Here is a 43,553-nt window from a genome sequence, read left to right on the forward strand (position 1 = left end):
GCGTTGTCTAAATGGAGCTAGCTCCGTTTGCGACCACGCCAAGCAACCGACGTCACCGGCGAAAACCTCCAACGTCATCCGCCGAAGAACCGAAAACCCGGACCAACAAGACCCCACAACCACCAAAAACCGGCCCCCAACAGGGGACCGGTCTCTCGAGCTACGTCTATTTAGCGGGCAGCGTGCTTGCCGCGCGGGGCAACCTCGACAACCTCAACGCCATCGGCAGCGTCAGCAGCGCCGACAGCCTGCTGGGTGTGCAGGCCCTCGAGGCGGGCCGGGTCGATGTTGAGGGCGCGCAGCTGGCGCTCGTCAAGGTCAGCGTAGACACCGGAAAGCGTCTTCTGGTCGTAGGTCCAGTCGGGCTCCACGTGGCCCTGCGGCTTGTTGTGGGAGGTGACGGTGCGCACCTGGTTCAGCTTCGGCTGGGTGGCGTGCAGCACCAGGCCGAGTGCGATGAGGACGGCGAGGGTGATCAGCCAGATGGTCTCAACGTGGCCCTTGTGGTTGCCAAAGTTGTAGGCGATAAGGAACAGGACGGAGACCCAGCCTGCGGCCTGGATGGTGCCGCGGCTCTGCTCGCTCCAACCGAAGCGTGCAGACGGGACGTCCGCCTCGGAAACGCCGTTGTACACCTGCGGTGCCTTATCCTTCGCGTGGGCCACTGCCATACTCCTTTGTCAGCGTCGGTGCGCTCCGGCCGTGCTGCGTGCACGCAGAATACCGGTGCGGAAAACAATACTGGGAACTATATTGTCACACTTCGCCCCCAAACGGGGATCTCGTACCCCTAATAGGTGCAAACTTTTGACCTACCCGCGCCCACGCCCCGACATACCGGGCGCGCGTGCCACAATGGCGGGGTGAAAAGAATTGTCATCTTAGGCTCTACCGGTTCTATAGGCACCCAGGCATGCGAGGTGATTCGCGCTAACCGCGACACCTTTGAGGTCGTCGGTATCGCTGCGGGCGGCCGCGACCCCGAGGCGATTATCGCGCAGGCCGAGGAGTTCGGCCTGCAGCCCGACCAGGTCGCGGTGCAGAATACAACCGCCGCCAAGCAGATCGGCGAGGCACTCGGCGGCACCGTGATCTCCGGCGAGCAGGCGGCGCGCGAGCTGACTGAGGCACACCAGGCCGACGTCGTGCTCAACGCGCTGGTGGGCGCAGCCGGTCTGTCGTCGACCCTCGCGGCGCTGCGCTCCGGCGCAGTACTCGCACTCGCAAACAAGGAATCGCTCGTCGCCGGCGGCCAGGTCGTGCTTCGCGAGGCCCCTGAAGGCGCGCTCGTACCAGTGGATTCCGAGCACTCGGCGATGGCGCAGGCGCTGCGCGCGGGCCGCCGCGAAGACGTCGCCTCCTTTGTGCTCACCGCCTCCGGCGGTCCCTTCCGCGGCCACACCCGCGAGCAGATGTGGGACGTCACGCCGAAGCAAGCGGTGACCCACCCGACCTGGTCGATGGGCACGATGAACACGATCAACTCGGCCACGATGGTGAACAAGGGCTTGGAGCTGATCGAGGCCAGCTTGCTCTTTGACGTCGAGCCTTCGCTTATCGACGTCACCGTGCACCCCCAGTCCATCGTCCACTCCATGGTCACCTTTGTCGATGGGGCGACGATCGCGCAGGCCTCGCCGCCGTCGATGAAGATGCCGATCGCGCACGCGCTCGCCTGGCCGGGCCGCGTCGCCGGTGCCCAACCAGCATTGGACTTTTCCACGGCCTCGGAGTGGACCTTCGAGCCACTCGACGACGACGCCTTCCCGGCGGTCGAGTTGGCGCGCCAGGTCGCGGCGCAGGGCGACCCTTACCCGGCGATCTACAACGCTGCGAACGAGGTCGCCGTCGACGCCTTCTTTGACGGCAAGATCCGCTTCCCCCAGATCGTGGACACGATCAAGGAGGTGTTGAACGGCGCGTCGAACTACGCGGCGGCGCCTTCGTCGGTGGAGGAGATTCTGGCGGTGGATGCGCGTGCGCGTCGAGAAGCAGCAGCTGCGGCGGCGCGCTTGAGCGGCGCGTAGGGGGCACCGGTGGGGATTCTCGGGATCGTACTGTTCGCGCTTGGGATTGCGGCGTCGATTGCGCTGCACGAGGCGGGCCACCTGGCGGTCGCGCGGGTGTGTGGCATGCGGGTGCGGCGATACTTCATCGGGTTTGGGCCCACAGTGTGGTCAACTACGCGCGGGCACACGGAGTACGGTGTGGCGGCGCTGCCTTTCGGCGGCTTTTGTGACATCGCGGGCATGACCGCACAGGACGAGCTCACTACCGACGAGGAGCCGCGGGCGATGTACAAGAAGCCGTGGTGGCAGCGCGTGGCGGTGATGTCGGGCGGGATCGTGATGAACCTGCTTATCGGCGTGATAATCACCTACCTGGTCGCGGTGATTGCCGCGATCCCGAACCCGTACGCCGATCGCACGCCCACCATTGGCGAGCTCGCGTGTACCTCCGATCAGGTCGACGCAGAGACGCTCGCGCCGTGCACAGGTCAAGGTCCGGCCGCGGAGGCCGGTCTGCGCCCGGGCGACAAGGTGCTGGCTGTCGACGACCAAGACGTGGTGGCGTTTACAGACCTGCGCGACTACGTCATGGCACGCCCCGGCGAGACCGTGGCCGTCGAGGTTGAGCGCGACGGCCAGCCGCTGACCGTGGACGTCCACGTGGACAGCGTGACTCGCCTCGACCCGGGCAGCGGCCAGGAATTCCAGGCCGGCGCAATCGGCGTGGCCAGTGCGCCGGTGAAAGACGCGATGCGGCAGTTCGGCCCCGTGGAGGCCGTCCCCGCGACCCTGCGCTTTACCGGGCAGATGTTGGAGGCAACCGTCGACGGCCTGATCGCGTTTCCGAGCAAAATCCCGGGCGTGGTCGCCTCCATCTTCGGTCAGGAGCGTGACGTGACCGGACCGGTGAGCGTGATCGGTGCCTCGCGCGCCGGCGGCGAGCTGGTGGAGCAGGACCTGTGGTCGGTGTTCTGGATGTTGCTCGCCAGCCTGAACTTCTTTCTCGCGCTGTTTAACCTGGTGCCGTTGCCGCCGCTGGATGGTGGGCACATCGCAGTCGTGCTGTACGAGAAGCTGCGCGATATGATCCGACGCCTCCGCGGCCTCGGCCCCGGCGGCCCGGCGGACTACCAAAAGCTCATGCCGCTGACCTACGCCATGGCCGCGGCTCTGCTCGCGGTCGGTGTCTTCGTGATGGTGGCGGATGTGGTCAATCCGATCCGGCTCGGCGGCTAAGGGGCGCACACAAGCGCGGTGCTAGAGTTGGGCACTATGAATCTCCCCATCGGACTAGGTATTCCTGAAGGCCCGCCACCCACGCTGGCGGAGCGACGCAAAACCCGCCAGCTGATGGTGGGGGACGTGGGCGTTGGCTCGGAGCACCCGATTTCGGTGCAGTCGATGACCACGACGAAGACGCACGATATCAACGCCACCCTGCAGCAGATCGCGCAGCTGGCCACCACCGGCTGCGACATCGTGCGCGTGGCCTGCCCGAAGACCGTCGACGCGGAGGCGCTGCCCGCAATTGCGGCGAAATCGCCGATTCCGGTGATTGCTGATATTCACTTCCAGCCGAAGTACATCTTCGCCGCGATCGACGCGGGCTGTGCCGCAGTGCGCGTGAACCCGGGCAACATCAAGGAGTTCGACGGACGCGTCAAGGAGGTCGCGAAAGCCGCGGGGGATGCGGGCATCCCCATCCGCATTGGCGTCAACGGCGGCTCGCTGGACAAGCGCCTGCTGGAGAAGTACGGCAAGGCCACCCCGGAGGCGCTGGTCGAGTCCGCGATTTGGGAGGCCGGGCTGTTCGAGGAGCACGGCTTCGGCGACATCGCGATTTCGGTGAAGCACTCCGACCCGGTGCTGATGGTGGAGGCGTACCGTCAGCTGGCGGAGCAGACCGACTACCCACTGCACCTCGGCGTGACCGAGGCGGGCCCGAAGTTCATGGGCACGATCAAGTCCTCGGTGGCCTTCGGCGCGCTGCTTTCGCAGGGCATCGGCGACACGATCCGCGTGTCCCTGTCGGCCGATCCGGTCGAGGAGATCAAGGTGGGCGACCAGATCCTGCAGTCGTTGAACCTGCGGCCGCGCAAGTTGGAGATCGTCTCCTGCCCGTCCTGCGGTCGCGCGCAGGTGGACGTGTACAAGCTGGCCGAGGAGGTCACCGCGGGCCTGGAGAACCTGGAGTACCCGTTGCGCGTGGCCGTCATGGGCTGCGTGGTCAACGGCCCGGGCGAGGCCCGCGACGCGGACCTGGGCGTGGCCTCCGGCAACGGCAAGGGCCAGATCTTTGTCAAGGGCGAGGTCGTCGAGACCGTGCCCGAGGCCGACATCGTGGAAACCCTGATCCGGCACGCGAACCGCATCGCGGAGGAAGAGGGCCTGGCGAAGGGCGAGGGCAGCGCGGAGGTCAAGGTCACCAACTAGACCTTTGCGTGTTGTACGCGTGGCAGCGCTGGGGAAGGCCCCGGCGCTGCTATTTTTGTGCCATGCAACGACTTCTCGCCCTGCTCACGGGCGCGGTCGTGCTCGCCTCCGCGCTCGCTGCATGCACCCCGCGCCCAAACGACGCACAACCCGCGGCGCAGGCAATGCTCGACGCGCTTGTCTCCCGCGACACTGAGGGGCTTTCCTCGCTTGTCGACGACCCCTCGTCCGCCTCCGCCTCCATCAACGCCACCTGGGACGGCCTGCAGGCCGACTCGCTGGACGCAGAGCTGACCGGACTAAGCCAGTCGGAAAACCTCGCCACCGCGACATACTCCATGCACTGGCAGCTACCCCGCGAGCGCGATTTGTCGTACGAGGCACAGATGACGCTGACCCAGACCGGGGACGATTGGACCGTGCGCTGGCAGCCGAGCGTGCTACACCCCCGCCTCGGGGCCCATCAGCACCTGGAGCTGCGTTCGATCACACCGAAAGAGGCGAGCGTGGTCTCCTCCGACGGCGTGGAGCTGCTCCGCCCAGGCATCGCCTACCGCCTGCTCGTCGACACCAACGCGATGGGTGCCGCGCCCGAGACCGCCTTCCGCATCTCGGAGGCGCTCGCCGCCGGCCATGAGGCGGATCGCGCCGTGCCGCTTCGCGACGCCGCGCAGCTGACCACCGACCTCGAAAACGCCCAAGGCACGTTCTCGGTCGCGATGGTGCCGCAAGGCGCTCAGCGTGTCGTCGAAGACAAGCTCGGCGGGCTTGCCGGTGTGCGCCTGAATGAGGAAGCAGCGATGGTGAACGCCGACCCGTCGTTTGCTCCGGACATCATGGCACGCGTGGGTGCGCTTGTCCGCGAAGACCTCGAGGGGGAGGCAGGCTGGAACGTCAGCGTGGTCAACGAGAACGGCGCTGCGTACGAGGAGCTCGAGCGTGAGGACGCCGCCCCTGCGCCCGCGGTGCACATCAGTCTGGACCACCGCGTGCAGCGGGCCGCAGAGGCCGCGCTCGAACCGGTTGCGGGCCAGCAAGCAATGATCGTGGCGATCCGGCCGTCTACCGGCGGCATCCTGGCTGTGGCACAGACGCCTGCGGCGGATAAGGACGGCAACGTGGCCACGATGGGCCAGTACCCGCCGGGTTCTACCTTCAAGATCATTACCGCCGCAGCGGGCATGGAAAAGCAGCAACTCGGCACCGGGTCGATCGTGCCGTGCCCGGGCACCATGGACATCTTTGGGCGCACGGTCACCAACTACGCGGGCTTCAGCCTGGGCGACGTGAGCCTGGAATCCGCGTTCGCGCACTCGTGCAACACCACGTTTGCTGACATCTCCACCAAGCTGGCTCCCGGCGAGCTGGCGCAGATTGGCAAACAGTTCGGCCTCGGACTGGACATGAAGATCCCGGGCCTGGATACGATCACGGGCTCGATCCCGGAAGGCGAGGAGCCCCTCGACCGCACAGAGGCCGGCTACGGGCAGGGCCTGGATTTGGCGAGCCCGTTTGGCATGGCGCTTGTCGCCGCCACTGCGGCGCATGGCGCAATGCCCGTGCCGTATCTGATCCAGGGCGAGAAGACGGAGCTGAGTGAGGAGCCCGGGGCGATGCCCCCGGAGGCCGTAGGCCAGCTGCAGCAGATGATGGCCGCGGTGACCGCGGCAGGTGGCACCGCCAACGGGATGAGCGCCGGCGGCGACATCCGCGGCAAGACCGGCGAGGCCGAAATCAACGGCGGCTCGCACTCCTGGTTCGCCGGATACCGCGCCGACGACGACATCGCGTTTGCCACCCTCATCGTGCTCGGCGGCGGCTCGGAAGCAGCCGTGGCGGTGACCGACCGGATGCTGCACAATCTGAACCCCTAACCGGCGCTTCTGAGTAAGCCATGGTGGGGGACTACCATGGCAGGCATGAATCAGAGAGGAAAACTCACTCCAGGAAAACCCACGCCGATCCGCAAGGTCCCGGCATCCATCGAGCGTCCCGAATACGCATGGAAGGACGAGGTACAAGAAAACGTCGGGGAGCCGCTTATCCAGACCGCGGAGACCATCGAGCGCATGCGCGAGACCTCGAAGATCGCCGCGAACGCTTTGGCAGTCGCAGGCGCTGCTGTGAAGCCCGGCGTGACCACCGACGAGATCGACCGCGTCGCGCACGAGTTCATGTGTGACCACGGCGCGTACCCTTCCACGCTCGGGTACCGCGGCTTTGAAAAGTCCTGCTGCGTGTCTTTGAATGAGATCGTCTGCCACGGCATTCCGGACACGACCGTCATCCAGGAAGGCGACATCGTCAACATTGATGTTACCGCTTACAAAGACGGCGTCCACGGCGACACCAACGCCACTTTCCTCGCGGGCGAGGTTACTCAAGAGCACCGCGACCTTGTCGAGCGCACCTACAAAGCCACCATGCGCGGTATCAAGGCAGCCAAGCCGGGCCGCGAGATCAACGTCATCGGTCGCGTCATCGAGTCCTACGCAAAGCGCTTCGGCTACAACGTGGTCACCGACTTCACAGGCCACGGCGTCGGCACGACCTTCCACAACGGCCTGGTTGTCCTGCACTACGACTCTGACGCCTACCGGGATGTCCTGGAACCAGGCATGACCCTGACTGTCGAACCGATGATCAACCTGGGTGGCCTCGAGTACGACATCTGGGACGATGGTTGGACCGTGCAGAACCGCGACGGCGAGTACACCGCCCAGTTCGAGCACACCATCGTCATCACCGACGACGGCAACGAGATCCTCACCATCCCAGACGAGCAGTACGCCGCCGGCCAGTTGATGCTCGGGTAGCTCGGCTGGATATTCACGGGGACTTTTGGGGTTTCGGGGGCTTGGTTCGTGAAGCCCGGTGCTGCTGGGGTGCAGTGCCGGGGACCAAGCAGGCTGGGGGAGGGGGAGTGCGTCGCGTTCTTCCGGACGCTGCGATGTCTCAACATGCTCGGTCTACATGGAGCTAGCTCCATGTGGAACGTGGCTCCATCCGCGACCAGGGGGGTCGCCACCTCGTAAACGGTAAATGGAGCTAGCTCCATGTAGAACCCGGCTCGATCCGCGACCAGAGGGTTTGCCACCCCGCAAACCGTAGATGGAGCTAGCTCGATTTGCAGGCGTTGCGCAAACCCTCACACACGCCACCAGCAACCACCAGACATATGAAAAACCTCCCACACCGAAACGGTGGGGAGGTGATTCAGGCTAGGACTTTGAGGTCCTTAGCTAGAGCTTCTTACAGCTTGATCAGACCGTTGTAGGAAGCGAAGTTGAAGCCAGCGATGACCAGGCCAACGAGAGCGCCGATGCCAGCAACGATGGTGCCGTCGATCCAGAGACGAGCCCACTGCGGCAGTGCGTCGCCCTGGGTCTCCTTGCCGAAAGCGTCAACGCCGTAGAACTTCTTGTTGCGGTCGTTGTCAGAGACGTATTGGGAAGAGCCCTTGCCACCGAAGAGGCCCTTGGTGCCGTCGCTGATGACCTGGCCAAGCTCCTTGTCATCCTCGGAGTAGCGCTTGCCGGACTGGAATGCCGGGGAAACGCCGTTCTGCTTGGTCTCCTCGCGGGTGTCGAACTGCTTGCCCTCGGAGGTGGAGCCCTGCTGCTCACCGGTGGAGGTGGAGCCCTGCTGGGTCTCCTCGGCCGGTTTCTCATCTGCCTGAGCGATTGCGGTGCCGCTGAGTGCGACGGTCAGTGCGGTTGCGGTAGCAACAGCTGCGGTGCGGAAGTTACGCATTGATGTTCCTTCTTTCGAGAAAGTCGTTGTTATCTGTGTGCGGGTTTCCGCGACTTACAGGTTCGGGAGGCCGTGGATAACGAAGTTGTAGGACGGGCCGACAACCAGGCCGATGAAAGCGGAGACTGCGGAGAACACGGTCAGCGCGTAGAAAGCCTTAGCCCATGCCGGCTGGTCACCGAAGCCATCCTTGGTGGAGCCGAAGATGGCCTTGCCGTCTGCGCCGGTGGCCTTACCGTTCTCGTCGGTTGCCTCGAAAGCGTTGCCGATCTTGCTGGAGAGGCTGCCGGCGCCCTCGGTGTCCTTGCCCGGCTGACGCTGCTCGAGCTGGGTCTCCTGCTCGTTGTTCTTGTCCTCTGCAACGGCCATGGTGGTGGAGCCGAATGCCACGGCGACTGCGGTTGCGCCTGCGAGGGCTGCCTTACGGAAATTACGCATGAAACGAAATCCTTCTCTGATAGTACTTGCAAGACGTCCGGGGATTAACGGAGAAAATCCAGGGGCCTTGGCTCCTAGGACCGAATGACAAGCCCGATGGACTCGGATCCCGGTGTCGAGGAATAACCATAATGGATAGTTCCTAGCGATGCACAAGGGCCCGCCTAAAAACTTTCAAGAGTGTGAAAAATGGGGCGAGTGTTATCTGGATTCGTAGCTTATCTGTTACACAACCATTATCTGACGTGCAGGTTTCCAAGCTCACTGACACTTTTCTGTCCGAAAATATAATCCCCCGATATGGGGGTGGTCGAATGGGTTATACCTCTCGAAAGGCCAGGTCGAGCCCGAGCAACGCATTCTCGACCACCTCGGGAAGTGCCGGGTGGATCCAGTATTGGCGCCGGACAAAGTCGCGGAGGTCCATGTCGTAGGCCATCACAGTGATCAATTGCTGGATAAGGGTAGAGGCTTGAGGTCCGAGTAAGTGCGCGCCAAGCAGCTTGCCAGTCTTTCGGTCCGCAATGAGTTTCACCAGACCGGTTTTATCCTCCAGTGCCCAGCCGTAGGCCACGTCGCCGTAGTTCTGTACCTTCACCGTCACGTCATGGCCCGCGTCCCGCGCCTGCTGCTCCGTCAGACCAACGACGGCGATCTGCGGGTGGGTAAACACTGCATATGGCACGTGCTCGTGTGGCATGGGCACCAGCGCGTCGGAGCCTCGCATGGCGGCCAGCACGTTGTGCGTCACGGCGCGCTGCTCCGCATTTGCCACGTGCTTGAGCTGGAACGGGGAGGAGACGTCGCCGAGTGCCCACACGCCCTCGGCGGTGGTGCGGCCGTACTCGTCTACCTTGACGCGACCGTCCTCGCGCAGCTCAACGCCGCCGGCCTCAGCATTCAGGCGATCGCCATTGGGCACGCGTCCGGTGGCGATGAGGAGTGCCTCGGAGGAGACCACGGTGGCGTCGTTAAGCGTGAGCTCGACTTGGCCATCTCGCTCGCGGGCGGAGGTGACGGTGCGGCCGATGTGGGTGGTGAATCGGCCCTCGGCCAGCTCGTTGAAGCGCTCGTGCAGCTCCGTGTCGAGCGCGCGCATCAGCGGCGATCGGTTCACAATCGTCACCTCGCACCCGAGGCCGTTGAAAATGTGCGCAAACTCCATCGCGATGAACCCGCCGCCCACAATGGTCAGCGACTTCGGCAGCTCGGGTAGCCGCATGATGTCCTCGTTCGTGTGGAAGGGCACGCCCTCGGCCCACTCCGGAATGAAGGGTCGCGCGCCCGCGGCAAGGATGATGGTGTCCGCGCTAATTCGCTTTTCGACGCCACCTTGCCCCGTCGCAAGCGTCTTGGGCCCGACAAAACTCGCGTGCATATCGAAGACCGTCACGTTCGGGCACTCGTCGCCGCGACGGTAGGCCTCGCCGCCGGAAGCGATCTGGTCAATGCGGTCAGTAAAGACGCGCTTCTGGATGGCTTTCCAGTCCGCGCCGCGGAACTCCAGGTCAACGTTGAGGTCCTTTGCCTCGCGGGCCTGGAGCGCGGCGTCGGCGGCAAGCACGAACATCTTGGTCGGGATGCAGCCGACGTTGAGGCAGGTGCCGCCGAAGGTGCCTTCCTCGATGATGGCCACCTTCTTGTCGTCAAACTCCGGGCTCAGGATGCTGTTGCCGGAGCCGGTGCCGATGATGGCAACATCGAAATGCTCAGTTAGTGCAGACAAAAGGTTTTCTCCTTATATATAAAGGCCTGGCAGAATTTTACTTTGATGTAAGGGTGTCGAGCCACGAGTAGCACGCCTTGAATGCTGCGTCGCGGGCGTGGAGGCCGGACAAGAAGACGTCGTGAAGCGCGCCGTCGATGACCTCTACTTCTGTTTCCTCGGCAAGGTGCGGTGCCCAGCGCTTGATCTGTTCCACGTCCAACACAGTGTCGGCGGTATCGGCGGCAGGCGAGTATTCCTCGCCAAGGTACGAGTGTGAGGACACAAGCGTGAGCACCGGCACCCCGGTATCCACGTCGTCGGCGTGGATGCGCTCTTGGCCCGTAACGATCGCGCGGAACCACCCGGTGTACTTCTTGTGGCCAGACAGGGGCTTCATCTTCGTGTTGAAGTCCCACTCGCCGTGGTGGTCCGCGTGGATGGACTCGCCGTAGGCGGTGTTGCCGCTGCTGGGGAGTGTGACGCGCGGCAGGACCCGGCCCGTGGCTTTGAGTACCGGCTTTGCCGTTTTGACCAGCAGGGGGCTGAACTGCAAGTCGATCCAGGGGCTGTTCAGGATGAGTCCCTGGATCAGCGCGTGGTCTTCCGTGGATGTGCGGCGCAGGTGATCGACCCACAGCGAGGTGATCAGCCCGCCCGCAGAGTGGGCGAGCGGGACGATACGACCGTGCTGCTGGGTAATCACGTGGAGCGCGTCGGAAAGCTCGGGGAAGTAATGCGCTAAGTCCTCGGTGTAGTGCCAGTACTCCCCGTTCTGGCGGGAGCGGCCGCAGCGGCGCAGATCGACGGCATAAAAGGCGTAGCCTGCGGCGGTAAACGCTTCCGCCACGTGGGTCTGGAAGAAGTAATCGCTCATCCCGTGGACCCACATGATGGCGGGTTTTTGCGGGTCGCGCTTGTCGGCGTGCAGGTTTGCCCGGACCAAGGTGGCGCGGATGGACTTTCCTGTATCGGGGTCTTTGCCCTGGTGGAGGTAGGCGGACTCGTAGCCGTCGCCCAGGATGTCGGGGTACCAGTCCACCTCGGGGGTCGCGGTTGTTGTGCGTTGCGTCATGGCAAGTAAGTGTAGTGCGGGTTTCTTGGGTGACGCTGGGTGCGGAGCGCGTGAGCGTCGAAAAGCAAAGGGCTAAACATCGTACCATTATTTGGGGGAGGTTATAGCCACATTTGCGTGTCGCAGGCGTATTGTTGAAGGGACGTGAAAGCACAACGCTTCGAAAGAGTGAAGAGGGAAACAACGATGTCTGATACAGCAGCGAATCGCTACGACGATGAGGTGGACGTTCTCCTTATCGGCGCCGGCATCATGTCCGCCACGCTCGGCGCCATGATCCGCGAGCTTGAACCCGAGTGGACCCAGGTCATCTACGAGCGCCTCGAAGGCCCCGCGCAGGAGTCCTCCTACGCGCTGAACAACGCTGGTACCGGCCACTCCGCGCTTTGCGAGCTGAACTACACCCCGGAGAAGAACGGCCGCATCGACGTTAACAAGGCGATGGGTATTAACGAGAAGTTCCAGATCTCCCGCCAGTTCTGGTCTCACCAGATCGAGCATGATGTGCTCGGGGACCCCAGCGAGTTCATCAACCCCGTCCCGCACGTCTCCTTCGCGCAGGGCAAGGATCAGATTGACTACCTGCGCCGTCGTTACGAGGCGCTGTCGGCAAACCACATGTTCCCCAACATGCAGTTCACCGAGGACCGCGACGTCTTCGCTGAGAAGCTGCCGCTGATGGCCAAGGGCCGCGACTTCGACGCTGAGCCGGTCGCCATCTCCTGGACCGATGCGGGCACCGACATCAACTATGGTGCGCTGTGCAACCAGTTCTTCGACGCTGCGAAGGAAGCTGGCACCGACATCCGCTACGGCCACGAGGTGACCAACCTCAAGCGCGAGGGTAACTTCTGGAAGGTCACCGTGCGCAACGTGCACACCGGGGACAAGAAGGTCACCCGCGCCCGCTTCGTCTTCGTCGGTGCCGGCGGCTACGCGCTCGACCTGCTGCGCAAGGCTGGTGTGCCCGAGGTCCGCGGCTACGCTGGCTTCCCCATCTCCGGCATGTGGCTGCGCACCACCAACCAGGAGCTCGTGGCGCAGCACAAGGCGAAGGTCTACGGCAAGGCAAAGGTTGGCGCCCCGCCGATGTCCGTGCCGCACCTCGACCTGCGTGTCATCGACGGCGAGGAGTCGCTCCTGTTCGGCCCCTACGGTGGCTGGACCCCGAAGTTCCTGAAGAAGGGCTCCTACCTCGACCTGTTCAAGTCGATCCGCCCGGACAACATCCCGTCCTACCTGGGTGTTGCCGCCACCAACTTCGGCCTGGTCAAGTACCTGGTCGAGGAGGTCTTCCGCGACTTCGACGGCAAGATGGATGTGCTCAAGGAGTACTACCCGGAGGCAGACCCGAAGGACTGGGACGTCGTCGTCGCAGGCCAGCGCGTGCAGGTGATCAAGCCCGCCCCGGCCCCGACCTTCGGCACCCTCGAGTTCGGCACCGCCCTGGTCAACGACCAGTCCGGTTCCATCGCCGGCATCCTCGGCGCATCCCCGGGCGCATCGATCACCCCGTCCGCGATGCTTGAGCTGCTCGAGCGTTGCTTCGGTGAGCGCATGATCGAGTGGCGCGACAAGCTCCACGAGATGTTCCCCACCTACGGCAAGTCGCTCAAGGAGAACAAGGCAGCCTACGACGAGCAGTGGGCCTGGACCCAGAAGACGCTGAAGCTGGAGCGCTAAACCCGCTAGCTTCCGGCGTTTAGCCCGCGCAGCCGGGGTCGTTTACGTACCGCAGAAGGTCGTAAACGGCCCCGGCTTTTCCGGTTGCGCCATCCATTCCTCGCCCGCGTCAGGGTTGTACGGGTCTGTCACTGCGGCAAGCAGGGCGAGATAGGCGCCGAAGTCGCCGTCGCGCTCCGCGGCGTTGATTGCGTCCTGGAGCATGTGGTTGCGCGGGATATAGATGGGGCCGGGGTAGGGGGAGCCATCGGGGGCGTCGCCATACTCAAATGCGGTGACTCCGCCAAAAACCATTCCGTGCTCCCGGTTAAAGGTGGTGATGTCGTCGGCCTGTGCCAGCTCGTCAGCGAGATCACCAATGTAGGTTTCCCACGCCGTGTCCCACCGGCTTTGCATCGTGGACAGGATTTCCTGGGCACGCTCCTGGCCGAGTTCTGGTAGCAGTGTTTCCGCCAGGCGGACCATGTTCCAGGCCAGAATGCTGGGTTGGTTGCCAAATGCATAGCGCCGCTGCGCATCGATAGAAGAGAAGGTTGCTGCGCCGTCGAAACGCTGCGTAAACGCGCACGGTCCGTAGTCGATGGTTTCGCCGGAGAGCGCGACGTTGTCCGTATTCATGACGCCGTGGACAAAGCCGACGGCCATCCACCGACTCACCACATCAACCTGTCGATGAATCACCGAATCCAGCAGCCGCTCTGGCCCCTCGTACCCGGCGGCGATGATCACGTCAGCGACCAGGTCGCGGGACTTTTGGGCGGCGTATTGCAGGGAGCCGACGCGCAGGTGCGAGGAGGCCGTGCGCACCACAATGCCCGCAGGCACCTGGCCTTGTTGGCGGATGACCTTCTCTCCAGTGCGTATCACCGCGAGCGCGCGTGTGGTTGGTATGCCGATGGCGTGCATGAATTCGCTGACGAGATACTCGCGGAGCATGGGGCCGATCGCGCCGAGTCCGTCGGAGCCGGGGCGGGAAAACGGGGTGAGCCCGGAGCCCTTGAGCTGTATCTCGCGTCCGTTGATGTCGCCGAGGAGCATCGCGCGGCCGTCGCCAAGCACTGGCACGAACTGGCCAAACTGATGCCCTGAGTAGGCAGTGGCGTGCCCGCCTGCGGCACCGGCGAGCCAGGCCACGCCGTCTCGGCTGCGCAGCCATTCGGCGTCGAGGCCGAGCTCCCGCGCGAGCGGTTCGTTGAGGACGATCAACTCGGCGTCAGGCAGGTCGGTTCCAGGTACGGGCACCGCCATGTCGGGCAGCGCGTCGGCGAATGTGTGGGCAAGCGTGGGCTGTTCCATGGGGCCAGCCTAGACTAGTGGGCCATGAGCATCGGCAAAGTCACACTCGTCGGAGGGGGCCCAGGCGAATGGGACCTGCTTACCATCCGCGGCCTGCGCGCACTCGAGGCCGCCGACGTGATCCTCACCGATCACCTCGGCCCCGCCAGCCAGCTAGAGCAGTTCCTTGATGTAAAGGGCAAGGTGCTTATCGACGTCGCGAAGCTCCCCTACGGCAAACAGGTCGCCCAAACGCGCACCAATGAACTGATGGTGGAGCACGCGCTCGCCGGCAAGCATGTCGTGCGCTTGAAAGGTGGCGACCCGTACGTCTTCGGGCGCGGGTTTGAAGAAGTACAGGCGTGTGCCGCGGCTGGCGTGCCGGTCACTGTCGTGCCCGGGGTGACCAGTGCGATCTCCGTGCCGGCCGCGGCTGGGGTGCCGGTGACCCAGCGCGGTGTGACGCACGCCTTCACAGTGGTCTCGGGGCACCTGCCGCCGGCGCATCCGAACTCGCTGGTGGACTGGGAGGCGCTCGCGCGCGTCGGCGGCACCATCTGCGTGATCATGGGCGTGCGCAACGTGCGTGCGATCGCGGAGACTTTGGTCGGCGCGGGCCTGGATCCGGCAACACCCGCGGTGGCGGTGCAGGAAGGCGAAACGGCCTCCCAGCGCGTGGTGCGCGCCACGGCGTCGACCTTGGCGGATGCCATGGAGGCAGAGTCGATCGCCTCGCCGGCGGTCTACGTGTTCGGGGAGGTCGCCGGCCTTGCGGACGCTCGATAGCCTGATCTGGGACACGGCACTTGCTGATGGGCTGCCGGACACGCTGCTGATCTGCCACGACCCGACGCTGGACCTGACCCGCCAGGCCGTGCAGGCGGGCCCGCGCGTGCTATTTTTGGATCCCGATTACGCGCGCAGCCAGGCCGCAGCGGCGCTCGGCGCGGAGATTGCGGGGGAGCGGCGGCTGGACGAGTTTCTCGTTGATGCTGTTGCTGGTGCTGGGGCCCGTGCTGCGGTCGGGCTCGGCGAGATGCCGAAGTCCCTGGCCCGGCTGGACTACCTTGCTCGCGCTATTGCCGGGGCGGGCTTTGACAGCGCGCGCCTGGTGCTCGGGGCGAACAACAAGCACCTCTCGCGCGGCATGAACACGGTGCTCGCCGATTCCTTCGACGAGGTGCACGGCTCCCGTGGGCGCGGCAAGTTCCGTTGCCTTGTTGCCTCCGGGCCGCGGGAGGTGGTGTACGAGCCGTTGGAGTCTGGTGGGCTGGTCGCATTCGGCGGCGTGTTCTCCGGTGCGAAACCCGACCGCGGCGGCGAACTGCTGCGCTCCTGCCTGCCGGAAGAACCGGGCCGTCTTCTGGACTTCGGCTGCGGCAACGGCTCGGTCAGCCGCGGCATCGCTGGCGCGGTCGCCACCGATTCGGATGCCGACGCCGTCCTCTCCGCCCGCGCCATCGGACTCCACACCACGTGGGACGACGCCGGCTCGCAGCTTTCGGACGCTGCCTTCGACACGATTGCGCTCAACCCGCCCTTCCACGAAGGCACCACCATCGACGCCACCCTGGTGCAGCACCTCCTCGACGCCGCCAAGCGCCTGCTCGCCCCCGGCGGCGCGCTGTACGTGGTGCACAACTCACACCTGCGCTACCGCGGTGAGGTGGAGCGACGCTTCGGCGAGGTGGATCAAGTCGCCCGCGACGCGACGTTTACGGTGCTGCGGGCGCGCCCTAGGCAGTAATCCGCCCCTGCAGGATCCGCGGCAGCGCCTCCGCCGCCGTCGCCGGCACGACCACGCTGGCCAGGTGCGACAGCTCCGTCGGCTGCGGGGTGACCTCCACGATCGGGATCTCACGCGCGTGCGCCATCAGCGGCAGCCCCGCGGCCGGGTAGACCACGCCGGAGGTGCCGACGATCAGCAGCGCGTCCGCCGTCTTCATCCGCCGCTCCGCCTCGACCCACTCGTCCTGCGGCAGCGCCTCGCCGAACCAGACCACGCCCGGGCGCACGAGCCCGCCGCAGACGGGACAGTGCGGCGGCGCGAGGCGCTCTACCGGCTCCTCCGGCAGCGTGATCGGTTCCTCGTACGGGGTGTCGCAGTCGGTGCAGCGAAAGGCAAACAGCGAGCCGTGCAGGTGCACCACGTCTTCGCTGCCCGCACGTTCGTGCAGGTTATCAATGTTTTGCGTCGTCACCGTCACCCCACGCGCCGCCGCAATCGCCCGGTGCCCCGCATTCGGCTCCGCGCGCTGCGCCAGCTGCGCCCGCCAGAGGTACCAGGCGTACATCGTGTCGGGGTCATCGTGCCATGCGCTTATCGACGCCATCGCCACCGGATCCACCTGCTCCCACACCCCAGTCACCGCATCCCGGTACGTAGCGATACCGCTATCCGCGCTCATGCCGGCACCGGTGAAGACTTCGACGTGGTTGGCGCTTGAGAGGATCTGGTGGGCGTCGATAAGCAATTGCTCCATGGCCCTAGTCTAGGGCGTCGATGAACTCCAGGGCCTGGTCTTTGTAGGTGAAGTTGTTGGTGGCGGTGACGGCGTCGCGCATGACATCGCGGTAGAAGGCGCGGTGGCGCGGGTCCTCCGCGTGCAGCTCGCGGGCGCGGCGGGCGGTCTCGGTGGGCAGCAGGCACTCGGTCGGCACGGCGTGAATGCCCAGGTGAGCGGCGCGGGCGCGGGCCTGGGCGGCCTCCATGCGGGTGGTGTAGGCGTGGTTCGGCTCGTAGGTCACCGCGCGGGCGAGGCCGTCTGCGGCGAGCTGCTCATTGACGAAGGTGTCACCTGCGAAGACGGCGGCGAGCTCGCGGCCGTAACGGTCCTCGCGCTCCTGGTCGTGCTCGAGGCGTACGCGGGTGCCGGGCGGGGCGAGCTCGGTGAGCCGATCCGTTGCTTCCTGGTAGAGGCATTCGCCCTGTTCAGGCGTGTCGATGTTGAGCAGGCGGACGCGGACAGTCTCCCCGTCGCGGTCGACGTCGAGGGTGTCGCCGTCGACGATCTTGGTTACCGTTGGCTGATTCTGGCAGGCGGCAAGGGTCGCGGCGGCGAGGATGGTGGCGATGAGGCGGAGCGGGCGCATGTGGGTCTCGCTTACATTATGGCGGCGAAGACGATGCACACCGCGAGAGACGTAACGAGCCCGATGCCCATCCGCCACAGGTAGCGGCGAGCGTGCTCGTGCGCCGTATTGATCTGTAGCTTGCTGGGGTTGGACGGGAATACTGCGATCGGTGCCGGGTCCTGCGGCTCGCTGTAGAAGCCCATGCCGACGGTGTAGCGGAAGTACTCGTTGCGGGTCTGTTCCGCCTCGTCTGTCGGGAGTACCAGGATCTGCTTGCCGGTGTTGACGGCCAACGCGATAGCGAGCACCACGACGCCGATGGTGAACACGATCCAGACCGCAGGCATCAGCCAGCCGGACGGGGCGAGGTTCGTCGACGAGAGCACGGAGAGACACGTGCACACCGACATACCAAGGATGGTTTGGGCGACGAACGTGGCGGTTTTATCGGTGAGTAGTTCGACGCGTTTTGCGTTGGCCTCGGAAAACGGGATCGGGGAGGTGGGCGGTACGTCCGCGGTGCGTCGGACCAGGGAACGCGGTGGCACGCAGAACGCGACCGCGACGGACAGGACCGCGCCAATCCAGATCAAGGCGGTCGCGGCGAGGAACGACTTTGGTTCGTACCGGTCGGGGTTGCCGGCGCCGTCGAAATGCACCGGGATCGGATCCGGGATGGAGTCCCACCGCAGCAGTACGTACGCCAACGTGGCGAGGTAGACGAAGATCGTTGTGGCGTAGTACTGGCGGGACTGCATGGTCTGAGGGTAGCAGGGGCGGATTGGCGTGGTTGCTGACTGTGGTTGCTAAACGGAGCTAGCTCCATTTGGAGCGCGGGCGGGTGGAAAACGCCTGGTCGCGGGTCGCCGAAACTCCTAAATGGAGCTAGCTCCGTTTGGGCCGCGGGCGGGTGGAAAATCCCTGGTCGTGGGTCGCCGAAACTCCTAAACGGCGCTAGCTCCATTTGGACCTCGGCAGGACCTTGGCAGGCCCGGCGCGGGGAGGAACCAGGACGGACCACTAGACGAAACAACCAATATGTAATAGAAAGAACAGTATGGATTCGAAACGGAAGCAGGAGCTGGCGAACAAGCTCATGGATAGTAATCGGCAAGAAGACAGGCTCGCACACCGGAAACGACCCGCGGCGTACCGCAAGGTCTCCACGCGGTTTTTCATCAGCGTGACGGAATGGAAGCAGCTGCGGTATCACGAAAAACGGTGGCTGGCGGCTTACGCGGTCGGTTGTACGGTGCCGCGGGCGGTGTTGTCGGGCCGGTCGGCGGCGCGGATCCTCGGGATTTGGGTGATCGCGACAACACCGGAGCCGGTGGAGCTGGTCGCGCAGCGGGGTAAGGCTCCGTCACGGAAGCAGTGGCCGCCGGGCGTGGTCTACCGCGACAGATCACCGGGCCACACGCCACCGCAAACCTTCGACCGGCTACGCACAACCGATGCGCTGACCACCGTCTTCGCCATCGCGCTGCGCCACGGCTTCGCGGAGGGCCTCGTCGCGATGGATTGGCTGCTTCGCGAGGGGATGCCGCGCTACCGGATCGAAGAAGCGGCCGCCCGTCTCGGCCGCGTCCGCAATATCGCGACCCTGCGCCAAGTCATCGCGCACGCGGTGGACAATTCGCTCTCGCCGTACGAGTCCTACGCCCGCGCGCTGCTGCTGCAGGCAGGTATCGGCGGTTGGCAGGTCAACGCGCGCATCACCATCCCGCCTCACCTGTACGTGGCTGACCTGCTGCGCGGCAGCCTCATCGTGGAGATCGACGGGGCGCAGAAATACGACGGCACCACCTTCGCCCCGACCGACACGGCGATCCGCGAGGAGCGCGAGCGCGAGAAGCACCTCCAGAACGCCGGTTATGTTGTGGTGCGGGTGTCGCCGGAGCAGCTGCTTGACGACGCCCACGGGTTCCTCACCACCGTCACCCGCATGCTCGGCTTCGCGGAAATGTACGTCACACGACCAGCGTGACCTGGGTGCCGTCGACTTCCGCGGTCATGCCGGCTTCGGTGGCGATGTGGGCGATGTCGTCGGGGGAGGTTGCGGTGGCGTCGTGAAGCGCAAGGGCCCTGGCGAGCTCACCCTTGTACTGCTTGTTGAAGTGGCTGACCACCTTGCGCGAGCCGTCGGGCTGGACGGATTCGACGCGGACGGTGGCCGCGCCGGGGACCGGGCCGAGCTTCTGGTAGGTGCCGGAGCGCAGGTCGACGATGAAGGGGAAGTCGGTAAGCACGTCGGTGATCGCGGTGCCCCACCGGGATTTCAGCGTGGCACCGCCGAGGCGTGCGCCACCCGAGAGCCGGTAGCGCGGGATCATATCACCAGCGCGCACGACACCGAAGAGCGCGGAGCCAATCGCGAGGCGCTCGAGGGCGGGTGTGGGGAGGGTGGGGGCAGACAGGGCGTCGAAAAGCACGCCGGTGTAGCGGAAAATGGCGGGCATGACCGGTGCCTCGGCGAGGTGCAGGTTTTCCTCGGCCTCGGCGCGCTTGGTGGCGGGGATCTTCAGCTGGGCCATCATCTCATCGACAGGAAGCAAAGCCAGATCCCGCATGAGCGCGCTGCGGACGGAGTCGAGCGCGGGGAAGGACACGCTCATCGGCGCGTCCTGGCCGCCGGGCGCTTTGGTCTCAGAAGGTGGGAGGACAATAAGCATGGCCCCCAACCTTAGCGCTAGGATAAACGCCATGATTACACGCCTTTCTCAGCTATTCCTGCGCACCCTGCGCGAAGACCCCGCCGACGCCGAAGTCCCCAGCCACAAGCTGCTGGTTCGCGCCGGCTACATCCGCCGCGCCGCGCCGGGCGTGTACTCCTGGCTGCCGCTGGGGCTGCGCACGATGCGCAAGATTGAGGGCGTGGTGCGCGAGGAGATGGACGCGATGGGTGGCCAGGAGCTGCTCTTCCCGGCACTGCTGCCGAAGGAGCCCTACGAGGCGACCAACCGCTGGGACGAGTACGGCGATGATCTCTTCCGCCTGAAGGACCGCAAGGGGGCGGACATGCTGCTCGGGCCCACGCACGAGGAGATGTTCACCCAGACGGTGAAGGACCTGTACTCCAGCTACAAGGACTTCCCGGTCACGCTGTACCAGATCCAGACGAAGTACCGCGACGAGGCGCGTCCGCGCGCGGGTATTCTGCGCGGCCGTGAGTTCGTGATGAAGGACAGCTACTCCTTCGACATGTCGGACGCGGGGCTCGATGCGTCGTACGCGAAGCACCGCGAGACCTACCAGCGCATCTTCGGTCGCGTGGGCATCCGCTACGAGATCTGTAAGGCGACCTCGGGTGCGATGGGTGGCTCGGCCTCCGAGGAGTTCCTGGCGTACAGCGAAAACGGCGAGGACACCTTCGTGGTTTCCTCGGCGGGCGACTACGCGGCGAACGTGGAGGCCGTCGTGACGGTCCCGCCGGCACCGACCCCGATCGAGGGCCAGCCGGAGGCGCAGGACTACGACACGCCTGCGTCGGAGACCATCGAGACGCTCGTGCAGTGGGCTAACGACGCTGGGGTGACAATCGACGGCCGCGCCGTCGAGGCCGCCGACACGCTCAAGTGCATGGTGATCAAGGTCGATGACCCGCGCGCAGCCGACGAGGACGGCAACAAGGTCGGCCCGCAGCTGACCGCCGTGCTGATCCCGGGCAACCGCGAGCTGGACGAGAAGCGCCTCGAGGCCTCCCTGGAGCCGGCGACCTTTGAGCTGGCCAGCGACGAGGACTTCAAAAACACCGACTTTTTGGTCAAGGGCTACGTCGGCCCGCGCGCGATGAACGCCAACGGCGTGCGCGTGCTTGCGGATCCGCGCGTGGTGGAGGGGTCGAGCTGGATTACCGGTGCGGACGCGCCGCAGAAGCACGTGGTGGGCCTGGTCGCCGGCCGCGACTTCACCGTCGACGCCTTCGTCGAGGCCGCCGAAGTCCACGAGGGCGACCCGGCCCCGGAGGGCAACGGCACCGTGCAGCTCGCGCGCGGCATCGAGCTGGGCCACATCTTCCAGCTCGGCCGCAAGTACACCGAGGCGATGGACGTGCAGATCCTGGACGAGAACGGCAAGCGCGCCGTGCCGACCATGGGTTCCTACGGCATCGGTGTCTCCCGCATGATGGCGGTCGTGGCCGAGCAGCGCCACGACGAGAAGGGCCTGGTCTGGCCGGTCGCGATCGCGCCGTACCAGGTGCACGTCGCGGTGGCCAACAAGGATGCCGCAGCCCTCGAGGCCGGCGATCGTATCGCCGCGGAGCTCTCGGACGCGGGGCTCGAGGTGCTTTTCGACGACCGCCCGAAGGTTTCCCCGGGCGTGAAGTTCAAAGACGCCGAGCTCCTCGGCATGCCGTTCATCGTGATCCTGGGCCGCGCGTTCGCGGACGGCAACGTGGAGCTGCGCATCCGCGGCGGCGAGACCCTCGAGGTCCCAGCCGACGAGATCGTGGAGAAGGTGCGCGAGCTGGTCGCGGAGCAGCTCGGGGCGTAAACCGAGCTACACGCGCTGCGCGTTCGCCGCGAGCTCCACGGCCAGGTGGCGGAAAACGTCCGACTGGGCGTGGGCGGCGGTGGCGCGCCACTGGTCGATGAGCGTTTGCTGCTGCGACTGCGCGTATGCGCCAGCCGAGGCCGCATCACTCGGGGCGGGCACGCCCTCGAAGTCGTAGCCGGGTGCCGCTTCCGGCACGTCGCCGCTTGGCTCGAGCGCTTCGCGAAGGGCGAGTGCGCGGGCATCGGAGGCTTCGCGGAGCTCGTCGAGTCGCGCATCCGTGGCGTCGTCGGCGTAGGCGGTGGCCATACCGAAGCCGTACTGGGCGGCGTACTCGGCGCGCAGCATCGCGCGGGCGGCCTCGAGGTCCTCCTCGTTGTCCAACGCCTCACCGTCTACGTCTGCCGCATCCGCTTCCTGGCCCGCGCGCAAGTCAATGGCCTGCGCCACCAGGAGGGTGACGGAGTCCTCGGGGACGTTCGCGGCGGCGTCGAGTAGCGCGGCGGTAGCTAGGTGGGCTGCAGCGGAAGGGTCGGCGTTGCCGGTGGCCTCGCCGGGGCCGCGCTCGATGGCACAGGTGGTGGGGACCTCCCCGGCCTCGGTGGTGCCGCAGAGACGCTCGGCCTCGTTGAAGAGTTGGGTGGCCTGGGTGTGTCGGGTGTGGGCCAACGTCGCGTCGTCAAGCACTTGCCCATCGGCGAAGGCCTGCTGCGCGAGCGCGATGAGCTCGGCGTTTGGGCGCGGCCCGACGATATCGAGCGCATCGCAGGCGGTAAGCGGCAGGGCACAAAGCGTGACGGCGAGGAGTTTCTTCACGCGGAAAACCGTACACGATAGGGTGGTGGGCATGGCTTTTCCTACACCTGAGCAGTTGCGCGCGCTGGTCGCGCCGATTGCCCGCAACCACGAGCTGGACGTCGAGCAGATTCGCGCGGTGCGCGCCGGCAAGAAATCGCAGGTGGTCATCGCGCTCGATGGCGACACGCCCCCGACCCTGGACGAGTTGGAGGTCGTCTCCAACGAGCTCAGCGAGCTTTTCGACGCCCACGAGGACGCCGGCGACCTCAACTTCGGTGCCGGCTACACCCTCGAGGTGACCACCCCGGGCGTGGACATGCCGCTGACCGAGCCGCGCCACTGGCGGCGCAACCGTGGCCGCGCCGTGGCGCTTCTCGACGCCGACGGCAAGAAGGAGCTCTGGCGCATCGGCGCGCTCGATGAGACCGAGACCCAGGTGGCACTGATCGAGCGCGGGGCGAAAGTGCCCGCGGTGCAGGCCCGGTTGGTTTCCGAAATGCCTAAGGCAGTGGTAGAAATTGAATTTAAAGCGCCGCCGGCAGCCGAGCAGGAGCTGGTCGACGCACCGTTCGACGAAGTAGTAGACGCGTAAGCCTGCACGAAGGCTTACCTGGGAGGAAGACAAGTGAATATTGACTTGAACGCGCTCAAGATGATTGAGGACAAGCAGGGCATCGAGGTCGACGACCTGCTGACCACCATCGCGAGCGCGCTGCTGTTTGCCTACCTGGATTACCGCGAGGTGGATCCGGGCGAAAACACCAAGTCGCGCGTGGACATCGACCCGGATACCGGCGATGTGCATGTCATGGTCAGCGAACTCGACGACGAGGGCGAAGTGCTCTCCGAATACGACGCTACGCCGGTCAACTTCTCCCGCATCGGTGCGCCCGCCGTGCGCGACGCCATCAAGCGTCGCCTGCGCGAGGTGGAGGCAGGCCGTGTTTACACCGAGTACTCCGAGTTTGAGGGCCGCGTGGTCTCTGGCGTGGTGCAGCGCGACGCGAACGCGGAGGCCCGCGGGCTGACGATCGTGCAACTGGGCACCGAGGCCGACCCACAGGACGGCATCCTGCTGCCCGCGGAGCAGATCCCGGGCGAGCGGCTCACCCACGGCGACCGCGTGAAGGCCTACGTGGTCGGCGTGAACAAGGGGGAGCGCAACGTGCAGGTCAACCTGTCGCGCACACACCCGGAGCTGGTCCGCGGCCTGTTCGCGCTCGAGGTGCCGGAGGTGGAAGACGGCTCGGTGGAGATCATCGCGATCGCGCGTGAGGCGGGCCACCGTTCCAAGGTGGCGGTGCGCGCCACCGTCAAGGGTGTGAACGCCAAGGGAGCCTGCATTGGGCCGCGCGGCTCGCGTGTGTCCAATGTCATGAAGGAGCTCGGCGGCGAGAAAATCGACATTATTGACTACTCCGACAACCCCGCGACCTACGTGGGCAACTCGCTGGCACCGTCGAAGGTGATCAAGGTCGAGGTGCTCGACGAGGAAGCCCAGGCGGCGCGCGTGACCGTGCCGGATTACCAGCTCTCGCTGGCGATTGGCAAGGAGGGGCAGAACGCCCGCCTCGCCGCGCGACTGACGGGCTGGAAGATCGATATTCACTCCGACGCGGCCACGGACTAGCGAATTTGTGGGCTGAAAATGACACCGGTGTGAGCCGATGTCGGCCCCGCTGAGCTTAGGAAGTATTTTTTAGCGCGGTTTTGGCGTAGGCTAGTACACGGCTTAATTCCCGCGTGCCGTGTCACGCCCGTGCCGGTGCAGAAGCGGGTATCTGGCCGGTGAGCAAACGCGAAGCGTAAAGGAAGGTGCTGGATGAGTGATGCGCGAAAGCGTCCCATCCGTACCCGTACCTGTATCGCCACGCGTGAGACACTGCCAGATACGCGCCTGCTGCGGCTCGTGCAAGACCCGGACGTTCCCGGCCGCATTGTGGCCGACCCAGCCCGGAAGTTGCCGGGCAGGGGAGCGTGGATCACACCCACGCGGGACGCACTCGAGCTGGCGGAACAGCGGCGTGCCTTTGCACGCGCTTTCCGTCTGTCCACTCCGGTGGACCTAGGTCATGTACACACGTACCTCGCCACACTGGCGAAAGACCCAACGCAAGTAAGGAAGACCGAACACTGATGAGTACACAACCGTGAAGCAGCATCAGCGATGAAAGTCATTGACCACGTCTAGGGGTCGGTACCCGTAACCGGGCACCGCGCTCCTAGCACAAACTACAAGGAGACACGTGCCCGGAAAGTTACGAGTACACGAGCTTGCAAAGAAGCTTGGAGTTACGAGTAAGGAACTGCTCGCCACGCTCAAGGAGCAGGGCGAGTTTGTGAAGACCGCCTCGTCGACGATTGAGTCGCCGGTTGTGCGGAAGATGACCGCGTTCTACGAAGCGAAGAACGAAGGACAGAACGCGGACAACGAGCCGAAGGAAGACAAGGCTGCGAAGCCTGCGGTGCCGAAGCCAGGCAAGGCTGCGAAGCCCGCAGCACCGAAACCCGGCCAGGCTGCCAAGCCTGCCGCGCCGAAACCAGGTCAGGCCGCCAAGCCTGCGGCACCCAAGCCCGGCCAGGCCGCAAAGCCTGCCGCGCCGAAGCCAGGCCAGGCCGCCAAGCCCGCAGCACCGAAGCCAGGTCAGGCTGCGAAGCCCGCGGCACCCAAGCCCGGCCAGGCCGCAAAGCCTGCTGCGCCGAAGCCAGGACAGGCTGCGAAGAAGGACGCCCCGACGCCCGGTTCTATGCCGCGCCCGGTGGCAAAGCCGGGTGGGCGCCCGAAGGTAGCCAACAACCCGTTTTCCTCGAACTCCTCCGCACCGCGCCCGGCACCGCGTCCGGGTGGTGGCCGCGGTGGGCAGGGCCAGGGCGGCGGCCGTGGCCGTGGTGGCCAGGGCGGTGCACGCCCGGGTCAGGGATCCCAGGGCCAGGGCGCACCGCGTCCGGGCGGCAACCGCTCCGGCGGTGGACGTCGTCCGTCGCCGGCCGATATGGCGGCCGCGCCCTCGCCGAAGCAGATGCCGGCGAAGGCTGCCGGTTCCCGTAATGGTCGCGGCGGTGGCGGCGGCCGTGGTCGCGGTGGCGGTCCGGGTGGCCCGCCGCGCGGTGGCGGCTTCCGTGGACGCGGCGGTCGTCGCGGCGGTACCGCGGGTGCATTCGGGCGTCCGGGTGGCGCACCGGGGCGTCGTCGTAAGTCGAAGGGCCAGAAGAGGGCCGAATATGAGGAGATGCACAAGCCGAACGTGATCGGTGGCGTGCGTCTGCCTGACGGCGACGGCAAGACGGTTCGCCTGCGTCAGGGCGCGACCCTGTCGGACCTGGCGGAGAAGATCAATACCGATGCATCCTCCCTGGTCCAGGCGCTGTTTAACCTGGGCGAGATGGTCACGGCGACGCAGTCGGTCTCCGAAGAGACGCTGCAGCTTTTGGGTGCCGAGATCAACTACGAGGTGCAGATCGTTTCGCCGGAGGACGAGGACCGCGAGCTGCTCGAGTCCTTCGACCTGCAGTTCGGCGAGGATGAGGGCGGCGAAGAGGCGCTCGAGCAGCGCCCGCCGGTGGTGTCCGTCATGGGCCACGTCGACCACGGTAAGACCCGCCTGCTGGACTCGATCCGCAAGGCCAACGTCGGTCGCGGCGAGGCCGGTGGCATTACCCAGGGCATCGGCGCGTACCAGACCGAGGTGGAGCTCGACGGCCAGCAGCGCAAGATCACCTTCCTGGATACCCCGGGCCACGAGGCGTTTACCGCCATGCGTGCCCGCGGTGCGAAGTCCACGGACTTGGCTATTCTGGTCGTTGCCGCGGACGACGGCGTCATGCCGCAGACCGTGGAGGCGATCAACCACGCCAAGGCCGCAGACCTGCCGATCGTGGTCGCAGTCAACAAGGTGGATAAGCCGGAGGCGCAACCGGACAAGATCCGTGGCCAGCTCACCGAGTACGGGCTGATCCCGGAGGAGTACGGCGGCGACACCATGTTCATCGATATCTCGGCCAAGCAGGGCACGGGTATCGACGACCTGCTGGAGGCCGTCCTGCTCACCGCCGATGCGGCGCTCGAGCTGACGGCAAACCCGGACATGGACGCCCAGGGTGTGGCCATCGAGTCCCACCTGGACCGCGGCCGCGGCCCGGTCTCCACCGTCATCGTCCAGCGCGGTACGCTGCGCGTCGGCGACTCCATCGTGGTGGGCGGCAACTTCGGCCGCGTGCGCCGCATGGTCGACGAGTGGGGCGACGACGTCGAAGAGGCAGGACCGTCCCGCCCGGTCCAGGTCCAGGGCCTCAACGGTGTCCCCGGCCCGGGCGACAACCTGCTCGTGGTCGAAGACGACCGCGTCGCACGTCAGATCGCGGCGCAGCGTGACGCGCGTCAGCGTGCCGCCATGCAGGCGCGCACGAAGAAGCGCGTGTCCCTGGAGAACCTGGATCAGGCGCTCAAGGAGACCAACCAGCTCAACCTCATCCTCAAGGGCGACAACGCCGGTTCGGTGGAGGCCCTGGAGGAGGCACTGCTCAAGATCGAGGTGGACGACGAGGTGGAGGTGAACATCATCGACCGTGGTGTCGGTGCTGTCACCCAGACCAACGTGGTGCTCGCTGCCGCATCCGATGCGGTCATCGTGGCCTTCAACGTCCGCGCCGAGGGCAAGGCCACCGAGGAGGCCAACAACGAGGGTGTGGAGATCCGTTACTACTCGGTCATCTACGACGTCATCGATCAGGTGGAGGCAGCGCTCAAGGGCATGCTCAAGCCGATCTACGAAGAGCGCGAGATGGGTGCCGCGGAGATCCGCCAGATCTTCAAGGCGTCCGCCGTCGGCCTCATCGCGGGCTGCATGGTCACCGAGGGCAAGGTCAAGCGCGGTGCCAAGGTGCGCCTGGTCCGCGACGGCAACGTCATTACTCCGGACGCAACGATCGAGTCGCTGCGCCGCGAGAAGGACGATGTCACCGAGGTAGCCAAGGGTTACGAGTGCGGTATGGTGCTGTCGTACCCGGATATCCAGGTCGACGACCAGATCCAGGTCTACGAGATGGTCGAGGTTCCGCGCGACTAAGCGGGATTATTCGCCGGCTCCATACGGTTGGCGTGAGTAGACACGAAAAGCGGTGCCCCCTTCCCGGCGTTGTGCCGGGGCGGGGGCGCTGTGGCGTCGATAAGCAGTGCAAGCGTCTAAGCTTGAAAGGACGCTGACGAGACACAAGGAGATGATGACATGGCTGACAACCCGCGCGCGCAACGCTTGGCGAAGCAGATTCACGCGATTGTTGCTTCCGCGATCGAGCGAGAGGTCAAAGACCGGAGGTTGGAGCTGGTCACCGTCACCGATGTCCGCGTGACCGGCGACCTGCACGACGCGACCGTCTACTACACGGTGCGCGGCCGCGAGATCGATGATGAGCCGGATTACGAGCAAGCCGCGGAGGCGCTGCACCGCGCCCGCGGTCAGCTGCGCAAGATCGTCGGGGACCAGCTCTCCGTGCGCTTTACGCCGACGCTCGCCTTCGAGCTGGACACCGTGCCGGAGGCCTCCGCGCGGATGGAGGAGTTGCTCAACCGTGCGCGTGCCCGCGACGAGGAGACCGCGCGCCTTCGCGAGGGCGCGAAGCCGGCCGGCGAGGACAACCCGTACAAGACGGACGGGGATAGCGACGCAGGGACTGGCGCGTAAATGGGCGCACTGTTCCCGGGCGCGGAAGCACAGTTCACCGAGATCGCCGAGGTGCTGCGCGCGGCGAAGAAGGTCTCGGTAGTCGCACACATCAAGCCGGACGCGGATGCGGTTGGCTCGGCGTGCGGTCTGACCGCGGGGCTGCGCTCGCTGGGTATCGACGCGCACGTGTTCATCGGCCAGACCTACCCGCACCCCGAGAACCTGCTCACGGTTCCTGGAGTCGACGAGATCACCTACGGTGGGCAGCTGCCGGAGGACGGGCTCGTGGTCACGGTGGATTGTGCGTCGGTGGACCGCACTGGGCTGTTTCGTACGCAGATCGCGGACGACCCCTCGCGCGTGGTGGTGATTGACCACCACGAGACCAACCCGGCGTTCGGCGCGCACAACCTTATCGTGGACTCGGAGTCCACCACGACGATTATCCGCGAGCTCTTCGACTACCTGGGCGTGGAACTGGATCACGACATGGCGTACTGCCTGTACGCGGGCCTGGTCACCGACACGGGGAACTTCCGCTGGGGTACGCCGCGTATGCACCAGCTGGCGGGCGAGCTGATGGGTTACGGCCTTGATACGCGCCAGATTTCCCTGGAATTGACGGACAAGGCGAGCGCGCGAGACCTGCAGATCATGGGCGGGGTGCTTGCTGATTTGCAGAACTTCCGCGAGGAGGGACTTAAGCTCAGCGTCTTCACCATCCGTGCCGAGGCGCTGGCGCGGATGAGCCAGACCACCGTGGAGGCGATCATCGATTACGCCCGCGCGCTCGAGGGTACTGATGTGGGCATGGTGCTGAAGCAGAATGGGCCGAAGCGCTGGGCGGTGTCGCTGCGCTCGAGCGTGATCGACGTGTCCAAGCTCGCGCAGCGTTTCGGCGGCGGCGGGCACGTCCCGGCGGCAGGGTATACCGCGCACGGCTCGCAGGATATGGTGGTGCGCGACCTGATCGCGGCGCTGCCGACTCGTGAGGAGCGCGCCGCGCACTAGGGCGGCGGGCAGAGCCCGAAGCCCGTGAAGATTTGTACCGCACTCAACTTGAAGTAGAAGGAGCGTGCGCGTGGCAGCGAAGTCCACATCACATTCATCGACTCATCCGCAGGCGAACCGGGGGCCGGAGGTCAGCGCGCGTACGATCCTGGGGCTCGCGCTGCCGGCGCTCGGTGTGCTCGCGGCCAACCCGCTCTACCTGCTGCTGGATACCGCGGTGGTGGGCCGTTTGGGCACCGCGCAGCTGGCGGCGCTGGCCGCCGGCACCACGATCCAGTCGACGGTGACCACCCAGTTGACCTTTTTGTCCTACGGCACCACCGCACGCAGTTCTCGACTGTATGGGGCGGGCAAGCGCGACGCTGCGATTGCCGAGGGTGTGCAGGCGACCTGGGTTGCGGTGCTGGTTGGCCTATGCCTGGCCACGATCATCTGGCTGTTTGCCGAGCCGATCGCGTTCGCGCTGACCAACGACCATGCCACGGCGGCGCAGGCCGCGACCTGGATGCATGTGGCCGCGATTGCCATCCCGCTGACGCTGATCATCATGGCGGGCAACGGCTGGATGCGCGGAATCCAAAATACCCGCCTACCTTTCCTGCTCACGCTGTGCGGCCTGGTGCCGGGCGCGCTCATTCTGCCGGTGCTGGTGCACCGCTTCGGGCTGGTCGGCTCGGCGGTGGCCAACGTGATCGGGATGGGGATTACCGCCACACTCTTCCTCGTGGTGCTCATCCGCGAGCACAAGGGGTCCTGGGCACCACGCTGGGCGGTCATGCGCGACCAGCTGGTGCTCGGCCGCGACCTCATCCTGCGTTCGCTGTCCTTCCAGATCTCTTTCCTGGCGGCGGCAGCTGTCGCCGGCCGCTTCGGTGTGGCCACGCTCGCCGCGCACCAGATCCTGCTGCAGTTGTGGAACTTCCTCACGCTCGTGCTCGATTCGATGGCGATCGCCGCGCAGACCCTCACCGGCGCTTCGCTCGGCAAAGGCCGCGTCGCCGAGGCGCGCTCGGTGGGCGCGCAGGCCACCCGCTTCTCGGTCGGCTTCGGCGTGGTGCTCGCCACGATCTTCGCGCTTTTCGACGCCCCACTGAAGTCCATCTTCACCCGAGACGGTGCCGTCCTCGACGCCCTGGTCACCCCGTGGTGGCTGCTGATCGCGATGATCCTGGTTGGAGGCGTGGTTTTCGCCCTCGACGGCGTGCTGCTGGGTGCCTCGGACGCGGCGTTTTTGCGTAACCTGACGATCGTGTCCGTGCTCGGTGCGTTTTTGCCGATTACGTTGCTTTCCGTCACCTTCGGCTGGGGGCTGACCGGCATCTGGGCAGGCCACCTCGCCTCGGTGGTGCTGCGCCTGGTGGGCGTGGTGATCCGTTTCCGTGGGGATAAGTGGGCGCGGACTGGGGCGACCGCGCGGGCGTCGTAAAGCGGCAGAAAGAGAGGAGCCGAGAATGAGCACCACACTGTGGGCCGTGAGCGATCTGCACGCGGCCGTAAAACGCAACGGGCCGAAGATCGACGCCATCCAGCCGCGCGACCCCTCCGACTGGCTGATCGTGGCCGGCGATGTCGCCGAGCGCTTGGAGCTGATCGTGCAGGTGATGGAGCAGTTGGCGCAGCGCTTCGACACGGTGATCTGGGCACCGGGCAACCACGAGCTTTTCTCGCGCTCTGCGGATCGCTACCGCGGCCGCGACAAATACACGGCGCTGGTGCAGGCGATGCGCGAAATCGGCGTGATTACGCCGGAGGACCCGTACCCGCAGTTCGGCGGCGTGACCATCGCCCCGCTGTTTACCCTCTACGACTACTCCTTCCGCGGCGCGAACATGACGGTGGAGGAAGCGATCGAGGCCGCGCACGAGAAGAACATCGTGATGACGGACCAGTTCGCCATCGCCTCGTTTGTCGACGTCCGCGCGTGGTGCTGGGACCGACTCGCCTACACCACCAAGCGGCTTTCCCGTATCAGCGGGCCGACGATTTTGATCAACCACTGGCCGCTCGTGCAGGAGCCGACGCTGCGCATGCAGTGGTCAGAAATCGCCTTGTGGTGCGGGACCCGGCACACCCGCTCCTGGCCGAAGCGCTACAACGCGCAGGCTGTGATTTATGGGCACCTGCACATGCCCGGGGTGATGGAGATCGACGGCATTGAGCACATCGAGGTTTCCCTGGGGTATCCACGCGAGTGGGAGCGCTTCCCGCGTCGCCACCCCTTCCCATACCCGGTGATGGAGGTGGGAGCGTAGATGCAGAACCTGGCACTGTTTCCGCCAGAGGCGCGCTTTGTCTACCTGCGCACCGACGGCGGCAACGACTTGAGCAAGTACGAAAACCTCCTGCCGAGCGAGCAGGCGCAGGTCAGCTGCGCGGTTGATCTGCGCAAGGGCGAGTTTGGCGACGCCCGCTGGTGCGCCCACGAAGCACTGAAAGAACTCGGCTGCGAAAACGCCGGGGCCATCCTGCGCGGGGAGAAGGGCATGCCGCTGTGGCCGGAGGGCTACACCGGCTCGCTGACGCATACCATCGGCTTCCGCGCTGCGGTGGCCGCGCCCACCAGGTGGGTGCGCTCCATGGGCTTAGACGCAGAACTTGCCGAGCCGCTGCCGGAAGGCGTGCTGGCTGCGATTACGCGCGGTGACGAGTACGAGATGGTGCGCGGGATGCAAGCCGACGGCTTCGAGTGGGCCGACCGGCTGCTGTTCTGTGCGAAGGAGGCCACCTACAAGTGCTGGTTCCCCATGACGCGGCTCTTCCTCGACTTCGACGAGGCGGACATCTGTTTGCGCCCGGACGGCACCTTCGTCTCCTACATCCTGGCCCGGCCCACGCCCACGCCTATGTTTGAGGGGCGCTGGGTGGTGGGCGACGGCTACGTGATCGCCTCGGCCTTTGTGTGTTAGCTGAGTCTGTTAGCCGAGCGTCGCCGGACGCGCGACAAACACGGTGGCCAGGCGTTTGCCTTGCTCTTTGACTAAGGCGACCACGCGCCCGTCCGGGCCCTTCGCGGCGTGGATGCCGTCGAGCCCGCGGGGTGTCAGCCACTTGCCCAGCGCGAGCGCGTCGTACTCGTCTGCGGTGACCTCGAGCACAGGCCAGGCGCGCAGCTGCGCTTCGTCGAGGGGCAGTGAAAGACTGGGGGAGTCTTGGAGGGTGGCCAGCGGCGTGGCGTCGGCAAGCGAAAATGCCCCGACGGACTCGCGGCGCAGCTGGGTGAGGTGGCCGCCGACGCCGAGCGCGGTGCCGAGGTCGCGGGCGAGCGCGCGGATGTAGGTGCCGGAGGAGCAGTGGACGCGCACGTCGACGTCGATAAACGGGCCCTCCCGACGGATCGCACCGATGTCGAAGCTGAAGATGGTGACCGGGCGGGCCGGGATGTCGACGTCTTTGCCCTCGCGGACGAGCTCGTGGGCGCGCTTGCCGTCGATCTTGATTGCGGAGACCGCGGTGGGCTTCTGCATGATCTCGCCGGTAAGCGCTTCGATTTCGGCTTCGATCTGCGCATCCCTGATGCGCGAGGCGTCGTGAGTGGCGGTGACCTCGCCCTCAGCGTCGTCGGTGGTGGTGGACTGGCCGAGCCGGATGGTGGCGGCGTAGCGCTTGTCGTTGGCCACGAGGTGGGCGAGCAGCTTGGTGCCGCGCTCGATGCCCACGACGAGCACGCCGGTGGCCATGGGGTCCAGCGTGCCGGCATGGCCCACCTTGCGGGTGGAAAAGGCGCGGCGCAGCTTCGCGACGACATCGTGGCTCGTCATGCCTGCAGGCTTGTCTACCACGACGATTCCAGAGGTTGCGAGGGGATCTGTCATGGTTTTCAAGTATGCCGTACGCTATTGCGCGTGGATATTTTGCACGGGCTTTCAGACGTTCCCGAACACCTCACCGAAGGCGGCAGCGTCGTCACCATCGGCGTGTTCGACGGGGTGCACCGGGGCCACCAGCTGCTGATCACCACCGCGGTGGAAAAAGCGAAAGCACAGGGTGTGCCCAGCGTCGTCATGACTTTCGACCCGCACCCGGTGGCAGTCTTCGCGCCGGAGCGCGCCCCGCTGGCGCTGTTGAGCTTGGAGGAGCGCGCCCGCCAGATCGAGGCGCTGGGCGTGGACTACCTGCTGGTCATCGACTTCCGCAAGGAGCTCGCGGGCGATAGCACCGAGCACTACGTCACCGGGGTGCTGCAGGGCACGCTCGGTGCGCGCGAAGTGGTCGTCGGCGAGAACTTCACCTTCGGCAAGGACGCCGCCGGCACCGCGCAGACGATGGCGCAGCTCGGGGAGCGCTTCGGGCTTGAGGTCACCATCGTGCAGCTGCTTAACGACGGCGACGTGCGCATCTGCTCCACCGCCATCCGCGACGAACTCACCGCCGGCAACATCAGCGTGGCCACCGACTACATGGGCAGGCCATTTTCGGTGATCTCGACCATCGAGCGCGGCGCGGGCCGCGGCGGCCGCGAGCTGGGATACCCCACGGCGAACCAGTACGTCGAGGATGTCTCCGCGCTGCCGGCCGACGGGGTCTACGCTGGCTGGCTCACCATCATTGACACCGCACCGATCGACGGCGATGTGAAACCGGGCGTGCGCTACCCGGCTGCGATCTCGGTCGGCACCAACCCGACGTTCGGGGACACGCGCCGCAGCGTGGAGTCCTACATCTTGGACCGCGACGCGGACCTCTACGACCGGATGGCGCGCGTGGAGTTCGTGGACAAGGTCCGTGACATGGTGAAATTCAACTCCGTCGAGGAACTGTTGGAGAACATGGCGCGCGACGTTGAGCGCACGCGCGAGATCCTCGGCGTGAAGTAGCATGTCCTAAAAGCCCCGTACGTCAGCGAAAGGACGCGAACCCATGTCACGCAAGCTCATCTTGGATCTGGACACCGGCATCGACGACGCGCTGGCGCTTGCCTACGCGCTCGGCTCCGAGGACGCCGAGCTCATCGGCGTGACGTGTACCTACGGGAATGTGACGGTGGAGCAGTCCGTGCGCAACACGCTCGCGCTTTTGGAGCTGTTTGGCCGCACCGACGTGCCCGTGTTCGCTGGCCCGGGCCACGCACGTGCGAAGGACTCGTTCACAGTCCAGGAGATCTCCGCGTTCATCCACGGCACAAACGGCATCGGCGAGGTGGAGATCCCTGATGCCGCACGCGGGGTAGAGGAGACCTCTGCGGTGGACTTCCTTATCGACTCGGTGGAGGCTTACGGCGATGACCTGGTGATCGTGCCGACTGGCCCGTCGACCACGATTGCCGCGGCGATCGAGGCCTCCAACGTCTTCCGAGACAACGCCCACATCGTGATGATGGGTGGCGCGCTGACCGTGCCTGGCAACGTCAACGCCTGGACGGAGGCGAACATCAACCAGGACCCCGAGGCCACGGATCTGATGTTCCGGAGCCTGCGCGACGTCACCATGATCGGCCTCGACGTCACGCTCCAGACGCTGTTGACGCGGACGGAAACTGCGCAGTGGGAAAAGCTTGGCACGCGCGGCGGAGACTTCCTCGCGGCCGCCACGAACTACTACATCGACGCGTATAAGACGACCTCCCCGCACCTGGGCGGGTGCGGGCTGCACGACCCGCTGGCAGTCGCGGTCGCGCTTGACCCGAGCTTGATGGACACCCTCGGGATCAACATGAAGGTCGACACCGAGGGGCCGACCCGCGGGCGCACGATCGGCGACGAGACCCGACTGAACGACCCGGACAAGCATGCCGCCGTGGCCGTGCGCGTGGACACCGCGCGCTTCCTCGACGAGCTCATGCAGCGACTGACCACTTTGGCTTCTGCCACCCCGGTCGTGTAAGCTCTTTCGAGGTCTTGCGCCAATCGACTGCGGTTCGCGGCAGTTGCGGTGCAGTACAAGACTTTTGATCTAGAGCGCGAACTGAAATACCAAGGAGCATGCTCATGGCACTGTCCACTGAGAAGAAGGCTGAGATCCTCAAGGAGTTCGGCCTCCACGAGACCGACACCGGTTCCCCGGAGGCACAGGTTGCGCTGCTGACCGAGCGCATCAACAACCTGACCGAGCACCTGAAGGACCACAAGCACGATCACCACTCCCGTCGTGGTCTGCTGCTGCTGGTCGGCCGCCGTCGTGGCCTGCTGCAGTACCTGCGCGAGAACAACGTTGAGCGCTACCGCGACCTCATCGCTCGCCTTGGCCTGCGTCGTTAAGCGACTTCGCACCTTTCACCCGCCGCACCCAGCCTTCTGGGGCGGCGGGTTTTGCGTTTCCGTGAGATCTGAAGCTGCAATACGTGCAGGTGCTGGTAGAATGTGTGCCGTTGCAAAATGAACGCGATACCCGGCGGCACCGATGACCGCCTTGTCAAGACCCAAGGAGAGGGATCTTTTGAGCAGCTTTAGCCCCAAAAACTCGTACGACGTCCACGTCGATGAGGAGTTTGGCATCACCGAAGCCGTTGCCACGCTGGACAACGGCGACTTTGGTACCCGCACCATCCGTTTCGAGACAGGCCAGCTGGCCCGCCAGGCCGACGGCTCGGTGACCACCTACCTGGACGAGGACACGATGATGCTGGCCACCACCACCGCATCGAACCAGCCTCGCGAGGGTTTCGATTTCTTCCCACTCACCGTTGACGTCGAAGAGCGCATGTACGCCGCGGGCCGCATACCCGGCTCGTTCTTCCGCCGCGAGGGCCGCCCGTCCACGCAGGCGATCCTGGCCTGCCGCCTGATCGACCGACCGCTGCGCCCCACCTTTGCCAAGGGCCTGCGCAACGAGGTGCAGTGCGTGATCACTGTGCTGTCGATGGCACCGGACGAGTACTACGACGTCGTCGCCATCAACGGCGCGTCCGCCGCGACCCAGCTGTCCGGCCTGCCGGTCTCCGGCCCGGTCGGTGGCGTGCGCATGGCGCTGATTGCCGACGATAAGCACCCGCAGGGCCAGTGGGTCGCCTTCCCGAACGCGGCGCAGCACGAGCGCGCCCTGTTCGAGATGGTCGTCGCCGGCCGCATGGTCGAGCGCAAGGACGGCAAGAAGACCCGCGAAGACGTCGCCATCATGATGGTCGAGGCCGGCGCGGGCGTCAACGTGGTCAAGCTGGTCAAGGAGGGCTTCCCGGCCCCGACCGAGTCCACCGTGGCAGAGGGCCTGGAGGCGGCGAAGCCGTACATCCGTACCCTGGCCAAGGCACAGGCCGACCTGGCCGCAGAGGTGGGCAAGGAGACCAAGGAGTTCACGCTCTTCCCGCCGTACTCCGACGAGGTGTACAAGCAGTTGGAGAAGAAGGCCGCCAAGAAGCTGGGCAAGATCATGACGATCAAGTCCAAGGCGGAGCGCGAGGATGCCTCCAACGAGTACATGGAGGAAATCGAGGAGTCGCTGCTGGACAAGTTCGACGTGGACGAGGATGATCAGGAATACGCCGCCACCTCGAAGGAGATCCGCGCCGCCTACAACGCAGTGCAGAAGAAGATCGTGCGTGAGAAGATCCTGAAGGAGGGCTTCCGCATCGACGGCCGTGGTGTCAACGACATCCGCGACCTGGAGGTCGAGGTCGAGCTGATCCCGCGCGCCCACGGCTCCGCCCTGTTTGAGCGCGGCGAGACCCAGATCCTCGGCGTGACCACCCTGGACATGCTGAAGATGGAGCAGCACATCGACTCCCTGCACCCGGAGGATTCGAAGCGCTACATCCACCACTACAACTTCCCGCCGTACTCCACCGGCGAGACTGGTCGCGTCGGTTCGCCGAAGCGCCGCGAGATCGGCCACGGCGCACTCGCAGAGCGCGCGCTGCTGCCGGTCATTCCCACCAAGGAGGACTTCCCGTACACCATCCGCCAGGTCTCTGAGGCGCTGGGCTCCAACGGCTCGACCTCGATGGGTTCGGTCTGCGCGTCCACGCTGTCGCTGTACAACGCAGGCGTGCCGCTGGCTGCACCGGTGGCCGGCATCGCAATGGGCCTGGTCTCTGGCGAGGTTGAGGGCGAGACCAAGTACGTCGCACTGACCGACATCTTGGGTGCCGAGGACGCTTTCGGCGACATGGACTTCAAGGTGGCAGGTACCACCGAGTTCATCACCGCGCTGCAGCTGGACACCAAGCTCGACGGTATCCCGTCCGACGTGCTGGCCGCAGCCCTGGACCAGGCCTACGAGGCACGCGAGACCATCCTGGAGACCATGGCCGAGGTTATCGAGGGCCCGGACGAGATGAACCCGCTCGCACCGAAGATCACCACCGTCACTGTTCCGGTGAACAAGATCGGCGAGGTCATCGGCCCGAAGGGCAAGATGATCAACTCGATTACGGAGGAGACCGGCGCGGACATCAGCATCGAGGATGACGGCACGATCTACGTCTCCGCAACCGAGGGCTCGGCAGCGGACGCGGCGATTGAGAAGATCAACGCGATCGCCAACCCGCAGATGCCCAAGGTGGGCGAGCGCTACCTGGGCACGGTGGTCAAGACCGTCGCCTTCGGCGCGTTCGTCTCCATCCTGCCGGGCACCGACGGCCTGATCCACATCTCCAACCTGGGCGGCAACACCCGCGTGGAGAAGGTCGAGGACGTGATCAACGTCGGCGACAAGGTCGAGGTGGAAATCCGCGACATCGACAATCGCGGCAAGATCTCCCTGGTTCCCGTGGAGGACTAGTCCCCACCGCCTTTGAGCGATAGTGAAAACGCCTTCCGCAATGTGAACTGCGGGAGGCGTTTTCTCGTGCGCGCATGTGCGCGGACGCGCTAGGGGAGGAAGCGCAGCTTCTTGCCCAGGTTCAGCGCGGTGCTGAGCAGCGTGCCGTAGTACTTGCGCGGCAGCTGGGACGGCCCACGCATCGGCATGATGCGCTGCTCGGAGATGTTCTTCGGTTCCGTGTACTTGGTCAGCCCCTCGGCACCGTGGCGACGGGACAGGCCGGACTGCTTCACGCCACCCAGCGGGGTGGAGATGGCGGCCCAGGTGGAGGCGTAACCGTCGTTGATGGTCACGCTGCCGGACTCGATGCGCTTCGCCAGCGCCCACGCGGTCTTGGGCGCGCCGAAGACAGAGGCATTGAGCCCGTAGTCGAGCGAGTTGGCCAGCTCAACGGCCTCATCCATGTCGCGGACGTGCTGGACGTAGACCACCGGACCGAAGACTTCCTGGGTTTCCAGGTCGGTGTCCGGGCCCAGGTCGGTCAAGATGGTGGGGGCGAAGTGGTACGGGCCGATATCCGGGCGGGCCTTGCCGCCGGTGATGAGGGTGGCACCCTTGGAAAGCGCGTCGTCGACAAACGCTTGCACTCGGTCGAGCTGATCCTGGTTGATCAGCGAGCCCATCTCGTAGTCCCAGTTCAGACCCGAGCCGAGCGTGATGGACTCGGTGGCCTTGCGGAAAGCGTCGATGAAGCGGTCGAAGATGGCGTCGGGCACGTAGATGCGCTCGATGGAGACGCACAGCTGGCCGGAGTTGGAGAAGCACGCAGTGGCGATGGTGTTGGCGTGCTTCTCGATGTCCGCGTCGGGCGCAATCAGCATCGCGTTCTTGCCGCCCAGTTCCGCGGAGTAGCCCACAAGGCGCTCGCCGACGGTTTCGCCGAGGATCTTGCCGGTCTGGGTCGAGCCGGTGAACATAAGGTAGTCGCACTGCGTGGAGATAGCGTGGCCGACTTCCCGGCCGGAGCCGGTGACGATCTGGAAAAGCTCGCGCGGCAGGCCCGCCTCAATGAGGAAGTGCAGCGCGATGAGGTTGGAAAATGGGGTCTGCCAGTCAGGCTTTGCGACGATACCGTTACCGGCAATCAGCGCCGCGATCGCATCAGACACGCCGAGGGCGAGCGGGTAGTTCCACGGGCTGATCTGGCCGACGATGCCCTTCGGCACGCGCTGCTCGACCGTCTTGGAGATCACCGGGAAGGCGCCGGCACGCTTGGTGTCGGAGAGCAGGCCTTCCGCCTTGTTGCAGTAGTAGCGGGCGTTGTTGAGTACGTCGAGTACTTCGTCGAACGCTGCGGTGCGGTCCTTGCCGGTCTCCAGCTGGACGACGTCTGCCAAGAGGTCCTGGTTGCGGTAGACCAGGTCGTGGAAGCGGGAGAGCACTTCGACGCGCTCGCTGATCTCGCGGGCGGCCCACTGCTTCTGGGCTACGCGGGCACGGCGGAAGGCTTCGTCGACATCAGCCTTGGTGCCAACGCCGACCCAGCCGATGGGCTCGTCGACAAACGGGGAGGTCACCTCTTGGCGCTCGCCGTTGTAGAGCGAGCCGGTGGCGTGGTTGGAGGTGAGGTTGAGCAGCATCTCGTGGAAGTGCTCCGGCAGCGGTTGTGCCTTCAGACGACGAATTGGCATGGGAAATACTCCAGTTAAAAGATCGGGTGTGGGCAAGGACTCACGCCCCAGGTTGCGGGTGTGCGAACCTGGGGCGTGGAATGCTTCGGATGCGAGGTTAGAACGGGCAGCCTGCGGCGCGGCGTGCAGCGGCACCGCCGTCGTCGTTGCCCTTCTCGCCCGGCTCACGCGCGGCAACGGTGATGCCGTCGGCAGCCTTGAGCTCTTCTTCCGGGTCACCGCCGTTGTTGTACGGGGCGATGTTGCGCGGCTCCTTGTACTTGCCCTCGATCATGCCGTGCTTGATCATCTGGGAGCGACCCGGCTCCATGTAGCGCTTGTCCTCGGGCAGGATCTCGAAGACCTTCTTCACCAGCTTGGCAATACGGTCGAAGCGCTTCTGGTCCTTCTTGGTCCACTCGAGGTCGAGGATGCGGCGCTCCTTCTCCGGCAGGGTGCCGTAGGTGAGCCAGATGACCGGGCGCATGATCGGCTTCCAAATGACCTTCCATACCTTCAGCGGCACGCCTTCCGGTGGAGTGATCATCTCTTCGCGCGCGGTGCGCAGCGCGAAGTCGACGGTCTCGTTGCGCTCAAGCACCGTGTCGACCATCTCGTCCATGTACGCCATGAGGTCGTCGTAGTTGTCGATGACCGGGCGCTCGGACATCTCGTACTTATCCCACCAGGTCACGCCCTCGCGGACGATCTGGTCCTTCTCCTCGTGGGTGAAGGGGGTGCCGAAGAGTTCCTGGGCGTAGATGACGCGGTAGACGAAGGTGGCGTGTGCCCACCAGAAGGTCTCCGGGTTCATGGAGTGGTAACGCTCGCCGTTGCGCAGCTTGCCCTTAATGGTGGTGTGGTAGTCACGAATATTCTTGGACAGGCCCTCATCGTCATAGATAGACATGATGATCTGCGGGGTGGAGCGCTCCAGGCGGGCGAAAGGTTCGTCGAAGAACTTGGAGTGATCCAGCAGGGACTGGCCAATCGCCGGGTGCATGTTCTGCATGATGCCCGTGTAGCCACGGAGGAGCTGGATGCGGTTATCGGAGCCCCACTTCCACAGGAGGGAGTCCGGGCCGAGGGGGGAGCGGCGGATTTCGCGCTTGCCGCCCTTGGGTTTGTCGGCGGAAACTGGAGTAGCCATCAGCTGCCTCTTTTCATGTGCTTGTCGACATCACGGTTGATGTGTGAACGGTAGCACAAACGTTACGTCTGTGGGAAGTGGGCCACACAGTTTTCGAAGCGAAAGTATTATCCGTACCGCACTATCGGTAGGGCGAGTAGCGGTAGGTGTGGGTCGTCGGGAAGTGGTAGCTGCCGTGGGGTTGCCCCGGCATGTGTTCGGGGTGCGGCGTGTTGAGAACGTGCCGCGCACGTGCCCCGAGTGTGGCAGGATCACATGGAAATGCTACACATGCGCGAGTGTGTTGGTGTACGCCACCCGAAGCGTGGTAGCGTGTGGCAGATCATACTCGATTGTGTCGTTTCGGACGCTTCGCCAGCTGGTGCAGTTCGCCTTGACGTGCGCGAAACGGGAGTGAGCAGGAGCATTACGTTCACGGTTTCCCATTGATGAAAGGTAGATCCCATGGGGAAATTCAATTGGAAGAAGACCGCAGTCGCGCTGACCGCGGGCTGGCCGCCTTTGGCGCGACAGGCGTGGCGGTGGCCCAGGGCGGGTTGACTGCAAACCTCGCCTTGTCCGGGACGTTGTTTAAGGTGAGCATGACGCACCTTGACGGCGAAGACTTTGCGCTGTTCGTAGACAGCGAACAGATGCAGGAGGACAACACCATTCCCGTCGCGCGCCTCAAGTTCGGTCATGCCTATGCGTCGAACCTCTGCCTGTCCGCGAGCTTGCCGGATCTTCCAATGGTCGGGGAGGGCACCCTTGCCCTGCGCGCCAACGGCGACCAGAGCGTGGAGGTGCGCAACCTCCTGGTTGGAGCGAACGACATCAAGGGCGCGCTGCAGCTCACCGACGCCAACGTGGGCATCGATGCCAACCAAGTCACTCCGAAGGCCGCTCCCGGGACGTGGGGTCTGCACTCCAGCAAAGTCTCCTTGAGCGCAGACGACATCACCACTACTTCCATCGGTGTGGAGTATCTGTCCGCCTCCGGCGTGGGCGTGACCGTGGAGAGGGGACGTGAGAATGCCTGCGGCCTCTGATGCGAAAGAACCGCAAGATTCGCTTGATGACGGGGCGTCGACAAGCACTGCCGAAACCGCCGAACTCGAGCGAGTTGAGGTGGAGGACGCCGAGGAGCAGCTAAGCACTGCCCAGCGCTTCAAGCGGTGGCGTCGCAACCGGCCCTTCATTCCCGGCCTGCTCATGATGATCTCCGGGTTTGTCATCGCCGCGCCCGCCTACATCACCGTGCAACTTTCTGACATCCTGGTGATGATTTCTACGGTCTCCGGCGTCTCGACGCTGCTGATCGGCGTGCTGATGTTCATGTTCGGGCTGGGCTGCTGGCTGCAGCCAGCGACCGCCGTCTACCTCGGCGTACTCGCCATCATTGTGGCCGTGGTGGCCCTGCCCACCTCCAATCTCGGCGGCTTCGTCGTTGGCTCGCTCTTCGGCATTGTGGGTGGCGCGCTCGCGCTCGGCTGGGAGGCCGAGGGCGACGAAGATGCGGATGCACCGAAGAAGAAGCGCTCGAAGAAGAAGCGTGTCAAGGAGCCCGAGCCGGAGGACGACTTCGATCCGTTTGCGGAGGAGGCGTTTGCGGATTCGGAAGAGGATGAAGGCCGCGGCGGGAGCACCCGCCTGGGCGGCTCGACGCTGAACTCGGTCGTTGCGCTCGCAGCAGCTACGGCAATTGTCGGTCTCGTGCTTGGCGACGCGCAGACCGTGTCCGCCGAAGAGACCGTCCGCAAGGTCGCGCAACCCGCGCCGGCGGTGCAGCTTCCGCAGCTGCCGACCCCGCAGCTTGAGCTCCCGCAGCTTCCCGACGTCCCGTTGCCCTCCCTCAACGTCCCCCCGCCACCAGGCGGCGGGCAGCCGTCAGCACGGCCGAGTGCACAGGCAACCACAACGAGCCCGACCACCACCTCGCCGAGTCCCGCCCCAGGACCGGACGCCGGCGCGAGGGCCGCGGGCCCGCTCGCACCTGCGGCGACACCAGCCACGGTCACCGCTGACAAGGTCACCATTACCGGCAACGTGCACGCCACGATGGACTACGTCAACGTAGCGGGCACGCCGAAGCGCGCCCTGATCCTGACCGGCGATCGGCTCGTCGGCCGCAACCTCGGCCTGCAGATCCCTGGCTTCGGCGGCGGGGCGAAGCTGAGCACGGGCAACGTGGACACGAAGGTGATCGACGGCCCGGTCAAGATCGTCGCCACCGGCCTGACAGCCACCCCGGCGGTGCGCGACGTGCGCACCATCCCGGTGACCGTCAACCTGGACGCCGACATCAACTCGGTACTTGACCAGCTCGGCGTGCCAGAGCGCCACCCGGTGCCGAACATGGAGATCCCCGACATGCTGATGAAGGAAATCTCCCTGACCGGCGTGACCATGGAGATGGTTTCGCTCTACGGGAAGGGATTCGAGGCCCCCTCGGTGCGCCTCACGGTTCCCTAAACGGGACGGATTGTAAGGGTTTGTAGGGTCCGGCAGCTGCTGCCACGGTGTTGGACATCGTGGGGGCGGCTGGCCGGGTCTTTTGCTGTGATGCGTCTCGTGCGGCTGACCCTGGTCTAAACGTTGGTTGTCTAAACGCTGGTCCAAATGGAGCTAGCTCCGTTTGGGGTTTCCGGCTTTGCGCGACCTGGGGTTTTGGTGGCGGCGCTGGTCTAAATGGAGCTAGCTCCGTTTAG

Annotated in this window: 39 protein-coding genes; 25 read left to right on the forward strand and 14 right to left on the reverse strand. The window is 65.3% G+C overall.

The window, feature by feature from the left end; translation table 11 throughout:
• Positions 1–170 precede the first annotated feature (170 nt).
• The gene (locus HMPREF2990_RS07335) at positions 171–671 is read right to left on the reverse strand and encodes a DUF2631 domain-containing protein (protein WP_070763646.1); all 501 of its coding nucleotides are present in this window, start codon (positions 669–671) and stop codon (positions 171–173) included.
• 192 nt (positions 672–863) lie between these two features.
• On the opposite strand from HMPREF2990_RS07335, the gene dxr reads away from it, so the two are divergent.
• The 5 genes from dxr (at position 864) to map (ending at position 7,258) form a co-directional block, all read left to right on the forward strand.
• The gene (gene dxr, locus HMPREF2990_RS07340) at positions 864–2,027 is read left to right on the forward strand and encodes a 1-deoxy-D-xylulose-5-phosphate reductoisomerase (protein ID WP_070763648.1); all 1,164 of its coding nucleotides are present in this window, start codon (positions 864–866) and stop codon (positions 2,025–2,027) included.
• A gap of 9 nt (positions 2,028–2,036) precedes the next feature.
• Positions 2,037–3,245, forward strand: coding sequence for a M50 family metallopeptidase (locus tag HMPREF2990_RS07345; protein WP_070763650.1), 1,209 nt, complete (start codon positions 2,037–2,039; stop codon positions 3,243–3,245).
• A gap of 36 nt (positions 3,246–3,281) precedes the next feature.
• Entirely contained in the window at positions 3,282–4,442 is a 1,161-nt protein-coding gene (gene ispG / locus HMPREF2990_RS07350) for a flavodoxin-dependent (E)-4-hydroxy-3-methylbut-2-enyl-diphosphate synthase (protein WP_070763652.1), read from the forward strand.
• Between the two features lie 62 nt (positions 4,443–4,504).
• Entirely contained in the window at positions 4,505–6,316 is a 1,812-nt protein-coding gene (locus HMPREF2990_RS07355) for a penicillin-binding transpeptidase domain-containing protein (protein WP_070763654.1), read from the forward strand.
• 45 nt (positions 6,317–6,361) lie between these two features.
• Complete coding sequence (gene map, locus HMPREF2990_RS07360; RefSeq protein ID WP_141757840.1) at positions 6,362–7,258, forward strand: type I methionyl aminopeptidase; 897 nt, start codon at positions 6,362–6,364, stop codon at positions 7,256–7,258.
• A 436-nt stretch (positions 7,259–7,694) separates the two neighbouring features.
• Here the strand turns inward: map and HMPREF2990_RS07365 are convergent, their stop codons facing one another.
• The 4 genes from HMPREF2990_RS07365 to HMPREF2990_RS07380 all read right to left on the reverse strand — a co-directional run bounded on the left by HMPREF2990_RS07365 (position 7,695) and on the right by HMPREF2990_RS07380 (position 11,413).
• On the reverse strand, positions 7,695–8,195 hold the full coding sequence (locus HMPREF2990_RS07365) for a hypothetical protein (protein WP_070763658.1): 501 nt from the start codon (positions 8,193–8,195) through the stop codon (positions 7,695–7,697).
• A gap of 54 nt (positions 8,196–8,249) precedes the next feature.
• A complete protein-coding gene (locus HMPREF2990_RS07370) occupies positions 8,250–8,633 on the reverse strand; it encodes a hypothetical protein (RefSeq protein ID WP_070763660.1) in 384 nt (127 codons plus the stop codon).
• A gap of 319 nt (positions 8,634–8,952) precedes the next feature.
• Positions 8,953–10,359 (reverse strand): mycothione reductase, encoded by a 1,407-nt coding sequence (gene mtr, locus HMPREF2990_RS07375; RefSeq protein WP_070763662.1) that lies wholly within the window; start codon positions 10,357–10,359, stop codon positions 8,953–8,955.
• Positions 10,360–10,396: 37 nt separating this feature from the next.
• Entirely contained in the window at positions 10,397–11,413 is a 1,017-nt protein-coding gene (locus HMPREF2990_RS07380; protein ID WP_070763663.1) for an alpha/beta hydrolase, read from the reverse strand.
• 186 nt (positions 11,414–11,599) lie between these two features.
• On the opposite strand from HMPREF2990_RS07380, the gene mqo reads away from it, so the two are divergent.
• Positions 11,600–13,096 carry a malate dehydrogenase (quinone) gene (gene mqo / locus HMPREF2990_RS07385; RefSeq protein WP_070763665.1) on the forward strand — a complete coding sequence of 499 codons (1,497 nt, stop codon included), beginning with the start codon at positions 11,600–11,602 and terminating at the stop codon, positions 13,094–13,096.
• A gap of 42 nt (positions 13,097–13,138) precedes the next feature.
• Here the strand turns inward: mqo and HMPREF2990_RS07390 are convergent, their stop codons facing one another.
• The gene (locus HMPREF2990_RS07390) at positions 13,139–14,392 is read right to left on the reverse strand and encodes a protein adenylyltransferase SelO family protein (protein ID WP_070763668.1); all 1,254 of its coding nucleotides are present in this window, start codon (positions 14,390–14,392) and stop codon (positions 13,139–13,141) included.
• A 24-nt stretch (positions 14,393–14,416) separates the two neighbouring features.
• Between HMPREF2990_RS07390 and cobA the strand changes: the two genes are divergently transcribed.
• A complete protein-coding gene (gene cobA, locus HMPREF2990_RS07395) occupies positions 14,417–15,157 on the forward strand; it encodes a uroporphyrinogen-III C-methyltransferase (protein ID WP_070763670.1) in 741 nt (246 codons plus the stop codon).
• Complete coding sequence (locus tag HMPREF2990_RS07400; RefSeq protein WP_070763672.1) at positions 15,141–16,118, forward strand: class I SAM-dependent methyltransferase; 978 nt, start codon at positions 15,141–15,143, stop codon at positions 16,116–16,118. The genes cobA and HMPREF2990_RS07400 overlap by 17 nt, the downstream gene beginning before the upstream one ends.
• Here the strand turns inward: HMPREF2990_RS07400 and HMPREF2990_RS07405 are convergent.
• The 3 genes from HMPREF2990_RS07405 to HMPREF2990_RS07415 are packed head-to-tail and all read right to left on the reverse strand — an operon-like array spanning position 16,108 to position 18,204.
• Positions 16,108–16,854 (reverse strand): NAD-dependent deacylase, encoded by a 747-nt coding sequence (locus HMPREF2990_RS07405; protein ID WP_070763673.1) that lies wholly within the window; start codon positions 16,852–16,854, stop codon positions 16,108–16,110. The two genes, HMPREF2990_RS07400 and HMPREF2990_RS07405, sit on opposite strands and share 11 nt — an antisense overlap.
• Positions 16,855–16,858: 4 nt before the next feature.
• Complete coding sequence (locus HMPREF2990_RS07410) at positions 16,859–17,464, reverse strand: thermonuclease family protein (RefSeq protein WP_070763675.1); 606 nt, start codon at positions 17,462–17,464, stop codon at positions 16,859–16,861.
• An 11-nt stretch (positions 17,465–17,475) separates the two neighbouring features.
• The gene (locus tag HMPREF2990_RS07415; RefSeq protein ID WP_070763677.1) at positions 17,476–18,204 is read right to left on the reverse strand and encodes a DUF1648 domain-containing protein; all 729 of its coding nucleotides are present in this window, start codon (positions 18,202–18,204) and stop codon (positions 17,476–17,478) included.
• 299 nt (positions 18,205–18,503) lie between these two features.
• Between HMPREF2990_RS07415 and HMPREF2990_RS07420 the strand changes: the two genes are divergently transcribed.
• Positions 18,504–19,433, forward strand: coding sequence for an endonuclease domain-containing protein (locus HMPREF2990_RS07420; RefSeq protein ID WP_070763679.1), 930 nt, complete (start codon positions 18,504–18,506; stop codon positions 19,431–19,433).
• Here HMPREF2990_RS07420 and yaaA read toward each other — a convergent pair.
• On the reverse strand, positions 19,417–20,118 hold the full coding sequence (gene yaaA, locus HMPREF2990_RS07425; RefSeq protein WP_070763681.1) for a peroxide stress protein YaaA: 702 nt from the start codon (positions 20,116–20,118) through the stop codon (positions 19,417–19,419). The two genes, HMPREF2990_RS07420 and yaaA, sit on opposite strands and share 17 nt — an antisense overlap.
• A 31-nt stretch (positions 20,119–20,149) precedes the next feature.
• Between yaaA and HMPREF2990_RS07430 the strand changes: the two genes are divergently transcribed.
• The gene (locus HMPREF2990_RS07430; RefSeq protein WP_070763683.1) at positions 20,150–21,940 is read left to right on the forward strand and encodes a proline--tRNA ligase; all 1,791 of its coding nucleotides are present in this window, start codon (positions 20,150–20,152) and stop codon (positions 21,938–21,940) included.
• A gap of 6 nt (positions 21,941–21,946) precedes the next feature.
• On the opposite strand, the gene HMPREF2990_RS07435 is transcribed toward HMPREF2990_RS07430, so the two are convergent.
• Entirely contained in the window at positions 21,947–22,756 is an 810-nt protein-coding gene (locus tag HMPREF2990_RS07435) for a ferritin family protein (protein WP_070763953.1), read from the reverse strand.
• Between the two features lie 31 nt (positions 22,757–22,787).
• Here HMPREF2990_RS07435 and rimP point away from each other — a divergent pair, with 31 nt between their 5' ends.
• The 9 genes from rimP to HMPREF2990_RS07480 all read left to right on the forward strand — a co-directional run bounded on the left by rimP (position 22,788) and on the right by HMPREF2990_RS07480 (position 32,318).
• Positions 22,788–23,330 (forward strand): ribosome maturation factor RimP, encoded by a 543-nt coding sequence (gene rimP / locus HMPREF2990_RS07440; RefSeq protein WP_070763951.1) that lies wholly within the window; start codon positions 22,788–22,790, stop codon positions 23,328–23,330.
• A gap of 33 nt (positions 23,331–23,363) precedes the next feature.
• On the forward strand, positions 23,364–24,368 hold the full coding sequence (nusA, locus tag HMPREF2990_RS07445; RefSeq protein WP_070763685.1) for a transcription termination factor NusA: 1,005 nt from the start codon (positions 23,364–23,366) through the stop codon (positions 24,366–24,368).
• Between the two features lie 192 nt (positions 24,369–24,560).
• Positions 24,561–24,875 carry a YlxR family protein gene (locus HMPREF2990_RS07450; protein WP_070763687.1) on the forward strand — a complete coding sequence of 105 codons (315 nt, stop codon included), beginning with the start codon at positions 24,561–24,563 and terminating at the stop codon, positions 24,873–24,875.
• Between the two features lie 109 nt (positions 24,876–24,984).
• A complete protein-coding gene (gene infB, locus HMPREF2990_RS07455) occupies positions 24,985–27,804 on the forward strand; it encodes a translation initiation factor IF-2 (RefSeq protein WP_070763688.1) in 2,820 nt (939 codons plus the stop codon).
• 159 nt (positions 27,805–27,963) lie between these two features.
• Positions 27,964–28,419, forward strand: coding sequence for a 30S ribosome-binding factor RbfA (gene rbfA, locus HMPREF2990_RS07460; RefSeq protein WP_070763691.1), 456 nt, complete (start codon positions 27,964–27,966; stop codon positions 28,417–28,419).
• The gene (locus HMPREF2990_RS07465; RefSeq protein ID WP_083317065.1) at positions 28,420–29,412 is read left to right on the forward strand and encodes a DHH family phosphoesterase; all 993 of its coding nucleotides are present in this window, start codon (positions 28,420–28,422) and stop codon (positions 29,410–29,412) included. It abuts the gene before it with no gap.
• Between the two features lie 70 nt (positions 29,413–29,482).
• Complete coding sequence (locus tag HMPREF2990_RS07470) at positions 29,483–30,838, forward strand: MATE family efflux transporter (protein ID WP_070763693.1); 1,356 nt, start codon at positions 29,483–29,485, stop codon at positions 30,836–30,838.
• A 25-nt stretch (positions 30,839–30,863) separates the two neighbouring features.
• Complete coding sequence (locus HMPREF2990_RS07475) at positions 30,864–31,664, forward strand: metallophosphoesterase family protein (RefSeq protein ID WP_070763694.1); 801 nt, start codon at positions 30,864–30,866, stop codon at positions 31,662–31,664.
• On the forward strand, positions 31,665–32,318 hold the full coding sequence (locus HMPREF2990_RS07480) for a 4'-phosphopantetheinyl transferase family protein (protein WP_070763696.1): 654 nt from the start codon (positions 31,665–31,667) through the stop codon (positions 32,316–32,318). It begins immediately after the preceding gene.
• Positions 32,319–32,327: 9 nt separating this feature from the next.
• Here the strand turns inward: HMPREF2990_RS07480 and truB are convergent, their stop codons facing one another.
• Entirely contained in the window at positions 32,328–33,224 is an 897-nt protein-coding gene (gene truB, locus HMPREF2990_RS07485) for a tRNA pseudouridine(55) synthase TruB (protein WP_070763698.1), read from the reverse strand.
• A 30-nt stretch (positions 33,225–33,254) separates the two neighbouring features.
• Here truB and HMPREF2990_RS07490 point away from each other — a divergent pair, with 30 nt between their 5' ends.
• The 4 genes from HMPREF2990_RS07490 to HMPREF2990_RS07505 all read left to right on the forward strand — a co-directional run bounded on the left by HMPREF2990_RS07490 (position 33,255) and on the right by HMPREF2990_RS07505 (position 38,064).
• Entirely contained in the window at positions 33,255–34,226 is a 972-nt protein-coding gene (locus HMPREF2990_RS07490; protein ID WP_070763700.1) for a bifunctional riboflavin kinase/FAD synthetase, read from the forward strand.
• A gap of 43 nt (positions 34,227–34,269) precedes the next feature.
• Positions 34,270–35,232 carry a nucleoside hydrolase gene (locus HMPREF2990_RS07495; protein WP_070763702.1) on the forward strand — a complete coding sequence of 321 codons (963 nt, stop codon included), beginning with the start codon at positions 34,270–34,272 and terminating at the stop codon, positions 35,230–35,232.
• Positions 35,233–35,336: 104 nt separating this feature from the next.
• Positions 35,337–35,606, forward strand: coding sequence for a 30S ribosomal protein S15 (gene rpsO, locus HMPREF2990_RS07500; protein WP_070763704.1), 270 nt, complete (start codon positions 35,337–35,339; stop codon positions 35,604–35,606).
• A gap of 178 nt (positions 35,607–35,784) precedes the next feature.
• The gene (locus tag HMPREF2990_RS07505; protein WP_246817484.1) at positions 35,785–38,064 is read left to right on the forward strand and encodes a polyribonucleotide nucleotidyltransferase; all 2,280 of its coding nucleotides are present in this window, start codon (positions 35,785–35,787) and stop codon (positions 38,062–38,064) included.
• Positions 38,065–38,153: 89 nt separating this feature from the next.
• Here the strand turns inward: HMPREF2990_RS07505 and HMPREF2990_RS07510 are convergent, their stop codons facing one another.
• Entirely contained in the window at positions 38,154–39,737 is a 1,584-nt protein-coding gene (locus tag HMPREF2990_RS07510; protein ID WP_070763708.1) for a succinic semialdehyde dehydrogenase, read from the reverse strand.
• Between the two features lie 97 nt (positions 39,738–39,834).
• The gene (locus HMPREF2990_RS07515; RefSeq protein WP_070763710.1) at positions 39,835–40,866 is read right to left on the reverse strand and encodes an oxygenase MpaB family protein; all 1,032 of its coding nucleotides are present in this window, start codon (positions 40,864–40,866) and stop codon (positions 39,835–39,837) included.
• A 458-nt stretch (positions 40,867–41,324) separates the two neighbouring features.
• Here HMPREF2990_RS07515 and HMPREF2990_RS07520 point away from each other — a divergent pair, with 458 nt between their 5' ends.
• Positions 41,325–41,894 (forward strand): DUF6230 family protein, encoded by a 570-nt coding sequence (locus HMPREF2990_RS07520; RefSeq protein ID WP_246817486.1) that lies wholly within the window; start codon positions 41,325–41,327, stop codon positions 41,892–41,894.
• Positions 41,878–43,317 carry a DUF6114 domain-containing protein gene (locus tag HMPREF2990_RS13250; RefSeq protein WP_070763711.1) on the forward strand — a complete coding sequence of 480 codons (1,440 nt, stop codon included), beginning with the start codon at positions 41,878–41,880 and terminating at the stop codon, positions 43,315–43,317. Before HMPREF2990_RS07520 ends, HMPREF2990_RS13250 begins: the two co-directional genes overlap by 17 nt.
• Positions 43,318–43,553 lie beyond the last annotated feature (236 nt).

The organism is Corynebacterium sp. HMSC071B10, from assembly GCF_001814825.1.
Classification (GTDB): domain Bacteria; phylum Actinomycetota; class Actinomycetes; order Mycobacteriales; family Mycobacteriaceae; genus Corynebacterium.

Coding starts and splice junctions, on each gene's coding strand:
- HMPREF2990_RS07335 (WP_070763646.1), bottom strand. CDS start 671: ATGGCAGTGGCCCACGCGAAGGATAAGGCACCGCAGGTGTACAACGGC.
- ispG (WP_070763652.1), top strand. CDS start 3,282: ATGAATCTCCCCATCGGACTAGGTATTCCTGAAGGCCCGCCACCCACG.
- HMPREF2990_RS07355 (WP_070763654.1), top strand. CDS start 4,505: ATGCAACGACTTCTCGCCCTGCTCACGGGCGCGGTCGTGCTCGCCTCC.
- map (WP_141757840.1), top strand. CDS start 6,362: ATGAATCAGAGAGGAAAACTCACTCCAGGAAAACCCACGCCGATCCGC.
- HMPREF2990_RS07365 (WP_070763658.1), bottom strand. CDS start 8,195: ATGCGTAACTTCCGCACCGCAGCTGTTGCTACCGCAACCGCACTGACC.
- HMPREF2990_RS07370 (WP_070763660.1), bottom strand. CDS start 8,633: ATGCGTAATTTCCGTAAGGCAGCCCTCGCAGGCGCAACCGCAGTCGCC.
- HMPREF2990_RS07380 (WP_070763663.1), bottom strand. CDS start 11,413: ATGACGCAACGCACAACAACCGCGACCCCCGAGGTGGACTGGTACCCC.
- mqo (WP_070763665.1), top strand. CDS start 11,600: ATGTCTGATACAGCAGCGAATCGCTACGACGATGAGGTGGACGTTCTC.
- HMPREF2990_RS07390 (WP_070763668.1), bottom strand. CDS start 14,392: ATGGAACAGCCCACGCTTGCCCACACATTCGCCGACGCGCTGCCCGAC.
- cobA (WP_070763670.1), top strand. CDS start 14,417: ATGAGCATCGGCAAAGTCACACTCGTCGGAGGGGGCCCAGGCGAATGG.
- HMPREF2990_RS07405 (WP_070763673.1), bottom strand. CDS start 16,854: ATGGAGCAATTGCTTATCGACGCCCACCAGATCCTCTCAAGCGCCAAC.
- HMPREF2990_RS07410 (WP_070763675.1), bottom strand. CDS start 17,464: ATGCGCCCGCTCCGCCTCATCGCCACCATCCTCGCCGCCGCGACCCTT.
- HMPREF2990_RS07415 (WP_070763677.1), bottom strand. CDS start 18,204: ATGCAGTCCCGCCAGTACTACGCCACAACGATCTTCGTCTACCTCGCC.
- HMPREF2990_RS07420 (WP_070763679.1), top strand. CDS start 18,504: ATGGATTCGAAACGGAAGCAGGAGCTGGCGAACAAGCTCATGGATAGT.
- yaaA (WP_070763681.1), bottom strand. CDS start 20,118: ATGCTTATTGTCCTCCCACCTTCTGAGACCAAAGCGCCCGGCGGCCAG.
- HMPREF2990_RS07430 (WP_070763683.1), top strand. CDS start 20,150: ATGATTACACGCCTTTCTCAGCTATTCCTGCGCACCCTGCGCGAAGAC.
- rimP (WP_070763951.1), top strand. CDS start 22,788: ATGGCTTTTCCTACACCTGAGCAGTTGCGCGCGCTGGTCGCGCCGATT.
- HMPREF2990_RS07450 (WP_070763687.1), top strand. CDS start 24,561: ATGAGTGATGCGCGAAAGCGTCCCATCCGTACCCGTACCTGTATCGCC.
- rbfA (WP_070763691.1), top strand. CDS start 27,964: ATGGCTGACAACCCGCGCGCGCAACGCTTGGCGAAGCAGATTCACGCG.
- HMPREF2990_RS07465 (WP_083317065.1), top strand. CDS start 28,420: ATGGGCGCACTGTTCCCGGGCGCGGAAGCACAGTTCACCGAGATCGCC.
- HMPREF2990_RS07475 (WP_070763694.1), top strand. CDS start 30,864: ATGAGCACCACACTGTGGGCCGTGAGCGATCTGCACGCGGCCGTAAAA.
- HMPREF2990_RS07480 (WP_070763696.1), top strand. CDS start 31,665: ATGCAGAACCTGGCACTGTTTCCGCCAGAGGCGCGCTTTGTCTACCTG.
- truB (WP_070763698.1), bottom strand. CDS start 33,224: ATGACAGATCCCCTCGCAACCTCTGGAATCGTCGTGGTAGACAAGCCT.
- HMPREF2990_RS07495 (WP_070763702.1), top strand. CDS start 34,270: ATGTCACGCAAGCTCATCTTGGATCTGGACACCGGCATCGACGACGCG.
- rpsO (WP_070763704.1), top strand. CDS start 35,337: ATGGCACTGTCCACTGAGAAGAAGGCTGAGATCCTCAAGGAGTTCGGC.
- HMPREF2990_RS07510 (WP_070763708.1), bottom strand. CDS start 39,737: ATGCCAATTCGTCGTCTGAAGGCACAACCGCTGCCGGAGCACTTCCAC.
- HMPREF2990_RS07515 (WP_070763710.1), bottom strand. CDS start 40,866: ATGGCTACTCCAGTTTCCGCCGACAAACCCAAGGGCGGCAAGCGCGAA.
- HMPREF2990_RS13250 (WP_070763711.1), top strand. CDS start 41,878: ATGCCTGCGGCCTCTGATGCGAAAGAACCGCAAGATTCGCTTGATGAC.